The 57671-nt window shown below is 42.8% G+C and carries 48 protein-coding genes (2 of these 48 cut by a window edge); 5 read left to right on the plus strand and 43 right to left on the minus strand.

What is annotated here, in order from left to right:
• Window positions 1–1727, plus strand: the 3' portion of a protein-coding gene (locus C1G53_RS05855) for an AAA family ATPase (protein WP_105118033.1). 1228 nt of this gene lie to the left of the window's left edge; 1727 of the gene's 2955 nt are visible here — the last part of the coding sequence; its start codon lies off the left edge, out of view; its stop codon occupies window positions 1725–1727.
• A gap of 86 nt (window positions 1728–1813) precedes the next feature.
• On the opposite strand, the gene hutG is transcribed toward C1G53_RS05855, so the two are convergent.
• The 8 genes from hutG to C1G53_RS05895 form a co-directional block, all read right to left on the minus strand.
• Window positions 1814–2809 (minus strand): formimidoylglutamase, encoded by a 996-nt coding sequence (hutG, locus tag C1G53_RS05860; protein WP_105118034.1) that lies wholly within the window; start codon window positions 2807–2809, stop codon window positions 1814–1816.
• A gap of 124 nt (window positions 2810–2933) precedes the next feature.
• Window positions 2934–4478 carry a histidine ammonia-lyase gene (gene hutH, locus C1G53_RS05865; RefSeq protein ID WP_105118035.1) on the minus strand — a complete coding sequence of 515 codons (1545 nt, stop codon included), beginning with the start codon at window positions 4476–4478 and terminating at the stop codon, window positions 2934–2936.
• Between the two features lie 34 nt (window positions 4479–4512).
• Complete coding sequence (locus tag C1G53_RS05870; RefSeq protein WP_105118036.1) at window positions 4513–5826, minus strand: APC family permease; 1314 nt, start codon at window positions 5824–5826, stop codon at window positions 4513–4515.
• A gap of 23 nt (window positions 5827–5849) precedes the next feature.
• Complete coding sequence (locus C1G53_RS05875; RefSeq protein ID WP_105118037.1) at window positions 5850–6461, minus strand: HutD family protein; 612 nt, start codon at window positions 6459–6461, stop codon at window positions 5850–5852.
• A gap of 13 nt (window positions 6462–6474) precedes the next feature.
• A complete protein-coding gene (locus C1G53_RS05880; protein ID WP_105118038.1) occupies window positions 6475–8148 on the minus strand; it encodes a formate--tetrahydrofolate ligase in 1674 nt (557 codons plus the stop codon).
• Between the two features lie 11 nt (window positions 8149–8159).
• Complete coding sequence (locus C1G53_RS05885; RefSeq protein WP_105118039.1) at window positions 8160–8786, minus strand: cyclodeaminase/cyclohydrolase family protein; 627 nt, start codon at window positions 8784–8786, stop codon at window positions 8160–8162.
• 11 nt (window positions 8787–8797) lie between these two features.
• A complete protein-coding gene (ftcD, locus tag C1G53_RS05890; RefSeq protein ID WP_105118040.1) occupies window positions 8798–9697 on the minus strand; it encodes a glutamate formimidoyltransferase in 900 nt (299 codons plus the stop codon).
• Between the two features lie 41 nt (window positions 9698–9738).
• A complete protein-coding gene (locus C1G53_RS05895) occupies window positions 9739–11772 on the minus strand; it encodes a urocanate hydratase (protein ID WP_105118041.1) in 2034 nt (677 codons plus the stop codon).
• Between the two features lie 234 nt (window positions 11773–12006).
• Between C1G53_RS05895 and hutI the strand changes: the two genes are divergently transcribed.
• On the plus strand, window positions 12007–13257 hold the full coding sequence (gene hutI, locus C1G53_RS05900; RefSeq protein WP_105118042.1) for an imidazolonepropionase: 1251 nt from the start codon (window positions 12007–12009) through the stop codon (window positions 13255–13257).
• A gap of 48 nt (window positions 13258–13305) precedes the next feature.
• Here the strand turns inward: hutI and metG are convergent, their stop codons facing one another.
• Window positions 13306–15363: a methionine--tRNA ligase gene (gene metG, locus C1G53_RS05905; protein ID WP_105118126.1), complete on the minus strand. Its 2058-nt coding sequence runs from the start codon at window positions 15361–15363 to the stop codon at window positions 13306–13308.
• A gap of 99 nt (window positions 15364–15462) precedes the next feature.
• On the opposite strand from metG, the gene C1G53_RS05910 reads away from it, so the two are divergent.
• Window positions 15463–16056, plus strand: coding sequence for a DUF1361 domain-containing protein (locus C1G53_RS05910; RefSeq protein ID WP_105118043.1), 594 nt, complete (start codon window positions 15463–15465; stop codon window positions 16054–16056).
• A 137-nt stretch (window positions 16057–16193) separates the two neighbouring features.
• Window positions 16194–16787, plus strand: a complete 594-nt coding sequence (locus tag C1G53_RS05915) for a DUF1361 domain-containing protein (protein WP_105118044.1) — start codon at window positions 16194–16196, stop codon at window positions 16785–16787.
• 41 nt (window positions 16788–16828) lie between these two features.
• On the opposite strand, the gene C1G53_RS05920 is transcribed toward C1G53_RS05915, so the two are convergent.
• The 9 genes from C1G53_RS05920 to C1G53_RS05960 form a co-directional block, all read right to left on the minus strand.
• Window positions 16829–17575: a hypothetical protein gene (locus C1G53_RS05920; protein ID WP_105118045.1), complete on the minus strand. Its 747-nt coding sequence runs from the start codon at window positions 17573–17575 to the stop codon at window positions 16829–16831.
• Window positions 17576–17652: 77 nt separating this feature from the next.
• On the minus strand, window positions 17653–17778 hold the full coding sequence (locus C1G53_RS13535; RefSeq protein ID WP_269087989.1) for a hypothetical protein: 126 nt from the start codon (window positions 17776–17778) through the stop codon (window positions 17653–17655).
• Window positions 17779–17922: 144 nt separating this feature from the next.
• Window positions 17923–21021 (minus strand): type III restriction-modification system endonuclease, encoded by a 3099-nt coding sequence (locus tag C1G53_RS05925; RefSeq protein WP_105118046.1) that lies wholly within the window; start codon window positions 21019–21021, stop codon window positions 17923–17925.
• A gap of 149 nt (window positions 21022–21170) precedes the next feature.
• Window positions 21171–22562, minus strand: coding sequence for an FRG domain-containing protein (locus C1G53_RS05930; protein WP_105118047.1), 1392 nt, complete (start codon window positions 22560–22562; stop codon window positions 21171–21173).
• A gap of 4 nt (window positions 22563–22566) precedes the next feature.
• Complete coding sequence (locus tag C1G53_RS05935; protein WP_105118048.1) at window positions 22567–24486, minus strand: site-specific DNA-methyltransferase; 1920 nt, start codon at window positions 24484–24486, stop codon at window positions 22567–22569.
• A 260-nt stretch (window positions 24487–24746) separates the two neighbouring features.
• Window positions 24747–24839: a putative holin-like toxin gene (locus C1G53_RS13670; RefSeq protein WP_221622108.1), complete on the minus strand. Its 93-nt coding sequence runs from the start codon at window positions 24837–24839 to the stop codon at window positions 24747–24749.
• A gap of 370 nt (window positions 24840–25209) precedes the next feature.
• The gene (locus C1G53_RS05950) at window positions 25210–25920 is read right to left on the minus strand and encodes a DUF4391 domain-containing protein (RefSeq protein WP_105118050.1); all 711 of its coding nucleotides are present in this window, start codon (window positions 25918–25920) and stop codon (window positions 25210–25212) included.
• Window position 25921: 1 nt separating this feature from the next.
• Complete coding sequence (locus C1G53_RS05955) at window positions 25922–29158, minus strand: helicase-related protein (RefSeq protein ID WP_105118051.1); 3237 nt, start codon at window positions 29156–29158, stop codon at window positions 25922–25924.
• Between the two features lie 57 nt (window positions 29159–29215).
• A complete protein-coding gene (locus C1G53_RS05960; protein WP_105118052.1) occupies window positions 29216–29827 on the minus strand; it encodes a DUF3885 domain-containing protein in 612 nt (203 codons plus the stop codon).
• Between the two features lie 113 nt (window positions 29828–29940).
• On the opposite strand from C1G53_RS05960, the gene C1G53_RS05965 reads away from it, so the two are divergent.
• On the plus strand, window positions 29941–30816 hold the full coding sequence (locus tag C1G53_RS05965; RefSeq protein ID WP_105118053.1) for a CPBP family intramembrane glutamic endopeptidase: 876 nt from the start codon (window positions 29941–29943) through the stop codon (window positions 30814–30816).
• 17 nt (window positions 30817–30833) lie between these two features.
• Here the strand turns inward: C1G53_RS05965 and C1G53_RS05970 are convergent, their stop codons facing one another.
• From C1G53_RS05970 to atpA, 25 genes are all read right to left on the minus strand, one after another.
• A complete protein-coding gene (locus C1G53_RS05970) occupies window positions 30834–31673 on the minus strand; it encodes a DUF975 family protein (protein ID WP_105118054.1) in 840 nt (279 codons plus the stop codon).
• Between the two features lie 56 nt (window positions 31674–31729).
• Window positions 31730–32623 (minus strand): DUF975 family protein, encoded by an 894-nt coding sequence (locus C1G53_RS05975; RefSeq protein WP_105118055.1) that lies wholly within the window; start codon window positions 32621–32623, stop codon window positions 31730–31732.
• 217 nt (window positions 32624–32840) lie between these two features.
• Window positions 32841–33107: a DUF2087 domain-containing protein gene (locus C1G53_RS05980; protein WP_105118056.1), complete on the minus strand. Its 267-nt coding sequence runs from the start codon at window positions 33105–33107 to the stop codon at window positions 32841–32843.
• Between the two features lie 54 nt (window positions 33108–33161).
• Entirely contained in the window at window positions 33162–35561 is a 2400-nt protein-coding gene (gene pheT / locus C1G53_RS05985; protein WP_105118057.1) for a phenylalanine--tRNA ligase subunit beta, read from the minus strand.
• Between the two features lies 1 nt (window position 35562).
• Window positions 35563–36084, minus strand: a complete 522-nt coding sequence (locus C1G53_RS05990; RefSeq protein WP_105118058.1) for a GNAT family N-acetyltransferase — start codon at window positions 36082–36084, stop codon at window positions 35563–35565.
• A gap of 213 nt (window positions 36085–36297) precedes the next feature.
• Window positions 36298–37341 carry a phenylalanine--tRNA ligase subunit alpha gene (gene pheS / locus C1G53_RS05995; protein ID WP_044677533.1) on the minus strand — a complete coding sequence of 348 codons (1044 nt, stop codon included), beginning with the start codon at window positions 37339–37341 and terminating at the stop codon, window positions 36298–36300.
• A gap of 456 nt (window positions 37342–37797) precedes the next feature.
• Complete coding sequence (locus C1G53_RS06000; RefSeq protein WP_105118059.1) at window positions 37798–39522, minus strand: glycoside hydrolase family 3 protein; 1725 nt, start codon at window positions 39520–39522, stop codon at window positions 37798–37800.
• 10 nt (window positions 39523–39532) lie between these two features.
• Window positions 39533–41323 carry a glycoside hydrolase family 3 protein gene (locus tag C1G53_RS06005; protein ID WP_105118060.1) on the minus strand — a complete coding sequence of 597 codons (1791 nt, stop codon included), beginning with the start codon at window positions 41321–41323 and terminating at the stop codon, window positions 39533–39535.
• Window positions 41324–41371: 48 nt separating this feature from the next.
• The gene (locus C1G53_RS06010) at window positions 41372–42172 is read right to left on the minus strand and encodes an HAD family hydrolase (protein ID WP_105118061.1); all 801 of its coding nucleotides are present in this window, start codon (window positions 42170–42172) and stop codon (window positions 41372–41374) included.
• Window positions 42172–43011, minus strand: a complete 840-nt coding sequence (locus tag C1G53_RS06015) for an SDR family oxidoreductase (protein ID WP_105118062.1) — start codon at window positions 43009–43011, stop codon at window positions 42172–42174. Before C1G53_RS06015 ends, C1G53_RS06010 begins: the two co-directional genes overlap by 1 nt.
• Window position 43012: 1 nt before the next feature.
• Complete coding sequence (locus C1G53_RS06020; protein ID WP_105118063.1) at window positions 43013–44113, minus strand: mannonate dehydratase; 1101 nt, start codon at window positions 44111–44113, stop codon at window positions 43013–43015.
• Window positions 44114–44126: 13 nt separating this feature from the next.
• Window positions 44127–45527 (minus strand): glucuronate isomerase, encoded by a 1401-nt coding sequence (gene uxaC, locus C1G53_RS06025; RefSeq protein ID WP_105118064.1) that lies wholly within the window; start codon window positions 45525–45527, stop codon window positions 44127–44129.
• A 1-nt stretch (window position 45528) separates the two neighbouring features.
• The gene (locus C1G53_RS06030) at window positions 45529–46149 is read right to left on the minus strand and encodes a bifunctional 4-hydroxy-2-oxoglutarate aldolase/2-dehydro-3-deoxy-phosphogluconate aldolase (RefSeq protein WP_105118065.1); all 621 of its coding nucleotides are present in this window, start codon (window positions 46147–46149) and stop codon (window positions 45529–45531) included.
• 121 nt (window positions 46150–46270) lie between these two features.
• On the minus strand, window positions 46271–46987 hold the full coding sequence (locus C1G53_RS06035) for a FadR/GntR family transcriptional regulator (protein ID WP_105118066.1): 717 nt from the start codon (window positions 46985–46987) through the stop codon (window positions 46271–46273).
• A 45-nt stretch (window positions 46988–47032) separates the two neighbouring features.
• Window positions 47033–48832 (minus strand): beta-glucuronidase, encoded by a 1800-nt coding sequence (gene uidA / locus C1G53_RS06040; protein WP_105118067.1) that lies wholly within the window; start codon window positions 48830–48832, stop codon window positions 47033–47035.
• A 15-nt stretch (window positions 48833–48847) separates the two neighbouring features.
• The gene (locus C1G53_RS06045) at window positions 48848–49876 is read right to left on the minus strand and encodes a sugar kinase (RefSeq protein WP_105118068.1); all 1029 of its coding nucleotides are present in this window, start codon (window positions 49874–49876) and stop codon (window positions 48848–48850) included.
• 55 nt (window positions 49877–49931) lie between these two features.
• A complete protein-coding gene (locus C1G53_RS06050; protein ID WP_105118069.1) occupies window positions 49932–51485 on the minus strand; it encodes an MFS transporter in 1554 nt (517 codons plus the stop codon).
• A 192-nt stretch (window positions 51486–51677) separates the two neighbouring features.
• Window positions 51678–52514, minus strand: a complete 837-nt coding sequence (locus C1G53_RS06055) for a DNA/RNA non-specific endonuclease (protein ID WP_105118070.1) — start codon at window positions 52512–52514, stop codon at window positions 51678–51680.
• Between the two features lie 28 nt (window positions 52515–52542).
• Complete coding sequence (locus C1G53_RS06060) at window positions 52543–52734, minus strand: DNA-directed RNA polymerase subunit beta (protein WP_105118071.1); 192 nt, start codon at window positions 52732–52734, stop codon at window positions 52543–52545.
• On the minus strand, window positions 52727–54010 hold the full coding sequence (gene murA / locus C1G53_RS06065; protein WP_105118072.1) for a UDP-N-acetylglucosamine 1-carboxyvinyltransferase: 1284 nt from the start codon (window positions 54008–54010) through the stop codon (window positions 52727–52729). The genes C1G53_RS06060 and murA overlap by 8 nt, the downstream gene beginning before the upstream one ends.
• Window positions 54011–54029: 19 nt before the next feature.
• The gene (locus tag C1G53_RS06070; RefSeq protein WP_419579744.1) at window positions 54030–54251 is read right to left on the minus strand and encodes a DUF1146 family protein; all 222 of its coding nucleotides are present in this window, start codon (window positions 54249–54251) and stop codon (window positions 54030–54032) included.
• Between the two features lie 70 nt (window positions 54252–54321).
• Window positions 54322–54738 carry a F0F1 ATP synthase subunit epsilon gene (locus tag C1G53_RS06075; protein ID WP_105106449.1) on the minus strand — a complete coding sequence of 139 codons (417 nt, stop codon included), beginning with the start codon at window positions 54736–54738 and terminating at the stop codon, window positions 54322–54324.
• A 10-nt stretch (window positions 54739–54748) separates the two neighbouring features.
• Window positions 54749–56155, minus strand: a complete 1407-nt coding sequence (atpD, locus tag C1G53_RS06080; protein ID WP_105118073.1) for a F0F1 ATP synthase subunit beta — start codon at window positions 56153–56155, stop codon at window positions 54749–54751.
• Between the two features lie 19 nt (window positions 56156–56174).
• Window positions 56175–57053, minus strand: coding sequence for a F0F1 ATP synthase subunit gamma (locus tag C1G53_RS06085; RefSeq protein WP_099871598.1), 879 nt, complete (start codon window positions 57051–57053; stop codon window positions 56175–56177).
• An 11-nt stretch (window positions 57054–57064) separates the two neighbouring features.
• Window positions 57065–57671: the end of a F0F1 ATP synthase subunit alpha gene (gene atpA / locus C1G53_RS06090; RefSeq protein ID WP_161941382.1), read on the minus strand. It continues 914 nt past the right edge of the window; 607 of the gene's 1521 nt are visible here — the last part of the coding sequence; the start codon falls outside the window, past its right edge — the gene reads right to left on this strand; its stop codon occupies window positions 57065–57067.

Raw genomic sequence — 57671 nt, forward strand, 5'->3', positions numbered from 1 at the left:
TGTATAACCATCAGCTTGCAGAAAACCTTTGTTTGAAAAATTTATCCCTCGCTGACAGTCAAGACTTCTTAAAAGAACTGAGCCAGCAGGATGCTCTTTCTGATTTAGAGCAGATTTATCATTTTAGTCAAGGCAATCTCTTTCTCCTTGACCAATACGCCCAGCAAATTAGGGAGGGACGTGAATTCCATCCTCTAACGGCAGCTATTCGGTCAAAAATGGCTTTGCAGGTCCATGCCCTTGATACAAAAGAAGAGGAGTTACTCAACTACCTTTCGACCTGTAGTGCTGGAAGTGATGTTGGTTTATTGGCTGATTTAATGGGGATAAGCCATCATGAAATGGCTGTATTGGTTGATCAGCTAACCAGCAAATCCCTTATCCTGCAAAAAGAGGTTGATGATCGACTGGAAGTACAATTTCGTCAAGCTGTCTTAGGAGAATTTCTCTACGATCAGTTACCTCTATCAAAAAGAAGAATTTTGCATGAACAAATTGCCTTTCATCTGATTCAAAAATTACAACTTCAACCCAACAACAGCATCTTATTGCTAAAGATTGCAAGGCATTTTACTGCTGCCAAGCAACCTCTAATGGCTCTGGAATACCGTTTACAACACTTAAATCTGGCAATCAAGTCACACTACGATCTTTTTCCTTTGGGCTCTAGTAAGGACCAACTAAGTGGGGGCAAGGAAGAAGAGAATGGGCTCTGGATCCAGGAACAGTTGGCTGAAGTGCGGGAAAACATGGCCCATCTCGAAAAGCTTTATGGCGACCAGCGTCAGTTCCAGCTTCTTCAAGTTCGATTTGAGTTTTATGAAGGGCGCTACTATATCCGGATCGGTAATTACCAGAAGGGGGTTAGCAGTATTCGGAAGGTGATCGCCAGAGCTCATGCTCTACATGAACAAGAATACCTACTAAAAGGCTATCGACAGTTTATCCATTACTGCATCCAGATTGAAAACATTAGTGACCTGGGCTACTATGCTGAATTAGGTCTGGAAACTGCTATAGAGGCTAATGATCACCAAGCCATCGGAATGTTTCTACGCTTTAAGGGACTTTTTAATCTCATGTTAGGGGATGAGGAGAAGGCTAGTCGTCTTCTCTACGAAGCCATTGATTGCTTTAGTCTGACAGCTTCTATGCGGAAGAAATATGCCATTCAGATTGCTGCTGCCCTGGATTACTTGGCGGAGATGGCTCAGATTCGCAGAGATTTTCTGACTGCCATCCACCTGCAAAAAGACGCTATCGAATTGATGCAAGACCAGGCTCCACAGTCATCTACTCTTGGTTTTTATATCGGCTTAGGGACTTCCTACTATCATCTGCAAGATTTTGACCAGGCTTATTCCATCTTTCAGGCGTCTATTCAAGAAGTCAATCAACAGATTTATCCTTGGAAGGAAGTGCAACTCAAGCTCTATTTGGCACTACTAGGTTGTCAGAAACAAGACTACACAGGAGTTCATGACCTGCTCGATAGGAAGGAAGCCTTGATTTCTCGCTATTCTAATCCAAGAGATAAGGGCATGATTTATTACCTAATGGCAAAATTAAAGAATGAAATGAGGGACAATCCCCTGCTAGAAGCTACATTTGCTCAAAAATTATATGAAGACTTGAGCCACTACTACCACATCGCCAAACAATTCCTGAACCCTTATCGCGACCGTTTACTTCTGGAAGATTTGGATAATTTCATGAAAGAAAACTAAATAAGCTCAACTACAAATACAACCAAAAAGGAAGGACCTATTCAGTGATGGTCCTTCCTTTTTTCTAGTTATCCTAGGAAAAGTCTTTATTTTCTGTCGTGTGTTTGAACCAAAATCCGTGTCAGATAGAAAATAAGCGTTGCTGCTAAGTTGGCCGTGTGGTTGTCAATATCATGTGGTGGAGAAGTTTCAACAATATCAATGCCAACAATTTTATCACTAGCAGCCAAGTATTGTAAGAGAAGGACAGCTAGGTTTGGATCAATCCCAAGAGACTGAATGGCGCTGACACCTGGTGCAGAGCCCACTGAAAAACAATCCATATCAATGGTCAGATGGATAGCCTGCTGACGCTGAACAAACTCATCCAGGTAAGAGCAAATTTTTTCATAGCCCATTACATAGAGATTTTGCCCGGTTAAAAAGGAAATATCTGCTGATTTAGCAACAAAGTCAAAGAGAAAGAGATTGGTATTGTGTTCCTGAATTCCTAAGGCTAAGTAAGGAAATTCATAGCCCCTCGCCTTACAGTCATCGTAAATCTGCCGAAAACCAGTACCAGAATTTGGGCCAGTCTGGTCATAAGGGCGGAGATCAAAATGTGCATCGAAGTTGATAACAGCGACAGGTTCTTCCTGTTCCAAGCCAGCCTGTAATCCCTTGTAGTGCCCATAGGCTGTTTCGTGGCCTCCACCCAGGACAATCGGAAAGAGATTTAACTCCAGCATGCGCTGAACCGCTGCAGCCAAACTGTCCTGCAATTGAGCCAAGCTACAATTGGGCCCATCTATATCCCCTACATCGTAAATCTTGACTTCTTTGCCCAGATGCCACGGTAGTTTAGCCAATTGGGTTCGGATACTACTAGCCCCCTCTACTGCTCCAACACGTCCATGATTGATATAGACACCCTTGTCACTCTTGAAACCAATAATCCCAAAATACTTTCCATCAAAGCGTTTCAGCGTCTGGTCATTAAGGTCGATAAATTCCATCACCATGCCCCATTTGGCAGTATAGAGATCATCATCAAACCCTCTTTGATAATAGGGATAGGTCATTGGATAATAGTTGCTTAGCATGTTTTCTCCTAGTTATCGTCTTCATCATCAAACTCTGACAGAATAGGAGGTCTTGTTCCTTGATAAGACCTCCTATTTAGTATAATTATCTAACTGCTTCCTGTCAAATTCTGTTCAGGCTGGCTTATTCATATTGGATAGTCAGAGAAACTGCCTCTTCCACTGCAGATAAGAATTCCGGACTTTCAATCACAAGCGAAGCTTTATTGAGCTCATCGTAGATTTCAATGTCTTTGTCATTTTCGATGAAGCCAACCTGCTGCCTAAAGACTGTATAGGCTGGCTTGGTTCCCTTACCAAGTTTGGCACTATTTTCTTTCAAATCCAGAGCTTGACAAGCAGCCATGATTTCTGTTGCAAGGACACGGCGAGCATTTTTCAGTATTTCTCCTGCCTTACGAGCTGCAATTGTTCCCATGCTGACAAAATCTTCTTGGTTTTCACAAGATGGAATGGAATCCACACTGGCTGGATGAGAGAGAACCTTGTTCTCGGATACTAGGGCTGCACAGGCATATTGGGTGATCATAAAGCCGGAATTGCAACCAGGGTGTTTAACCAAGAAGGATGGCAATTTGCTGAGTTGACTATTGACCAGACGTTCAACACGGCGTTCGGAAACATTTCCGATTTCTGCAATCGCGATACCCAATAAATCAAATGGCTGAGCCATGGGTTCCCCGTGGAAATTCCCGCCTGAAATAACGTGGCCATTCTTACAAATGATTGGATTGTCCGTAACAGAGTTGATTTCGATTTCTACTTTTTCTTTGACATAGGCTATCGAATCCTTGCTCGCTCCATGAATTTGTGGGATACAACGTAAGGTATACGGATCTTGCACGCGCTGGATAGTAGCCACTGTCGTATTGCCACTGTCTTCTAGAAGCTGGCGAATATTTCTTGCCGTTGCAAGTTGGCCACTTTGAGGACGGATAAGATGCAATTCTTCTTCAAATGGACTGGTAATACCATTATGAACTTCCAGTGACAGTGCTCCAGCAATATCTGACAATTTCAAAAGCTGGATGGCATCGTAGGTCACTAGTGCACCGATAGCCGTCAAGACTGTTGTGCCGTTGATCAAGGCCAAGCCCTCTTTTGCTGCTAGGTGAATAATGTCGATACCTGCTTGCTCCATCGCTTCCTTACCTGAAAGCAACTGTCCCTTGTAATAAGCTTTACCCAAACCTAGCATAGGTAAAACCATATGAGAAAGTGGAGCAAGGTCACCTGATGCACCCAAGGAGCCTTTTTCAGGAATAAATGGATGAACCCCCTTGTTCAACATCTCCAGCAATTTTTCAACGGTTTCAAGGCGAATACCTGAATATCCTTTGACCAGAGAATTGATCCGAATTAGCATAATAGCCCGAACCACATCCTCTGGTAAGGGATTGCCAAAACCGCTAGAATGGGTGCGAATCAAATTTTCTTGCAGTTGGATGGTATCTTCAGTAGGGATACTAACATTACAAAGGGAACCAAAACCAGTGGTCACCCCATAGACAACCCGCTTTTCCCTGACAATATCATCCACAATTTTACGCGAAGCCAAGACATCTTCCTTAGCCTCTTCTGAAATCAAGCACTGCCGACCATCTCTGGCAACAGCTACAACATCTTCTAAAGTCAAACTTTTTCCATCTAATACAAGTGGTTTTGCCATAACTTTCATCCTTTCATTTTGCAGGAGGGTTCCATTACACTTTCTTTCGTCCATGCATGAAGAAGTAAATCGCACTAGAAATCAGTAAACCAATGGCTCCGTATACAAAGTTCATTGGGTTATCTCCCCAAATCATAATCAAACTAATAACTACTGCAATAGTTGGAATGACTGGTCCAAATGGCAGACGGAAAACTACCTGTGCATTCGGCTCATCTTTGCGTAATTTATTGACAGCCAGTGCTGTTGGGATGTATTGGAAGAAACGGAAGACTACACTGAGGGTAGCAAGAATTTCAAAGGAGCCTGATAACAAGAGGATACAAGCAATGACACATGAAATAATAATGGCTACAACTGGTGCATCATTGCCATTTTTCCGAGCAATGGCTGCTGGTAATAAACCTTCTTCAGCAATGGCAGCACCAAAACGTGGCACCATGATGGATTCACCCATGTTCAGACCAGTGATGGAAATGAGAGCCCCAATAGATACCAACCAGTAGCCAGCAGGACCAATCATCTTCACAAGAGCATCTTGCACAGGAGCCTTTGTATCCATTATACCAGAACCTAGCATGGCAATGGTACCCCCAATAATAAGCATATACAAAATAGAAACAATACTAATAGAACCTAATATAGCTCGAGGAACATTTTTTTCTGGATTTCTCATCTCACCAGCTACGATAGAGAGGGTTTCAAAGCCAATAAAGCCATAGAAAATATAGATGGCGGTGCCTGAAATCGCTCCCAGCAAGGTTTGTCCTTCAGATAATTGTACAAAAGGACTAAAGTTTGATAGACCTTTAGGAATAAAGATGATGGCACAAAGGGAGAAGAGAATAATCGGAATTAACTTGGCAATGGTTGCCGTAATGGTAAAGACTTTGGAGGTTCTCAAACCAGCAATGTTCATCAAGGACAAGAGAATGACCAAGCCGATACTAAGTGGAATATTCATTCCCTCAAAGGCTGGGAAAGTGATGATGAACATCTTAGCAAAACCTGCTGCCATAGCCGCCCAGGCAAACATGGTTACCATCCAGCCTAAGATGCCGACATTAAAACCAATAAAATCACCGAAAGCACGTTTAGAATATTGGAAGGCACCACCGTTTTTTCCAAAGTAACCTGCCACCTCAGCAAAACAGACCGCCAACATGATAGTTAGGATAGCTGTTCCTAGCATAACAGCGATGGAAGCTGGACCAAGGTCCCGATAAATATTTTGCGGCAAGAGAAAGATACCAGACCCAATAACAGCGTTGATACCGTATAAGGTCGCTCCTGTCAGAGAGAATTTTGCACTCTCCTGCGTCGATAACTGTGTCTGTTTGTTTTCCATGATATGATCTCCTAAATCTTCTTCTAGACCATGTTTCTACTTAGGTCAGTAGACCTAAGTTTAGCAATAAGCGCCTTAGGCTTTTGGCAAGCTTGACAAGCAGTTAGATGAAGGGATCGGGGAGGCAACTCATTGGTCTCAACCACCAGCAATTCCTTTGCTGCTAGATGACTACTTCCCCACCCTTCTATATGGAAATCCAAATTGACTAAGGCATAAATAAATTGAAAATCATCCCCACACTCTACTCCCCACTTGTTCTCATCCATCACCTGTAAATCAGCTTGCACACTATCGTCAAATATAATATTAAAATCCTGTGCTTTTCCTACGCATTGGATGGATTGTTCCCCCTCAAACCGATGGATGTGATAAGGAGCCAGAGTTACTTGTTCGCCACTATTCATATCCTGCAAGATAATGGTTTGGTCTAAACTTAATAGAATGCGGTGATATGAAGGTAGCGAGGTAAAGGTAGATTGTTCCGTGTCCATACTTGCTGTGGACAATCGAAATTGAAAATTTCTTTCACCATAGGAAGACTGAGCAGGAAAGAGATAGAGTTGAGTGGTTCGTCCACCTGACCAGGAGGTTTCTTGGTAATCACTTGTTTTATACTTTTCAACTCTAATCATCCTTCCACCTCTCTTAGAAAAGACCTGTGATATTGCCCTGGTTGTCAATATCAATTTTTTCACTCGCAGGGACCTTTGGCAAACCTGGCATGGTCATAATGTTTCCTGTCAAGGCGACGATAAAGCCAGCACCTGCTGAAACTTTGACATTACTAATGGTCACTGTAAAGTCTGTCGGAGCTCCTAAGAGATTAGGGTTATCTGAGAATGAATACTGGGTCTTGGCCATACAGATTGGATAGGAACCAAAACCTAGTCTTTCCAGTTCTGCTATTTCTTTTTTAGCAAGTGTTGAGAGTTTAACCCCTTGACCACCATAGACTTTTGTAACAATTTTGTGTAATTTAGTTTCAATCTTGTCTTCTACATCATAGACAAATTGGAAATGATTTTCTTCTTGAGCAAGTTGGACGACTTTCTCTGCAAGTTGACGCCCTCCTTGACCACCATGTGCCCAAACATCAGACAGTACTACATCAACACCACGTTTGGCACAAGCAGTAGAAACTGCCTCTAATTCTGCCTCTGTGTCTAGTGGGAATTTATTGATGGCAACAACCGCAGGCAAACCATAAACTTCCTGAATATTCTCCAAATGTTTTTCAAGGTTTGGTAAACCTGCAAGTACTGCTTCTACATTTTCTTGAGCCAGGTCAGACTTGGCAACTCCTCCGTGCATTTTAAGGGCACGAATAGTAGCTACGAGTACAACTGCGGATGGTCGTAAGCCACTTAGACGACACTTGATATCTATGAATTTTTCAGCGCCTAAATCTGCCCCAAAGCCTGCTTCTGTAACCACATAATCTGCATATTTTAAGGCTAATTTAGTAGCAAGAACACTATTACAACCGTGAGCAATATTTGCAAACGGACCACCGTGAATAAGGGCTGGGGAGTGTTCAAGGGTTTGAACAAGGTTAGGGTGAATGGCTTCTTTCAAGAGTGCTGCCATTGCCCCAGCTGCCTTAAGATCTCCAGCTGTAACCGGTTGACCTTGGAAATTATAGCCGATGATAATTTTTTCCAGTCGTGCCTTCAAATCAGCTATATTTTCAGATAGGCACAGAATAGCCATTATTTCTGAAGCAACGGTAATATCGTAGCCATCTTCCCTAGGTACTCCATTTACCTTACCATGCAGGCCATCGACAATATGGCGGAGCTGACGGTCATTCATGTCGACTACTCGCTTCCAGGTAATCCGACGACTATCAATTCCCAAGGCATTTCCATGATGAATATGATTATCAATCAAGGCTGCCAGCAGGTTATTAGCTACACCGATGGCATGAAAATCTCCAGTAAAATGCAAGTTAATATCTTCCATTGGAACAACCTGGGCATATCCACCACCTGCTGCACCACCTTTAACCCCAAAGACAGGTCCTAAAGACGGCTCACGCAGGGCGATGATAGCCTTTTTACCAATAGCAGTCAAGGCATCGACCAAACCAACGGAAGTTGTTGTTTTTCCTTCCCCTGCTGGAGTTGGGGAAATAGCCGTTACCAAAATCAATTTCCCATCTGGTTGATCTTTCAAGGCTTCTAACTGACGACTGTCAATTTTAGCCTTGTATCTACCATATAAGGATAAACTTTCTTCTGGAATACCTAAACGGTCTGCCACCTGTCCAATGGGTTCCATTTGGACGGAATTCGCAATGTCAATATCTGATAAAACCATAGCTACCTCCTTTAAACGATGCGGAGAATGTCTTCATATACCTGGTCTGCTAGGCTAGAACCAGCTTCCAAAATAGTCTGGCCTTGTTGGCGATAGTGACTGACAAAGTCCTCATCTTTTATACCTGATAAGTTGATGAGAACATTGAGCCAGGCCCCCTGCAAACCTGCCTTGAGCGAGAGGGCTGCCACCCCCAAATCACTGGCAGCATTGGTATTGGACTTGCCGACTGCCTCTGCTGTTACCTGAAGTGCCTGCAAAATAATCTCCATCATGCCAAACGGAGAGAGCGTTGCTGCCTTCAAGGCTGCCTGCATAGCCTGCCTGCGCGCTTCTTTATCTTCCTCTGTTTCCTTAGGCATATCAAAGACAGCTGAAACTTGATTAAATGCCTCTGTGTCTTCGTCTATTGCCCGCAATAAACGCTCTTGCAAGTCACCAGCTACGTTATGAATGTCTTCAATAGCAGCCTGATAGTCAGCATACTTTTTCTTCCCAAGAGTCAACTCGCACACCATTTTTGTCAATGAAATACCATTGACAGCCGAGAGAGCTGCTGCTGAGCCTCCGCCTGGTGCTGGGGCATCTGAACCCAGTAATTGAGCAAATTCTGTAAGAGTTAAATCAACTAATGCCATCGGTCATACTCCTATCCCAACAAATGATTTTCTAGTACCTGCTTGTTGTAATCAAACTCTTCCAATTGCAAGTAGTATTCTGCCACATCAACCAAGGCTTTTGCAGGTGCCAATCCAACGATTTCAGAACCAATAATCGACACACCATATCTCTTAGCCTCAAAACGAATGGTTTCAAAGGTACGATAAAGTGAGCATTTTTCCAAGTTCACCATATTCATTGAAACCTGGGCAATATTTCTTCCTTCCAACATGACACCGATAGCCTTACAATACTTGTAGCCACCACCTGAACCACGGATGATTTTGGCAATCTTGTTAGCAATTTCTAGATTGTCTGTATCCAAATTGACATTATAGGCAACTAGAGGCATCCGAGCGCCGACTGCTGTGACACCTGCTGTTGGATGAATCTTCCTTTCACCGAAATCAGGCGCCCAGTCTTCTTCCAATAATTTTTCAGGCATGCCTTCAAACTGACCCTTGCGGACCTTAGCCAGATTTTGTCGTTCTGGTCTGCTTGCTGCTTCTTCATAGAGGAAGACTGGAATAGCCAATTCTTTATTGATACGCTCAGCGACTTTCTTAGCCAGTTGAACACATTCTTCCATGCTGATGTCTTTTACAGGGACGAATGGAAGTACATCTGTCGCTCCCATCCTTGGGTGTTCACCTGTGTGCTTGGTCATATCAATCTTTTCACTAGCATATTTGACCAGTTGAAAAGCTCCTTCCTGAATACTTTCTTCATCTCCCACCAAAGTAAACACACTGCGGTTATGACTTTGGTCTGAAGAATAATCCAGCAAGGTCACACCTGGAACACTCTTAGCAGTCGCTACCAAGCCATCGATGATTTCCTGGTTACGTCCCTCTGAAAAATTTGGAATACATTCTACAAGTTTTGCCATTTGAAAACCTCTTTCTTATTATGATTGTTTAGCCGATTTACTTACTTTTCAAACAATTTAGCAACAGAAGACTGAATTAAGTCCTCATCTGCCAAATAAGGAATGGTGATATGGTCTGTACCTTGACGCATTTGGTTGTACTCAATAGCCGTTTCAATCGCATGGTCATTACGAGCCCAGTTCCGACGCGCTACACCACCCATGGTATCCCAAGCGATAGCTGATTTGATAATCTCATCCACGCGCTCGCTTCCATCCAATACCAGACCAAAACCACCATTGATAGACTTACCAATACCAGTACCGCCACCATTATGGAGGGCCACAAGACTCATGCCACGCGCCGCATTACCAGCGTAGCACTGAACAGCCATATCGCAGGTTACATTTGAACCATCCTTGATGTTGGATGTTTCACGGAATGGAGAATCAGTACCCGATACATCGTGATGGTCACGACCCAGCATGACAGGACCAATTTTTCCTTGACGAATGAGCTCATTGAACTTCAGCGCAATATTGACACGACCCATGCAATCTTGGTACAAAATCCGTGCCTGAGTTCCTACGACCAGCTGATTTTTCTCTGCGTCGCGGATCCAGTTGTAATTATCACGATCTTGGTAACGACGAGTTGGATCAATCACATCCATAGCAGCCTTGTCTGTAGTAATCAAGTCCTCATGCTTGCCACTCAAGCAAACCCAACGGAATGGACCGTAACCATAGTCAAAGAGCATAGGTCCCATGATATCTTCCACATAAGAAGGCCAGATGAAGCCATCTTTATCATCCAAACCATTCTTAGAAATTTCCTTGATACCTGAGTCATAAACTGACTTCATAAAGGCATTGCCATAATCGAAGAAATAGGTTCCTCGGTCAGTCAGGGTCTTAATAGCTTGATAATGACGTTCCAGGGTTTTATCCACTAGACCAATAAAGCTTTCCTTATCCTCTGCGAGTAAACGAGTACGCTCCTCAAAGCTAATACCGACTGGACAGTAGCCTCCATCATAGACATTGTGACAAGAGGTTTGGTCAGAGAGAAGGTCAACTGGAATATTCTTTTCAACCACATATTCCAGCAAATCTACAATATTTCCATGATAGGCGATTGAGGTAGATTGGCCTTTCTCTTTCGCAGCCAAGGCCAAGGTCAATGCTTCTTCTGGACTTTCTGCCAACTGACTAATCCAACCTTGTGAATGGCGGGTTTCAATCCGCGACTGGTCTACCTCGGCTACAATAGCAACTGCCTTAGCAATTTCAGCAGCCTTGCCCTGAGCTCCACTCATTCCACCCAAACCAGATGAGATAAAGAGTTTACCTGTCAAATCCCCATCATCAGCCACACCCAATTTCAAGCGGCCAGCATTGAGAAGAGTATTGAAGGTACCATGAACAATTCCCTGAGGACCAATGTACATCCAGCCACCAGCTGTCATCTGACCGTAATTGGTCACACCCATTTCTTCAGCGATTTCCCAGTCCTTCATGTTGTCGTATTCACCAACCAACAAACCATTGGTAATAATGACACGCGGTGCCTCTGGTTTGGACTTAAATAGACCTAAGGGATGACCGGATTCGACCACCAAGGTCTGTTCTTCTGTCATGACCTCCAGGTATTTTTTAATCAAACAATACTGCATCCAGTTGGCACAGACCGAACCTGTTTCCCCATAAGTGACTAACTCGTAAGGATACAAGGCAATTTCAAAACTGAGGTTATTATCCATCATGACCTGCATGGCCTTAGCAGCCGTACAATTTCCCTTGTAGTCATCAATCGGCTTGCCATAAATTCTTTCTTTTGGACGCCAGCGATAGCCATAAATCCGCCCGCGAGTTTTTAACTCTTCCAAAAATTCTGGAATGACTTCCTCATGGTATTTTTTTGGAATATACCGCAGGGCATTTTTCAAGGCAATCTCTGTCTGAGCCTGTGTTAACCGAAAGCCCCGGTCTGGTGCTCGTCTGATGCCTTCCTCAAAGACTGTCTTTTCAGGCAAGACATCATCTAACTTGATGGTCATTGCTGCCGCAATATCTTTTTCTTCAAAATGTGACATAGGTCATCCTCCTTTTGAATCTAGTGCTTGTTTCCTTCCTCAGAAATAGACCCATTTCCAAGCAAGGACTTTTTATACATTCCTAGTTTACCTTTTATCCGTCTATACAAAGTCTGTTAATATATTGTCAACAAAGACTTTTTATTTTTTGAGAAAAAAGATTTATTTTTGACAAAAATTTGACGGTTTTGTATTATCCTAGAACTAAGAACATCATACAAGGGAGGACGCACTATGTTCGCAGACAAAATATTGACCCATTTCAATCAGGTATTTTGCCCCAATGACCCCGGTCATCCTCTAGCTGGTAAGGAAATGGCTACAGCCACTATCTTAGAAGACGGCTACATAGCCATAAAGGATGGAAAAATTCTCGCAACTGGGACTGGAGAGCCTCAAGCAGACTTAGTTGGTCCTGAAACGATTCTTCTTTCATGTCAAGGAAAGGTGGCCACCCCTGGACTGATCGATTGCCATACCCATCTGGTCTATGGAGGAAGCCGAGAGCATGAATTTGCTCAGAAACTAGCTGGCGTTTCTTATCTGGATATTTTGGCAAATGGTGGAGGTATTCTATCCACTGTCCGAGCGACAAGAAAGGCTGATTTTGATACCCTCTATCAAAAATCCTATAAACTACTGGACTATATGCTGGACCATGGAGTGACTACCGTAGAGGCTAAAAGTGGCTACGGACTGGACTGGGAAACTGAAAAAAGGCAGTTAGAAGTGGTGCAAAAACTTCATGAGGACCACCCTATTGATTTGATTTCTACCTTTATGGCAGCCCATGCCATTCCAGAAGAATATAAAGGAAATAACCAAGCCTACTTGGACCTCATCATTGAAAGCATGTTGCCACAAGTTAAAGAAGAAAACTTGGCAGAATTCTGTGACATCTTCTGCGAGCAAGGAGTTTTCACCGCTGAAGAAGCCCGTAGCCTACTCACAAAAGCCAAGGACATGGGCTTTAAACTTCGTATCCATGCTGATGAAATTAAAAGCATTGGTGGGGTTGATTTGGCTGCCGAACTGGGCACAGTCAGTGCCGAGCACCTGATGGTCATTACTGACCAAGGCATTGACAAACTAAGTCATGCTAAGGTGATTGGCAACCTCCTTCCAGCTACCACCTTTAGCCTGATGGAAGATACCTATGCACCCGCTCGGAAAATGCTGGATAAGGGGATGGCAATTACCCTGTCAACCGATAGCAATCCAGGCAGTTGCCCAACTGCCAACCTCCAATTTGTCATGCAACTGGGTAGCTTCATGATGCGTTTAACACCAGTTGAAATCTTGAATGCTGTGACCATCAACGCTGCCTATTCCGTAGACAGACAGACCCATATTGGTAGTTTCCACCCTGGAAAAGATGCAGACATTAGCATTTTTGATGCACCCAATATCGACTTCCTCTTCTACTTCTTCGCAACCAATTTAACAGACCAAGTCTATAAAAAAGGCCTCTGTGTCAGAGGTTAAAACAATAAAGGAAGCCTCCTCAGCCGGAAGCTTCCTTTTTAAATTTTCTTACCCAATCTGACTGCCGTTTGGCACAGATGGATCGACTGTTAAGAGTGTTAAATTGTCACCATGTTCAGCTGAGAGGATCATGCCCTGGCTGAGCAAGCCCATCATCTTACGTGGCTTGAGGTTGGCAACGATTTGAACTTTCTTACCGACCAACTCCTGCTCATTTGGATAGTACTTGGCGATACCAGACAGGATTTGGCGGTCTTGGCCATCACCTGCGTCCAGACGGAACTTGAGCAGCTTGTCAGACCCCTCCACTTTGGCTACTTCCTTGACTTCGGCCACACGGATTTCTACCTTGTCGAAGTCCTCGAACTTGATCGCGGCCTTCTCATTTTTGAGTTCCACATCAGCTGGGTTCCATTCTTTTTCTTCCTCTTGGGAAATAGCAGAGCTACCACCCATTTGAGCTTGGATATAGGTGATTTCCTCTTCCATATCCAGACGTGGGAAGATAGGCATGCCTTTTGCAACCACTGTCAAACCAGCTGGAAGACCTGCAAAGTCAAGGTTTTCAAGGTCAAATCCTGTTCCCAAACCAAGTTGTTCCATAATGGCATTTGAAGTGGTCATCATGAATGGCTGAATGAGGTGAGCCACCACCCGAAGACCTGCTGTCAAGTGAGCCATGACTGCTGCCAACTTGTCACGGTCCGCTTCGTCCTTAGCCAAGACCCAAGGTGCAGTTTCATCGATGTACTTGTTGGTACGAGAGATGATATTCCAAACAGCTTCCAAGGCGCGTGGATAGTCAACGGCTTCCATATACTTATGGTAGCTTGCCAAGTTGTCAGCCACTACTGCCGCCAAATCCGCATCAAAATCTGTCACATTGGCAACAAAGGTTGGTACCTGACCGCCGAAATACTTGTTAATCATGGCAACGGTACGGTTGAGCAAGTTTCCAAGGTCGTTGGCCAGTTCATAGTTAATACGACCAACATAATCTTCTGGTGTAAAGGTGCCGTCAGAGCCAACTGGCAGACTACGCATGAGGTAATAACGGAGCGGATCCAAGCCGAAACGCTCAACCAACATTTCTGGATAGACCACATTGCCCTTAGACTTAGACATCTTGCCGTCTTTCATGACAAACCAGCCATGAGCGACCAAGCGGTCTGGCAACTTCATGTCCAACATCATGAGCATGATTGGCCAGTAAATGGAGTGAAAACGAAGAATATCCTTGCCAACCATGTGGTAAACTGTTCCATTCCAGAAGGTGTCGTAGTTGGCTGTTTCTTCCTGACCATAACCCAAGGCTGTCGCATAGTTGAGCAGGGCATCGATCCAAACATAGACAACGTGCTTTGGATTGGACGGCACAGGTACTCCCCAAGTAAATGATGTACGGGATACTGCCAAATCTTCCAAGCCTGGCTCGATGAAGTTTTTCATGATTTCATTGAGGCGGCCGTCTGGCTGGATAAAGTCTGGGTGGGCCTTGAAAAACTCGACCAATTTATCCTGATACTTGCTGAGGCGGAGGAAGTAGGATTCTTCTGAAACCCAGGCAACCTCGTGACCGCTCGGAGCGATACCACCTGTTACCTTGCCGTTTTCATCTCGGAAGACCTCTTCTAATTGGCTCTCGGTGAAAAATTCCTCGTCCGATACAGAGTACCATCCAGAATACTCTCCCAAGTAAATGTCGTCCTGCGCCAGCAATTTTTCAAAAACAGCCGCCACCACTTCCTCGTGGTAATCATCAGTCGTGCGGATGAACTTGTCGTAAGAGATGTCGAGCAAGTTCCAGAGCTCTTTAACGCCAACCGCCATGCCGTCAACGTAGGCTTGAGGTGTCAAACCAGCCTCTTTTGCCTTCTCCTCAATCTTTTGCCCGTGCTCATCAAGACCAGTCAGATAGAAGACCTCGTGACCCATGAGACGCTTGTAGCGAGCCAAGACATCGCAGGCAATAGTTGTGTAGGCTGATCCGATGTGAAGCTTGCCAGACGGATAATAAATCGGTGTGGTGATATAAAATGGTGTTTTTGTCATGTTTTTTCCTTTCAACTCAGGGCAAATGAAACCCTGTTCTTGATAACACCCCATTTTATCATATTTTTGTGCAAAAACAAAGCGACTTCCCATCCACAATCCTTCTAAGATATGTTATACTAGAAGAAGTTATGAAAAAGAATGGGGTTGTCTATGTTTTCACCTAAAAATCTCTTAATCCATCTATTTTTTGTTATTATTTGTGTCGGAATGCTCTTAAATGACGTTCAAAATACCGGCCTGATGTGGAATATGCTCTGGGCCTTGTTGGCCTTGGACTTTGCTATTTTGGTCCGCCAAAATAATCATACTGCCAGCAAGCTCTTGATCACACCATTTTGGCTCTTCTTCTATCCTAATACCTTCTACATTTTGACCGAACTGGTCAATCTCCAATTTACCAGCACAGCCCTCTGGGAAAGCAACAGCTTGCTCCTCTTTATGCTCTATGTCCCAGCTATTCTCTTTGGAATTATGGCTGGCGTGGAAAGTTTAGAAGCTATTTTCAAAAGCTACAATGTCAAATTCTATGGCCTGCGTTTGCTGATTATTGGTAGTCTATCCCTCTTTGCTAGTTATGCTATTTATATCGGTCGCTATGCCAACATTCGCTCCTGGGATATTTTTATCCGCCCTGTGACAGTTTTTTCTAGCATGATTTCAGCAATTACCTGGGATACCTTCCCCTTTATCTTTGGCTTTACCCTCCTGCAAATCATGGTTTTGGTCTTTGCAGTTGATGAATAATTCAGTTGAAAGAAACAGGTCAGCTGTTTCTTTTTTTAATCCAACCTTAAACAAGTCCTGACAGTTCGATATCAAATACCTATTTTCTATGAGAATGTGATATACTAGCGTTTATATTCTACAGAAAGAGGTTTCCTATGTTTACTAAGAAAAATGTTTTTATCCATATTTTTTTCCTCATCATCGCTGCCGGTCTAAAGCGTTATGATGTCACAGCACCTGACTTGACTTGGAATATGTTTTTGGCTTTGGTAGCACTTGATTTTGCTATCCTAACAAACCACAGTAAGTCCAAGGTCATAAAGATCATTGCTGGGCTCCTCTGGCTCTTTTTCTACCCCAACACCTTTTACATGGTGACGGACATCGTCCACATGCACTTTGCCAACACAGTCCTTTGGCAGCGTGAAAGCATGATCCTTTTCATGCTCTATGTCCCAAGTATTTTCTATGGGGTCATGACTGGCGTGGAAAGTCTGCGGCTGATTTTCTCTGCCTTTTCTATCAAGTCCTACTGGATCAGGCTGTTTCTAATTGGTGGTCTCTCCCTTCTTTCCAGCTTTGCCATTCACATCGGACGCTATGCACGGCTCAATTCATGGGACATCTTTACCAGACCAAGCCTGGTTATCAGTGAAATGATTGAAGTCGTTTCTTGGGCTGCCTTGCCCTTCATCCTGGGCTTTACTTTTATACAAATCATGGTCTTGGTCTTTTCCATAGACGAATAACAAAACCGGCAACAGCCTTGTACTGTTACCGGTTTTTCTTATCAAAAATGGAGTTGTGCAAATACATCTTCCAAATCAGCTATTATTTCTTGATGAAAGTCCAAATAATAGGTTTTTTGGTCAGAGGCTGGCAGTTTTTCAATATCTGCTAAAATGTCCTGGTAGCGTCGTAGAAGGTTCTTACCAGCCACTTTATCTATCTCATCCATTTCACCGATACCTGCTGCTATGTCATCTAAGCTGTCATATTTAGCGATTATTCCCTCGGTCCACTGGCGCTTGTCCTTGTTGAGAGTGACAATCTTTTCTGTCAGCCATTCTTCATACCTTTCCTCTTCTGTCAAAGACTGGCTATTAGCGGCGGTCTTAGTCACTCGGTCGGATTTACTAGAACGAAGGTAATTCCGATAAAACCAGAAGGCAAAAAGAATAGCTAGAATGATATTGACTGGAAAAACAAAGCTAAGGGTGAACAGTACGGTCAGCCACAAGATCAACTTGAAATCTCTTACCGCTTTCTCTGCATGTCTGTTCTTATCCTCCCACTCGTCCAATATAGCCTGGGCTTGGGCAGCATAGGTTTCAACCAATTTTGCCAGTCGTACCTTTTTCTCTGGGTCGTCTTCCAGTTCCATGGCCAGATAGGCTTGGTTCATGCGGGCCTTGGCCGCCTCATAAGTCTGGACAGTCGCTAAGTATTCCGCATTGCTATTCATCTGATTCAGCAAGCGGTCCGTCTGCCCTTTGATAAAAGACCGATCGCTTGATGTTAATTTACGGTAAGGCATAGCAACCCCTCCCTGTATATCTGAAATATACTACCATTTTACGATAGGTTACATTCTTTTGCAATGCTTAAATATCATTATTTCCTTCTGCCAAACAATAGACTTAAAATGACAAAACCACCTGCCAAGGCAACAATAATAACTGGTGAGGCCCAGAGCAAAATCAAAAACCAAATAAAGAGTTTCATAAAGAGTTCTTCCATTTGTCTTTCCTCCTACTTCCTACGAAAGAATGTGAAAGCTATCGCTATGGCGATAATGCCTACCAGATAACAAATCGCAAATGTAAAAAATAGAAATGCACCCATATATTTCTCCTTCTCTTGTGATAAGGATTGCTTGGTTGCTTATCCCCTCACGATTTCTAATAATTTTTCATAGGAATCCACCACATCGTACATGTGGTCGTCTCCTATCAAACCTTTTTCTTTCAAGGCTTTGAAGTGGGCCTTGGCACACTCAATTTTTGCAAGCTCTGCCCCTTTCAGTTGCAAACTAGACATGGAACCCTTGGTTTCGGCTACAAAATAAACATGCTTGACCGAACCATCTCGAAAGGCAATTGCCCAGTCAGGGTTGTAAGCACCCAGAGGGGTGGAAATCTTAAAATTGCTAGGTAATTTAGTGTAGACCATAACATCTTCAAATTGATCCAACTCTTCTTTGAACTTCCGCTCCGTATCCGAATCAACCTTTACATAATTATACACGCCTTTTTGCGATTCCAGTATCCGTTTGTCCGACAATTTTCCGCTTTCTGGGTTATCCGTAAAAACAGAAGTGTCAAAGGTTTCTTCCAAGATATTGTAGCGGATATGCTCAATCACCTGACTGGCCTTTTGTTCATTGATCAGGCGGCTTGTTCGTTGGATAAATGCCTCAGGGTTATAGCTGAACATGTCAAACTTGCTAGGTGAGATTTGTTTCAGGATAATGGCAACTGTTCTCCGTTTCAGCTCCGTGCGACTGGCGATTTCACCCAACAAATCATAGCGGAGTTGAATAGAAGACTTGTCCAATTCAGCCTGACGCTTGCCGTCTTTATTGACCTTGAAATCCAAACCTTGCTCAGCTTTCATTTCCCTAGCCTCAGCCTCTGTAATCATATAGCTAGGCTTTTTGACAAAGAGAGCCTCATTGATAACCTTGACCGATTTTTCAATCAACTCCTCATCGTCAAACTCCACATAATAGGTGGACTTGTGATGAATGCTTTCCCACAGACGTTTAAACTCTTGACGATTGTAATTATCATGATTGATTTCTCTAGCAAAGACAACTTCCGAATCATTTTCACGCTCAATCTGGTAACGATTGGCATCGTAAATAGATTCCAAAATGTCTTTTACCGCCACTTCATAGCCAGCCAGATTTTCAGATAGAACAAACTGACTTGTTTCTTTTTGCTCAAAGTAAGTGGTGGTCAGATTTCCCTTGCTGTCAATATAATCTTGCTTAATCAACTGGTGTTCAATCTCTTTAGCCACTTCCTGGGTGACAGTCAGTTTTTGACCAGCTTCATTTTCCAAGACCTTGTTGACAAAGAGATCCACTTCCACCTTACTTGGTCGATCAGCCAAGATTTCCTTGAGTTCTCTTTGCAAGTTCTTTGCAAAATCCTCATAGCTTTCATTGGCAATGACGGTCAATTTGTTAATGTTATGAACATCAGCTCCTAAGAGTTCCTCATCCTGACGGACACCTTTTTGGTCAACAGCAAGACGCATCCCACGACCGATCTTTTGCCGTTTTTCTGTCTCCGTACCCGTATTTTTCAGAGTACAAATCTGGAAGACATTAGGATTGTCCCAGCCTTCTTTGAGGGCTGAGTGGGAGAAGATAAAGCGTACTGGCTCATCAAAGGACAGCAGACGCTCCTTGTCCTTCATAATCAAATCAAAGGCATCCTTGTCGTTAGATTGATTATTTCTCTTCTCAGTTGCCGATTTGTAATCCACAAACTTGACCTTATCCGATTTTTTCACCTTATCAACGGAGAAATAACCTGCGTGAACGGAATTGCCTTCTTGGTGCTTGTTGAGATAGTGCCAAAAGTTGCTGCCATGGAGGTTGGGATCTGCCAACAAGGCCTTGACCTGGGCTTCATACTCTTCTTCAAACATCTGGGCATAGGTGCCATTGTAGGCATCATTTTGCTCATCGTAGCACTTGTACTTAGCTACCTCATCAATGAAGAAAAGGGAAAGCACCTTGATACCTCGTTTATATAAGCCTTCTTCTTTTTGCAGGTGACTGGCAATGGTTTCCCGAATCTGGATACGACGGATGTCATCTTCGTTGGTTTCCCCAATCACTTCTCCAACATGGAGTTTGCGATTGGCACCGATTTGAATGGAATTTTCGCCCTCACGCGCATCAAAATGACTCAAGGTCCAACCGCCTTGATATGCCGGGAGATTACCTGACTCTTCAAAAAGGGCAAACGGTTCTTCAACCAACTTGGTCACCCGCTTGACATCACCTGACTTGGTTCGCACTTCAAACTCGATCCGAGCCTTGGGTGCTCCTGATTTTTGCGGAACTAGTTCTTGCAGATAAAGGTAGCCTTGTGTACCTGTGGTAGAAGTCTGCTCCACAGTCTTAACGGCAATCTTCTTGACCAACTTTTTATTATAGGCGTCCAAGGCATCCAGACGATAAATCATATCGTGCTTGTCCTTATGGGTCGCTGAATAGCGGAGGGTAAATAGGGGCTTGAAGTCCTCCAAGCGTTCTTTAGTCTTTTTCCCCTCAACCGACTGAGGCTCATCAATGATCAAAATGGGATTGGTTGCTGCGATAACATCGATGGGCTTTCTCCAGCGGAAACTTTCCTGCTCGGTGTGAATGCGACGGGCATCTGCTCCAGTGGCATTAAAGGCCTGGGAGTTGATGATCATGACCTGAATGTCCGAGGAGTTGGCAAACTTGTCCAGCTCTCCCAAACGGCTAGAGTCATAGACAAAGTAGCGTGGCTTCTTGCCATACTCCATCTGGAAATGGTCTGCCATGATTTCAAAGGACTTGAGCACCCCCTCCCGAATGGCGATACTTGGCACCACAATGATAAACTTGAGCCAGCCATACTGCTTGTTGAGCTCCATCAGGGTGCGGATATAGGTATAGGTCTTCCCTGTCCCTGTCTCCATCTCAATGGTCAAATTGTAGGACGGACGACCATCCACTTTTTGGATGGATAGGTTTTCTGAAGGTTTAAGTCCATAGCGGAGCTGCTGAGTTCGTACCTGCTGGCTGATAGTATCTTGCGAAAGCTGGATGGGAGCATTGCGGAAACCGATAAAATTCATATCCAGTTCCGCATCCATTCCCTGACCCTTGTCCATGTGGTAGTCAAAACCGCTGTGCTTGCCCTGACCCGCAAAAACATCCACAACAGAGGACACCGCATCTAACTGAAATTGCTGCTGCTTAAATTGAAGTTTCATAATTAAGATACTAAGGGCGTCTAAGGGACACAGACAAAATAGGCATTTTTAAATTGGAGTTTACTCCAAGTAAAAATGATCTTTTTGTCCAAGTCCCTAGCCCGTGTTCAGTTAAACCTGAACATTCCTTTCTATTTCAATTCATATTGTTAGCTATATTTTTTCACTAAATATTCAGATACCTTATCTATCTCTGGATATATGGAACCACGATGGATATCAAATAATTCAAGCTGACTCAGTATATCTTCCTTTGCATGTTGTGAAATTATAAGTATCTGCCTTTTATTATGTATACTAAACCTATATTGATTTAAACTTTTAGCTGTATAAGGATTACAAGAACAGCATATAAAGGCTCCATCTTGCTTTTGAATCCGTCTGTTATCTTTTTTAACTAATACAAAATAATTTTCTTCAAAAAAACTCGGAACAACTGAATTTTGAAAACTCGGCTTTTCTAATCTAATTTTACTTACAAGTTTGTTAACTGCTGAAGATTTGGAAAATTGTTTATTATTAAAACTACCAAAATATAAATAAGTTTTTGTTGGATAATCCAAAAGTGCCATACTTGCTAAGATAGAAATTGAATCGCTTTCTGTATATTTGATATCACTTTCATTAACATCAAATACAATGACTTCGCCGTCCACATTATTTGAATCACAAACTGAAAAATATAATGCAATTAAAGGATTGGAAGTAATGTCTAAAAGTCTAGTTGGAACTCCATAATGTTGCATTGTTTTTAATTTATCAATATGGTATTTATCATCCTTGAAATAATCAGGATTTCTCAAAATCGTTTGTTCATATAGATGATGTTCATTTTTATGTAGATTAATATTTCGCTCTACACCAGATTTTAATAAATAATTAATATTTGAATGTCCCCTGTAAAACAATTTTTTACCAGAAAAAGTTTTTCCAGTCCCTCTGCCATTGTTATTATAAAAATTATTTGATGAATCTTCACTAGGCTTCATTTTATTTAATGCAGCAATAAAGTCACCGAAATTATTAATAAAATTCAATTGAACATTACCTTTTATTAGGTACCCATTTTGTATTCCAACTTCTAAATCTTCAAAACTCCATTTTCTTGGACTCTCCTCATTTTCACTATTATTCATCGAAAATAATTGACCAAATTCAGTCCGTAAACTTACCATCAATTGACGTAAAAATTCAAGGTAAGAGTCCCCTAAAACTAAACTGAATAGAGTACTTAATGCTAATTGACTTTCATTGTTTAATTTATCCTGTCTATCAATAAATTTTTCCAATAATTGAGAAAATCTATCACCTTCAATTTTTTCTAGCTCTTTTTTAGACTTTTTTAAAATAATCTTTAAATTGGGATCCACATTCTCACTATTAACAAAACTAGTTTTTCCTGTATTCAGACTATTAGAAATAGAGACATAGCCATCCGAGAAAAATTTATTATAAAATAAATCAAAAAAAGCAACTTTTAATGTTTCGGAGTGCTTTATTACATCAATCAACTGGATAAAGCTTTTTTCATTCGACCACATCACCCTACACCACCTTCACTTTGGTATTTGGGGCTTCTTCTTTGAAGATTTGACCAAGGTTGATTTTGGCTGCGGAGTTGGCGAAAGATTCGTCCTTGAAGACTGCACGGAGAGGTTCTACTTTAGCAATTTGGCGGAGGACGTTTTCTGAAATCTCATCTGCAAAGCAGGCAATCAAGGCACCGTCTGCTACATTATAGGCATCTATCCCATCAATCTGAGTTTTCGCGATTGGTAGAGATAATTCCATCCCCCAGGTCAGCATAATCTGGAAGAGGAGGTCAAGGTCTGTCCGACCATCTTTGATGTTTGAAACACTATCAAAAAGACTTTCTTGGCTAAAGCTGTCTGGTGTTTGGCTGACATCCTTGAAGTTTGAACTGTCTAGCTTATAAGCTCTAAAACCAAAGTCTTGCTTGCCGACGGTTTCAGGATGTTCTTCCTGAATCTTTTTAGCAGCCCGACGAATCCGCTCACGAGAAATCTGGTCAATGGTTTGATAGCCAGCCTCCTTGGCAGCTGACTTGTCTGCCACTTGTTCATCCAACGTACAAAGAATGTACTTACGGTTGCCACCGTCTTCAGCATTCAACTGCATAACCGCATCAGCCGTGGTGGCGGAGCCGGCGAAGAAGTCGAGGACTGTTGAATGGCTTCTTGTTGATATTTGTAGAAGACGTTTAAGCAGAAGTGTCGGCTTAGAGTAATCAAAAATTCCTCTACTTCCCATCAAATCATCTAATTGCCTCTTTGACATCGAGGTATCCCCTGCAAACTGTCTACTAAAAATTGTAATAGGAACCAAGCCATCCTGTGTATCTGACAAAAAACGTTTTATCATTGGATAGCTATCACCTTCTCCCCAATAAATCTCATCATTTGCTATCTTCGCCTTTATAGTTTCTTCACTAAATCTCCAATAGCTCCCTTGTGGCTTAGATAAGATCACACCATTTGGCTTTGTAATCGTATAATCTGCATTGTATTCATTATGCGCAGTAATAGGATCTAATTTCCATGGCCCTTTAGGATGATTATCAGGGTTTTTATAAGCACTTTCACCTTCACGTGGCAGTAATACTCTATCCCAATTTTCCTTATTTTTGGCAATTGCAATAATATGTTCATGGCTAGTTGAAAAATATTTTGATGAATTTTTACGAGTATGAACTTTTTCCCAAACAATATTCGCTAAAAAGTTTCCTTCCCCAAATATCTCATCACAGATGGCTTTGAGGTTGGCTTGTTCGTTGTCGTCAATGGAGATAAAGATAACGCCACTGTCTTTGAGAAGGTTTCGGGCAAGGACTAGGCGAGGGTACATCATATTGAGCCAGTCAGAGTGATAGCGGGCGGAGGATTTTTCATTCTTGGTCAAGCCCACCCGTTGCAAACCATTCTCATCTCGTAGGTCCATTTCATCTGCCAGTTCTTCCTCGCTCATCTGGAATTTATCTGAGTAGACAAAATCCTTGCCTGTATTGTAAGGTGGATCAATGTAAATCATATCAATCTTGCCCAGATAAGACTCCTGCAAGACCTTGAGGACTTCCAAGTTGTCCCCTGTAATAAAGACATTTTCAGACTTGTCAAAGTCAACACTTTCCTCAAGATCTGGGCGGAGGGTCTGGGTCGTCGGTTTACCTGCCTCCGCAATCGCTCCGCGTTTGCCGACCCAGGTAAACTCATAAGACTCCCGCCCCTCAACAATCTCTCTTGAAAGGAATTGGCGTAGCTTGTCAAAGTCAATGGCTGGACGCAACCTGCCATTTTCATCGCTACTTTCTGTTAGAACCTCAGGAAAAAGCTGACCAATTTTTGTAATGTTGTCTGATAAAATATCTTTTGAAGTTAGGTCTAGCTTTTCAACTTGAGTGTAGTCTCCAAGCTTTTGCTGTGCTGTGCTGTGCTGTGCTGTGCTCATGGTAATCTCCTTTTCTTAGGCTGTCAAGCCTTTTTTGATGATGTAGATAAAAAATTGTCAAACGATTTTAGTTTGTGATATAATAAGGGTGAAAAAGGGATTGAGCGCCAACTCAATCCCAGTATCGTTTCCTTCCGTTTTCGAGAAACGACCTCAAACAGTCTCCCAGACTGTCTGAGCATTTTAAAGACGGGACGAATGAAGATTACAGTCAACCTGCTAGTTCACTCGGTCAAAGTTTCGTAGCGGTTGGCTGTCTTTTATTTTTTACGATTGTTAAAAATAAATGTCAGTAGCACGATTAGTAACGTGCCAAACTGAAACATCAGCCCAAGGGCCTCTGCGACAGACATTAGTTAGAGTAAAATCAATTGAGATGCTGATTGTCTTTGGCATCGACATGAGATTTTTGAAACAATACTTTTCAAAAATCGAATTAGTGCAACTTTTAGCCAAAATGACTAGATTTTGGCGTTTTTTGATGAGAAAGTTTTACTTTCCATCAAAAATGAAGTTGCCACCTCCCAAAATAGATTTCCGCCCCGCTTTTGGAACTTTTCTACTGTTCTATTATACCATATCGTCCACAGAATTTACTGTGGATTTTTTTGAACCTGTATTCACTTGTGAAGTGCTTTCATATAAGTAATAGTTTTTAGCTAATCCAGGCAGTTTTTTGAAGAAATACTGGCTGTATGTTGAAAAAAACGAACGATGAATAGCTTAAAAACTAGCCTTAGATGAAGGTGCTGAACTGTGAATGCTGGTTCTCAACTGTTGGATTTCTTCTTCTAGGGCCTTGTAGGCCTTTCGAAGCTCCATTTGTTTGCGCATGGCTTTTTCGGCAAACATCTTTTTCTTGAGCTGGGCTGCTTGCTTTTCCATTGCTGCTAAGCGTTCCGTCTGCTCAATCTGGTCTTTGATAGAAGCTCCGCCTCCGACCAGTTCTTCTTCCCCCGCTTGTTTGACCAAGTTTTCATAAAACTGGTCCAAGTCCCTTTCTTGGTAGGTCAATGCCAGAGGTTTGTCTGTTTGAAAGTGACGAACAATCTTAAAATTTCGTCCCTCTCTCGATTGCGCCAGCTTTTCCTTAAAATGAATCAAATACTGGCTAGTCCCGTCTGGAAATACCAGATGAAAGAGGGTGTAAAATCCCAGATAAGTGTCCAGCTCTGCTAGTAAGTGCGGGTCTAGTTGCTGACTCAAGAGGTCAATCCGAAGGACGATGATTTGCTGAATGGTCTTGCCCGCTGGAATGGGGAGGGTCTTGGAATCTAGTTGATGGGTAGCGGTAATCTGGCCGATTTGTTGCCGTAGGAGCTGCTTATCAGCTGTAGACAAGCCAAAATTATCTAGAAAGTCCTTGTTGCCTTTTTGATAAGGCTTGTAGAGGACTTTGGGTCTTGGAATCTGAGTCGATGGTAAAAATGGCATCTTAGTCTTCTCCTTTCAAAACGGCAAAGAAGGCCATTAGTTCAAAATCATCACTTCCGTCCACTCCGCTATCCATAAAGTCAATGGTATCTGACGTGAAGAGGGACTCATTGAAGGTCTCCTCATCGCTCTCCACGAGATTTTCAAGACTTCTTTGCAAGAGGTCGGAGTAATGCTCCATTTTGGCACCATCATCAGTGGCACGATTGTAGGTTGCCACCAAATCTTTCTCAGGCTGATTTTTGCCCTTGGTAATCATGCGTAGGTGCTCCAGCAATGCCTTGGTATCTGCAATGGAGTAGACCGTTTCTCCCTGGTCACTGATATAGACCAGATAGTAGGGATGAAGACGATTTTTCTTACTGAGATGGGTCTGGTGGGCAATATTCTTCAAGAGGAAGATGGCTCCAGCTGGTTGACCTTGCCCTGCCTGCACCACTGCTTGAAGACCTTTAGGTATAGCTTCTAACTCTGGGTGTTTGGCTAAATAGCTGAGCAGGTCCATACGGTAGTCTTCCAAACCTAGATCCATAATGGAAATCCCCTCATTCATATCTTCCAAATCAACGACCTCTGTCTGGAGGCGTTCGAGCTGTTTCTTCCGATAATTATTGTCCTCGATTTCCTCGTTGGTCAAGACATTGTCATCAGCCGTTGAAGTCAGAACTGAGATTTTCATTCTGGATTCCACACGCGCCTTGAGATCGATATAAGTATCCAAAGCGATGTTGGGCCAAAAATTGACCAGCTGGATGTATTTGTTCTGACTACCGATACGATCTACCCGACCAAAGCGCTGGACAATACGGACAGGATTCCAGTGAATGTCATAGTTAATCATTGTATCAGCGTCTTGCAGGTTTTGACCTTCTGAGATAACATCTGTCGCAATCAAGACATCAATTTCTCGATGATCATCAGGATAAAGCAAGTCCTTCTGCTTGGATCTCGGTGAAAAATAGGTCAGAAGGGTGTTCAAATCCTTATTTTTGAGTGGCAAAGTGGTCGAAAAACCTTTTGTCCCTGAAATCTGGGCTGTATGAAGTCCATACTTATCCAAGAGATATTGGCTAATATTTTTATAAAGATAGTCTGTTGTCGTCGCAAAGGCGGAGAAGATAATCACTTTCTTGTTATCTGGATTGATTGGCTGTGCCAATTTGTCATCAATCAAGTTAAACAAGGTCTGTAATTTCTGATCTTCCTGTGGGGTGATTAAATTGACCAGGTCTTCTAATTCTCTCAACACTATTTGGTCAGCTTGTAAATCCCTCTTCCAGGATAAATAGTCCATATCAGCTAGCTTTATAGGGAATTTCTTTCCAACAAAGAAATCGGTATTGCTATCTTCGACATCGAAATCATCTTCAGCCAACTCTTGCAACTGAACCTTACCTTCTCCACCAGCTACTTCAAACTCCTCAATACTCTGAATCGTCTTATCTACATAGGCCTTGACCACATCAATCAGAGTGTAACGAAAGGCCTCAATAGAACTTTCCAAACGTTTCAAGAGGTTGATCATCATCAGTTTCTTAATACCCGTTTCCCGTCCAAGCTGGGTCAAACCTTGCCCTTCCGCTTTTTCATAGCGGGAACGTTTTGAGGGATGAATGAAAAGACTTGGCTGATAGATTGTTAATTGAAGTTGGTCTAACAGAGCATAAATCCGTTCATAAGTAATATCTCTTCGATTGACCGTCAAGTCTGGATAGAAGTTTTTAGGGGCCAGTCGTTCTGGAAAATCACCAATCGCATTTCTATCATAAAATTGTCGGATATGCTTACGGCTTCGTGCAATGGTCACGCTATCAAGGACTTTGAAGAAATCAAAATCAAGTCTATCTAGTAAAGCTGCTGTCGTCCGTGATTCTGCTGGTAGCTCTGCCCATTGATTATAAGCAGCCTGTGCCATACGGAAGATATCATTGATGGAGGATTTGGTATCTAATTTGGCATCAAATTGTGCCGCATCACCTTCATAGGCTAGGGCAATTTGATTTTTCAAATCATTAAAGCGGTTATTGACAGGAGTTGCAGACAGCATGAGGACTTTTGTCGGTACACCGCTTTTGATAATCCGATTCATCAAGCGGGAATAGCGATTTTCACGACCTTCTTCAATATCGGCATCAGATGATCCACCGTTTCTAAAATTGTGTGATTCATCAATGACCACCAAATCGTAGGTATCCCAACGATTTAGTGCCAAATCAATGCCATTTGATGTTCCCTTGTCACGGCTGAGGTCTGTATGGTAGAGGACATCATACTGGAGATAGCGGTCGTAAATGGGATTGTTGACATAGTCGTGACGGTACATATTCCAGTTGTGCTCCAACTTTTTGGGACAAAGAACCAAAATCCTTTTGCCTCGATAGGCATAGTAGGTCATGACAGCAAGAGCTGTAAAGGTTTTTCCTAGACCGACCGAATCCGCCAAGATACAGCCGTTGTATCGTTCTAATTTTGAAATCAGCGACTTGACCGCATCCTTTTGAAAATCATATAAGAGATTCCAAATCTTGGTTTCCTTATACTGAACATGTTCATTTGGCAGTTGGTCTTGATTGACATCTTCTAAAAATTCACTAAAGATATTATAAAGCATGACATAGTAGAGAAACTCTGGCGAATGTTCCTTATGGGCCAGGGTCAGATTTTCTAAAACTTCCTCGGTCACATCACGGAAATATTCATCATTTTCCCAGTAGTCTTCAAAGTTTCGTAGATAGGTCAAACTTTGTGGCTCTGTGTAGAGATTGCGACTGGACTTAAAAAGTGAATTTTCATAACCCAGTTCCTTACGGTCAAAGTTTTTCAGCTTGTCTACTGCGATGATTTGACCGTTGTCAATCTGAATGCCGTTGTCAATTTCTTCATGGACATTGATTGACTTAAACTGAGCCTTTCGACGCACCCAGTCGGCACATTCTCTGGCAAGCGATTTTTGGGTCAGCTCGTTCATCAATTTGAGCTCGTACTCAGCTCCAAATATAGATGATTCTCGCTGTTTCTTGGGTATAGTATATTCGCGGTATTCTTTGGCGACTTCGTTGGTCGTGAAGGTTGGACTTGTAAAAATAAATTGCAGCTCTTCAATTTGCTCGAGCTCTTCTTTTAAAGACTGATAAGCAAACATGGAAAAGGTTGCTGCAGCCATCTTAACTTTACTGCCTTTTCCTAAATGTTCTTTTAACTGATCTCCTAAGAGAACCAGTCGGTTATCAATTTCCATAAAATCTCCTTCAAATATTGATTCCAGATGTAGTATACCATCTTTAGACAAGGATTTCTATCTCTCCATCCTCCTCACCATCTCCTCCATATCATAGTCAAAAAGCAGGTCATGGCAGTCTGTAAAAAGCTGGCGACGCTTGCCCTCATCCACCACCGCAACATCCACTCCCCTATCGTCATAGCAATGATACAGAACCTTTTCCTGACTAGATAGAAAGATAAGAGAAGCAGAAAGGTAGTTAAAGCCACCATGGTCGGCCTTGATAATCTCCTTCAACAGAGCTTCCAAATCTTGGTCAGCGACCGGAAAAAGATAGCGTTCATAGACCAGCACTTCTCCCGTCCAGTCCTCCACTTCAATCAAGTCAGGCTCAGGACACTTGTCAAAGTTAAATTTCGATGTAAAATGCCAAAGGTAAGTGTCGATGTCCCTATCTTCCAGTCGAAGCAGTGAAAGAACCACATAGTCGTATGCTGAGCTAGCCCGCCCCAAAAGCTCTACCGCACGCGCATAAGCCCTATCCAGATACACTTTTCTAGGTAGCTGCTCAGCCTCATCCGCAGGACCAATCTCAAATCGGAGCGCCACAGGGGTCGCATAAAAAAATGGACCTACCAATTGGTGTTCTCCAAATTGAAAATCTGAAAGCCAATCCTGTAAATGCATGATGTATCTCCTTCTATACTTTTGTATCATTATATCACGCTTATCAAAATTCTGTCTAGTTTTCCATAGTAAAATATGATAGACTAGTACTAAACACAAACTAGGAGAAAAATATGAAAACAGCATTCATTTCAGAAAAAGCCAAATCACGCTTTAACCTCAATTTTATCCTATCGCCTATCGTGGGCATTATCTTGATGATTCTAGCGGAAATTATCGGCTATATAGTCATAATGACCTTATTTTTCAACTACATCTATGACCCATTTGTATCACTAAGTTTGGAATTATTTTCCTTTGCCTTTATCAGCCTCGCTGTTATCCTCTGGGCAAGATTTGTTGAAAAAAGTCCTTGGCTTGGGCTTGGGATGATAAAAAAAGGAGCCCTAAAAGACTTCCTACTGGGTTGGGGACTTGGAGCCGCTATGTTGACTGCCTGTGTCTTGCTCATGTGGGCCTTTGGTGTCGTGCAGTTTACTAGCTTCCATGTTTCGCCCGCCTTTCTGGGAGAATTTCTCATTCTGGTCTTGGCCTGGTCCGTTCAGGGAACGACCGAAGAATTACTCACTCGGGGCTGGATGTTTTCTTCCCTAGCTACCAAGCACAATATCCCTGTCGGTATCCTTATTTCTTCCCTCTTCTTCACCTTTCTCCACTTGGGAAATAATGCCATTTCCCTCATTCCTATCCTAGACCTGACCCTCTTTGCCATTCTGGCCTGTCTGGTCATGTTGAAAACAGGCAATCTCTGGGTGATTGGTGGTATCCATGCTGCATGGAATTGTTTCCAAGGAAATGTCTTCGCCTTTCCAGTGAGCGGTAACCAGGCTGGTCAAGCCTTTATTGCAGTAGAAACCTCTGGCCCAGACTGGTTGTCAGGCGGTGCTTTCGGTGTGGAAGGATCCGTTATCAGCCTCATCGTCCAAGGTCTTGTCATCGCCTGGTTGGTTTACGACCTCTACTTTAAAAATAAAAATACAGCTCAATAATGAAGAAAGACTGTCGGCTATTCACTAGCTGACAGTCTTTCTTTTAAATCCTGATAAAAAATAGCTCTGCTGATTTGATAATAAGGTCTGACGTAAAATGATAAAATATTGAGGGTCAGACATTCACTGATAAACCAGACAAAAAATGCCAAGTCCAAACAGAAAGCTTTCCAATAAGCTCCCTTCATCAATAGCTGACTTTCTTGAAAAACAGCTCTAGGCTGATGGTAGCGGTCCTCTGCTAGTTGGTCATATAAAACAAATACGGTCTGGGAGAATCGATAATGGATAAAGAAATTGATTAGACTTCCAAGGACCAGAAGAATGAACCCTGTCTGTAAGAGTTGACTTGGATGATAAAGTGCCAGCTCTGCCATTGCCCCAGGTGATAAAATCATCAAACTATGTAAAACCACGCCGGCGATGAGATGGCCAATACCTATGCCCAGCGGTAACCCCGCTAGAAAATCAATCGAGTAATGAAAAATCAGGGTGATTAAAACTGGTTTTGTCCACTCTTTTCTAGAAAGGGACAGGCTACCCTTTAAACTGAGCTTGTCTACTTGCCCTTTGAAAAAGTCTATTAGCTGAAAGCTTGCTAGACCAAAGAGAATGTGAATGATAGCATTCAATATCGAGCTAGTGACCAGGGCCAGAGAGAGATGGGCTACCAAGCGTTCTACAACCAGACTGCTATCCTGTCTAAGCAGAAGAAAGCCTCGCAGAGCAGCAAGTAAGCCCCCGACAAGATGACAAATAGACAATACCACTACAGGCGAAAAGGCGACCGTCATGCCCTGGGTTTCCTCACGGATTAGGGTAGCTTCTGCCATCTTCTCCTTCATCCACATCATCATCCCTCCTTTCAACTCTCTACTTGTTAACTCAACTACTCACTCTACTAAAGTAAAAGCTAAACTACCGACGATGACATAAAACGATTGCTTTCTGAGAAAAGACTTTTAAAGACAAGAGGATTTTTTGCCTTCAAGTCCTCATAAAACAAGACCCTACAGGTCCAATAATATGGATAAACATGGAAAGCTAGCAATCCCAAAGTCATGAAAATACCGATAAACCAGCCCAGGAAAGATAGGTCTAGCAACAACAAACGCCATCTATTTCCTTTCATCAATTGCCAACTCTGTCTGAATAAGACCAAAGGTGAGGAATAGGTCCCAATTTCCAGATGGTCATAGAGTAGAAATTCGACCAGACTAAAACTATAGCCAATAAAACTGGTCACTAAGCCACCTATGATGAGCAAGGCTAGCCCTAATTGCATACTACTAGAATGAAATAAGGCACCGATGTCTGGTAGTAGTCCAAAATAGATAGCTCCTAAAGCTCCCTCATCTAACAGCGCCCAAGTAATCAAGCTGGTTCCAATCAAAATCAGTAGACTGCACACAAAGAGCAAGGCTCTTCGAATGACAACCGTTAAAACCAGCGGGAAGATATTCTTCTCATCCAGTCGGTTAAAACAATCCATGAAAGTCAGACGGCAACCTTCTTTTCGAACAAGTCGTATGAGCTGAAAACAAGCGGTGATTATCAGGCATTCTATAGCCAGATTAAAAAATATGCTTGGTGGAGATAGGTGGATTTGAAAGCTACGAACACTTCCAAATTCCTCAACCGTTTTGTTAAAAATAGGGATACCAGCCCAACCATAAGCAAGCTTCAAGTAAGATGTAACCAGAGTAGAGAGGAAAGAAATCAAAATGGGGGGCATAAACAAGAAAATCATCCCATCTGTTGTTCTTCTAATATCTCTTGCTTTCGCACGAATATCACTATTTAGCATAGATTACCCCTTTCGTTTAGCCTTCGGGTCTAAGACCAGCAAGGAAAAATCTCCTTGAGTTGATACCTACTATTGATAAACTAGCCTTTAATTATATATATTATACTATTTTGTACAAGAAATTTCTATAAATTCTATAAAAAAATTGCAAAAAATCCTAGTCTGAAAACTAGGATTTGATAAAATCAGATTACCATCCTTTCTCTACTCGATGACATCAGTTCTGTTCTTCTATTCTGTATTCCAAACCATACTGGTCACGCGATAGGTAGCCATAATCTACCAAGTAACGTCTTAAAATAGCATAATCATCATAGATCTCAGCTAGAAAGGCATTGACATCTTTTTCTGTAAATGTCGATCCCTTCTTAGCCAATTCCTCCTGCAAGTAGGCAAACAAGACCTGCTTACTTTTTAATTTCTTCGGAATGACAAGCAACTTTCCATCTCGGAAAAATTTTTCGTGAATATCTTGAGTGTTCATATTTCCCTCCAAAAAATCCTAGCCCGCTGACTAGGATTTCACAAAATTTATAGTTTATCGGATTTCAGCTCCAAGTGTTTCGAGCGACTTACTGATTTTCTCCATATACTTAGCCACTTCCTCATCCGTCAGGCTATCCGCAGGATTTTGGAAGGTCAGGTTATAAGCCATAGACTTCTTGCCAGCCTCAATATTGCTGCCAGCATAGACGTCAAAGAGGGTAACCCTGGTCAAGCGTTTCACGCCCGCACCAGCAATGGCATCCAGGACATCCTGATGTTTGACATCACTGCTCAAGAGCAGGGCAATATCACGGCTAACTGCTGGGAATTTAGAGATTTCGGCAAATGGCTGAGCAGGCTGGAGAGCTTGCTCAATCGCATCCAGATTGATTTCAGCCACGTAAGTTTCAGGAATACCGTAGTCCTTAGCCGTTTGAGGATGTACCTGACCGACAAAGCCGATCACAGCCTCATTCAAATGGATTTCAGCTGTACGACCTGGGTGCAAGGCCGCAATCTCACTAGTCGCCACAAAGTCAACAGCCAACTTGTAATGAGCAAAGATTGCTTCCAAGATACCTTTAGCATGGAAGAAATCAACGGGTACTGCTGGTGTTTGGAAGTCTTTCTCAGCTACCAAACCAGTCAAGACAAGGGCAAACTTGTTGATTTCTTGTGGTAGGTCCTCTTTTGGATTGCCAGACTGTTCAAAGATTTTACCGATTTCGTAGAGGGCCAAGTTCTTGTTCTTACGAGCCACGTTGTAGGCAAGAGTTTCCAGCATACCAGACACCATGTTCTGACGAAGGGCAGAGCGGTCAACGGTCATTGGCCACATGAGTTCGGTGACTGTGGTTGGACGTGCTGCAAACTCCACAGCCTTTTCAGGTGTTGTCAAGGCGTAGGAAATGATTTCTGTCAGGCCTGCACCTTCTGCCAGGCTACGAACTTGGCGACGGATGCTCTGGGTCAGGGTCAACTCACCTGCTGTTCCGTCCTCTTTCGGAAGAGTGGTCGGCAGATTATTGTAGCCATAAATACGAGCAATTTCTTCTACCAAGTCTGCTGGAATGCGAATGTCCCAACGGCGACGTGGTACTGCTACTGTGAACTGAGTTGCATCGCCAGTTGTTTCCATACCTAAACGACGGAAAATGTCTGCGATTTGAGCATAGTCGAGGTTGGTCCCGAGCGAGCGGTTAACGTAGTCAATGGTCGCTGTGACTGGGACGTCCGAAGTGTCCACGCTGCCCGCAGAAACGATGCCAGACAAGACCTGACCGCCAGCCAGTTCCGCAATCATAGCAGCTGCCGTGTCCATAGCCTCCGTCAAGGTCGCTACGTTGATGCCTTTTTCAAATCGAGAAGAAGACTCAGAACGAAGGTTGAGGCGACCTGAGGTCTTGCGGATAGACTTGCCGTCAAAGAGGGCCGCTTCCAGCACGACGGTCTTAGAGCTGTTGTCAATCTCAGTATTGGCACCACCCATGACACCACCGAGGGCAACCGCCTTGTCCGCAACGGAAATGACGATGTCATCGGCAATCAAGTCACGTTCTTCGCCGTCAAGAGTTACCAAGTTCTCATCCTCTTTTGCCTGACGAGCCACGATTTTCTTGCCGTCAAACTTGTCAAAGTCAAAAGCATGCATTGGCTGACCGAAGTATAGCAAGATGTAGTTGGTGATGTCCACCACGTTGTTAAGCGGGCGAATACCTGCGTTCATGAGCAGATTTTGCAACCACTGCGGGCTCGGTGCGATGGTCACATTTTCAATGACACGAGCCGTGTAGGCAGTCACCTTGTCTGACTCAATGGCCACTTCAATCACTTCGCTGGCCTTCTTGTCGCTTTCTTCCAAGGCAACAGGCTTGAAGTTGACCTTGCTGTCATAGATAGCTGCCACTTCGTGAGCCACGCCACGCATAGAGAGAGCGTCGGCACGGTTTGGTGTGATGGACAGCTCGATAATCTCGTCGTCAAGGTCTAGGTATGAAAAGACAGGCTCACCCACGACTGCATCTTCTGGCAGGTGGTAGATACCGTCCGCATAAACTTTTGGCACAACTGAGTCGGACACGCCGATTTCGCTCAATGAGCAGAGCATACCCAAGGACTCAACGCCGCGGATTTTGCCTTTCTTAATCTTGTAGTTTCCAGCGATACGAGCTCCTGGCAGAGCGACGATCACCTTGATGCCAGGCTTGACATTTGGTGCACCGCAAACGATTTGCGTGATTTCCTCACCCACATTGACCTGACAGATATTGAGGTGGGTATCTGGAATGGACTCAGCAGACACAACCTGACCGACAACCAACTTAGAAAGGCCAGCACTCTTTTGCTCAACCCCTTCTACTTCAATTCCTGTTGTTGACATTTTTTCAGACAAGTCATGACTTGTCGCATCAAAGTCAACCAGTTCTTTTAACCATTTGTAACTTACTAACATATTATCCTTTCTGGTGCAAAGGCCGTTTCAGTAGCCAATCCACATCTATCTTATCACCGACCGCAAATTCATGCTGGCCAAATTTTTCAAATCCATATTTTGTATAGAATTGCTGAGCCTTGTAATTGTGTTCCCAAACTCCCAGCCAGACCCAGTCACAACTAGACTGCTCTGCTTTTTCCAAAGCAAATTCAAACAAGACCTTCCCAAGACCACGGCCTTGAAAAGCCTGCAAGAGATAGATACGCTGGATTTCAAAGGCATTTTCCAGCTCCTGCTCGGTCTGGGCAGAACCTTGGTTGAGCTTAAGATAGCCAGCAACCTGGTCACCAACCCTTAGGAAATAATGCTGGCAATTGGGATCCGACAACTCACGGGTCAAAACCTCCACGGAATAAGCCTCCTCGAAGAATGCTTCCAACTCCTCTGGATCATTGTCATGAGCAAAGGTTTCAGCAAAGGTCTGCTTGGCCAACTCCTGCAAAACGGAAACCTCTTCTAAACGTATAGGATCAATCTGCATCTCATTGCCTCTCATTCTAACTGGGTTAAGTAAACTGCTAAAGTAGCTACCGCTTCTCTAAATCAACAATCTACTAACTTTATCGGATTACGACGGATTTCAAGCAAAACGATATTTTTTGCTTAAAATCCTAGTAAGGTAGCTAGGAAAATCGCTTAATGGCGATTTCCGTCTACTTAAGAGCTGGCTTTGTCAGCCTTAAGTAGTGCTACGTTAGAATTGCTCCGAGAAGCGTACATCGCCTTGATAAAATCCACGAATATCGTTGATTCCGTAACGGAGCATGGCAATGCGTTCTTGACCAAGACCGAAGGCAAATCCAGAGTACTTGGTTGAGTCAATGCCACTCATTTCCAATACTTGTGGGTGGACCATACCGGCACCGAGGATTTCAATCCAACCTGTTTTCTTACATACATTACAGCCGTCACCACCGCACTTGAAGCAGGAAACATCCACCTCAACAGAAGGCTCAGTGAATGGGAAGTATGATGGACGGAGACGAATTTGACGCTCTTCACCAAACATTTTCTTGATAATCATTTCAAGCGTACCTTTGAGATCGCCCATTGATACATTTTCACCGACAACTAAGCCTTCAATCTGGTGGAACTGGTGGCTGTGAGTTGCATCGTCCGTATCACGACGGAAAACGCGGCCTGGCGAAATCATCTTCAAGGCACCTTTTGAGAAATCATGCTGGTCCATGGTCCGTGCCTGAACTGGTGATGTATGGGTCCGCATAAGAATTTCTTCAGTGATGTAGAAAGTATCCTGCATATCACGCGCTGGATGATCTTTAGGCAAATTCATGCGCTCAAAGTTGTAGTAGTCTTTTTCCACTTCAAATCCGTCAACGATTTGGAAGCCCATGCCCAAGAAAATATCTTCAATTTCCTCTGATGTTTGCGTTAAAACATGGCGTTTTCCAACCTTGACCTGACGACCCGGCAGGGTCACATCAATGGTTTCTGAAGCTAGTTGCTGTTGGATTTTTGCTGCTGCAACTTTTTGAGCGGTTTCTTCAAAGGCAGCTGTCAGCACATCACGCACCTCATTGACCTGTTTACCAACGATTGGTTTCATTTCGTTAGATAGGTCTTTTAAACCTTTCAACAAGTCAGTCAAGGACCCTTTTTTACCCAAAACTGCAACACGCAGGTCTTGTAGTTCTTTTTCTCCTTGGTGCTGGATTTCTTTTAGCTTTTCTAGTGTCGTTTGGCGCAAATCGGCCAACTGTTGTTCAATGTTTGACATAATTCCTCCAATAAAAAAACGCATGACACCACTCATATCGGAGCGTTGTCACGCGGTACCATCCGTTTTCATCTGCAAGGCAGACCTTAGTTCTATGAACCTGTATTCACAAGTAAAGTGCTTGCACATAAGAGATAGTTTTTCGCTAATCAAGGCAGTTTTTTGAGGGAATACTGACTGTATTTTGAAAAAAACTAACGATGAGTAGCTGAAAAACTAGCCTTAGATGGAAGTGCTGAACTGTGAATACAGGTTCTAAGTCCTTGCGTGAGTGAATTCGACCAACTTTCACTGATTGAGCTTGCAGTCACGGCTCAACTCCCTGGACAGTTTCCATAGGTGTACTAGTCTCACAGACTTCTATTCAATTAAGAATATTCTATCAAAAATAAGAAAGTTTGGCAATAAATATCCCTAGAAAAACTCCCTCTATCTAGGATAGAAAGGAGTTTAGTTTTATAGTTTTGCCTGCCATTTATTGGCCCAAACATTCTCATTTGGCACACCATAGAAGTCATCTTTTCCTTCTAATTTATCAAGGAGGGATTCAATCGTGTTTTTATTATGATGGTAGGCATTGACAGCAGTTTTGACCATGGTAACATCGTGAAGGTGAGTTGTATAGTTTAGTGAAACGAAAATGGTTGGAACTTCATGTACATACCAAGGAACTTCATTGGACATGGCCGTTTTCCACTGGATGCGGTAATTATTCTGCGCTCCATATCCAATGACATTGGCAACAGTCAAGGCTAAATCAACTTCTTCTCGGTATTGCAGCGTTTTACCTTTGATTCGAGTCGTACCATCATTGACAGTCACTTCATAACCACGCGCTTCCAAGGCAGCTTTAAGGTTATCAACCACTTCTGTACTTGCCGCCATAATGCCTTCTTTTTCACCTTCTAGGTAATACAAACGGATTCTGCGATGGGTTTCTGGACTAATTGGAAGATTTTTCTGGGTATCCTTCAACAACGTAATTGCTTTATCTGCTGCTTCACGTTGCCAAGCCAAGTGTTCTTCACAGCCGATAATAGCCAATTCATCAGCTGATTTTAGCAAGGTTCCTTCCGCTTGCTTGATATGCAGATTGAGTTTGGCTTTCAGACCTAAAATGCGACGGAGAGCATCATGAAGGCGTTCCTCAGTAATCACTCCCTTGCGGTAGCCATTGAGCATGAATTCAAAATCTTCTTCTAAGTTATTGAAGAATAAGAACATATCACAACCCGCAGCAATAGCTGCTGGGACATAGTCTTCACGACGCATGGCTGCTGTCATACCCAACATGTGGCTGGCATCTGTTATGACCAAGCCATTGAATTCCAGTTTTTCTTTCAATAAATCTTGGATCAATTCGGGAGCCAGGGTTGCAGGCAAAATGTCTTCGTCCATCAAACTTGGATTCAGTTCTTTCTGGTAATATGGCAAGGCTATATGACCCGCCATAATCATCTCAACACCAGCTTCAATATGATGACGATAGACACGACCAAAACTCTTGTCCCATTCTTCTGGAGAGAGTTCATTGACACCGAGGACTAGGTGCTGATCACGTTCTTCTGTACCATCTCCTGGGAAATGCTTGATACATTGAATAACATCTCTTTCAGCAGTCAATCCTTCTAGATAGGCACTGGTATAAGCAATAACATCATCCGCATTTGTGCCGTAGGCTCTGGTATTGACAATGGTATTGCGCCAGTTCTGAACAATATCCACGCAAGGATCAAAGTTGACATTTACACCTAATGCAGTCTCCTCGCGCGCAGATACAAGACCTGCTAGGTAGGGAATACGAGGATCCCGACTGGCTTCAGATTGAGCGCCTGAAGAAATGTAGGTTCCGCCTTTCACAGCTCCATCTCCACCTGAGTCGCAGTTCGCTGCAACCAAGAGAGGTACTTTTGAATAGCTTTGCAACTCGTTAATCAGTCCTTGTACCTGTTCTGGACTGCCATTCATATAACGGGCACCACCTATGTGGTATCGTTTCATCAATTCCTGATTACTCAGATTATTTCCACTAAAGGCATCTCCTCCGAAGAAGAATAGATTAACAAACAGTTGACCGATTTTTTCCTCATCTGTCAGATGAGCCAAGGTATTTTCCACCCAGGCAATCTGCTCATCATTCAAACAATAGGGTTTCTTCCGCAAATCAACCAATCTAGGCATTCTTTCCTCCTTATTTTCCGCGCCAAATACGTGTATCTAGCAAACCACAGTAGGCATCAACAGGCGATACTCCTGTAAAGGCTGACTCTCCTGCTAGTTTAGCAACCAAGGCTTCTAAAGTGACAGGCAAGCCATCGTAGGCATTGATATAGGTTGCAACCTGTGGCATATCTGCAAGTGCAAATGGGTGCTGAACTGAAACAACAATGGTTGGAATTTCGTGAACATAGAAAGGCTGGTCTGGTGTTCCCTTGGCAGCTGGCCAAATAATCCGCTGAGTTGTTCCTCCTGAGTTGACATCGACTAAATTGATAATCAAATCATAGTTATCTGTGATTTCGGCAATTGGACGCTTGGAAGCATAGACATTTGCAATCGCTGCTGGTCTTTCTTCTTCTGGCAATTTGGCAATCCGTGCTTCTGTATTTTCCCAGATAGATACTTGGTGACCTCGAGCTTCTAATAGTTCTTTCAGCGTATCGGCTGCTCTCTTCTTGCCAGCATTGATCATGGCGCCAAAACCACCCTTATAGCCATCTACTTCTACCAACAAAATCCGTTTGTAGCGTTCTGGATTGACGGGGAAAATTCCTTCTTGTTTGGCTTTTACCAAGGTAATCGCCTTGTCAGCTACTTCTTTTGCAAGCTGTTTCGCCTCATCTCTACCAATCAAAGCCAGTGCTTCTTCTTTTGGCAACATGATTTCCTGACGACGACCTTCAAACAAGTGAAGACCGAGTTTAGCTTTCAAGCCCAAGGTACGACGAAGAGCATCATGGAGGCGTTCCTCAGAAAGCAGACCATTTTCCAATCCTTCTTTCATCCATTGTAAATCTTCTTCTGGATCGTTGAAGAAAAGGAAAAGGTCACAACCTGCCTCAATAGCTGTAGGCAATAGCTCACGACGTGGCATAGAGGCTGTCATACCGATCATGTGACTGGCATCCGTTACAATGGCACCATTGTAACCTAACTCTCCACGAAGCAATTCATCCAAGAGGGTTTTATTCAGCGAAGCTGGCAACATGTCATCCAATTCACGTTCTGGATGCATTTCTTTCTCAACATTTGGCAAATGAATATGTCCAGCCATGATACCTGGAAGACCTGCGTCAGCCATTTCACCGTAAATCCGTCCAAATGTTTCCATCCATTCAGACTTGGTCATGGGATTCGAAGCAAAAGAGAGATGATGGTCACGTTCATCTATACCATCTCCAGGAAAATGCTTAGCAAACGGTACAATGCCATGTTCCATAATGCCTCGCATGTATTCTTTGGATAATTCAATGACTTGGTCTACATTAGCTCCCCAAGTTCGGTTTGCAATGATTGGATTTCGCCAATTACGGCTGAGGTCCATAATCGGTGCAAAGGAGGCATTGCAGCCTACCGCAGCTGCTTCAAGTCCTGCAACTTTCCCCATTTCATAAGCATAGCGAGGTTCGGCTGTCGCAGCAATCTTGATTTCATCCCCAATTTTCGTTCCGTCCGTAACAGCGCCATTCCCACCAGATTCGGTATTGGCTGCAATCAAGAGAGGAATTTTAGACTTGGTCTGTAAAATATAGTTTTGCTCCCAAATATCTGCAGCAGGTCCAGGATTGTAACGAACAGCAGCAATCTTATAATCATTTAATACTCCAGTCAGATATTCTTCTGTCCGCTGGCTACCCATATTAACAAAGAGATGACCGATTTTTTCATCCAAGGTCATCTGAGCAATAGTTTCTTCAATCCAAGAAATAGCCTCTTCATCAAGGCTGTAAGGTCTCTTCCGTAAATCTACTAAATGTGTCATGTTTGCCTCCAAAAAAGCTAGAGGGCATAGCGCCTCTAGCCCTTCTCTCTAGTCGTCTAAATTATTCCAAAATGCCTGTATCAATTCTGTTTCTCTCTCACCTGTGAATGCTTGATGAACAAAGTCATCTGCAATCGTTTCTGTCAAATCTGCCCAAGATTGCATCTCTTGTCCTACTAAAATAGGATAGAAGTGGACATTATTGAGTTCCGCCGCCTTCAAATCACCTGGCGAGTCACCAATCATTATAATCTTATCCGGACAATACCCTTCCTCTATTAACAGTTTGATGACATCTTCTTTCTTGCCACGGTCTTGACAGTACAATTCTGTAACAAAGTCCATCAACCCCTGGTCTGTCCACTCTTCTTCTACTGCTTCTTTATTAGCAGAAGAAACCACGTAGACTTTTCCTAACTGGCTCAATTTTTCCAAGCCCTTGTGAACTCCGATGAAGGCTAAAACAGGACCACTATACTTCTTAATGGCTTGATTGACTTGAGTGGACCATTTTAAGGCTAATTCCAAGTCTTTTGATGGTTGCTCCTCTATCAACTTTTCTAGAGAAGCATTTGACAAAGAATCTGTTGTAGCAACCCAATTTTTCAAGTTGTCTATACCAGTCACACCTGCAAATTCTAGGCCTTTTACTAAGCCAACAAAACGGTTAATGCCACGTTCTCGTGAGTAGAGATTGACTCGGTTCCATTCAGTTAAAAATGGTTTTTTATCTTCAACACCAAAAACTTCCGCAGCCAAGGGGCCGAAAAAGAGTTTATGTTTGTAGGTCATGGTGTCCATGGCGCAGCCATCAGAGTCCACACAAAATACGTAATCCGTTTTCATCATCAAACTCCTGAATAGGCTGAGAATCCACCGTCAATCGGTAAAACAACACCGTTGACAAAACTTGCCAAATTCTCGTCTGCCAAGAAGAAGACTCCGCCGACTAGCTCTTCCGCTTCACCAAACCGCCCCATTGGTGTATTGGTCAAAATCTTGTTGGCACGTGCGGTCGGTTGACCCGACTCGTCAAACAGCAAACCACGGTTTTGGTTGGTAACCAAGAATCCAGGCGCAATCGCATTACAACGGATGCCAACTTTTGAAAAATGGACTGCTAACCATTGGGTAAAATTACTAATAGCAGCCTTGGCACCTGAATAGGCTGGAATTTTTGTCAAAGGAGTAAAGGCATTCATGCTGGAAATATTGATAATATTGGCACCTGGACGACCAAGCATATCCTGCGCAAAAACCTGCGTTGGCAATAAGGTTCCAAGATAATTCAAATTGAATACAAAGTTGATACCTGCCTCATCCAAGTCGAAGAAAGTCTTGGTCTCAGCTGGCAGACCAATCTCATGGAATTCATTGTCCGTTGTCGCTTTTGGATTATTGCCTCCAGCACCATTGATTAAAATATCTACAGAGCCAAAATCTGCTAGGACTTGCTGGCGAACTTCTTCCAAATTTTCCTTAGAAAGAACGTTAGATTTGTAAGCTTTTGCAACACCACCTACTGCTTCAATCTCATCAACGAATACCTGAGCCGCAGCCTCATTCAAGTCTAAAAGCGCAACCTTTGCACCTGCCTTGGCAAATTCTTTTGCCAAATAGCCACAGAGAATGCCACCTGCTCCTGTAATAACAACAACCTTATCCTTAAATTCAATAACACGTGACATATTAGCTCTCCTTATTTCCAACTGTTTTGACTGTAATTCCAAAATCTGGTGTCTTGCCTGCTGCTCGCATATTGGCTTCATAGAGACCGTTAAAGTAGGTTGCCCCAAGGGCTCGGTCATACAGACCATAACCAGGTGTCTTGGTTTGATCTCCCCAGATACGGCGGCCGTGGTCTGGACGTAAGGCTCCAGCCCAGTCATAGTCCACCAATAATTTAACAACAGCATTCATATCAATGTCACCAGCTTGTGACAAATGTGCAGTTTCTTGGAATCCCCAAGCACCTGCCGTCACATTGCGCGTATGCATAAAATTGATACGATTGCGTTTGAGAGCATATTCCGTCATGGCAAGGACATCATTTTTCGGATCAGAAGCATAGGATCCTACACACATGGTAATTCCATTGTGTTCTGAATCATAGAGATTCAAAAATCGTTCAACGGCTTCTTGACCAGTAATAATACGTGGCAATCCGAAAATTCCATACGGAGGATCATCAGGGTGAATAGCCATTTTGACTCCAGATTCCTCAGCCGTTGGTAGAATCGCTTTGATAAAATACTCCAAATTCGCCCATAAATCTTCTTCAGAGATATTCTGACGATAATTTTCAATAATCGCCTTCATTTCTTCCTTGGAGTAGGACGAATCCCAACCCGGTAAGTTCAAATCATCCGCCACAGGATCAACACCTGCCAAATCAGATTTAAGGAAAGCTAAAGAAGTTGAACCATCTGGAAGTGGGTGGTGCAAGTCTGAACGGGTCCAGTCAAACACAGGCATGAAATTATAGCATACAACTGGAATACCTGCAGCCCCGACATTACGGATGGAAGTTTTATAGTTTTCAATTAACTCATCACGATTTGACTTCCCTTGTTTGATGTCTTCATGAACAGGAATGGATTCGATAACAGTAATTTCAAGTCCTGCCTCTTCGACCATTTTTTTCAGCTCTAGAATGTTTTCAAGGGGCCAAGCTTGACCAACAGGTACATCGTAGACTGCTGTTACGATTCCCTGCATACCAGGGATTGCTTTAATCTCTTCCAGTGTCACAGGATCTTTTTTCCCGTACCATCGAAATGACATTTTCATGATTTACTCTCCTTTATTGTTCAAAAAATTCTTTGGCATTGTAATAGGATATGGCTTCTACAAACTGGCCTAAACGATTGTAATCTTCTGGCACTTCCTCATCAACTATCCATTGACCAACATAGGTCGCTAAAATGCGTCTGAAATAATCATGCCGTTGATAAGATAAAAAGCTACGCGAATCTGTCAACATACCAACGAAATTGGCAAGCATGCCCTGTTCTGCATAAGCATTCATCTGGTCAATCATGCCCAACTTGGTATCATTGAACCACCAACCAGCACCAAATTGTAGCTGACTACGGCGCCCTTCCTCATTGGACTGGAAATTCGCCAAAGTATTGGCCAGAGCAATGTTGTAACTTGGATTGAGATTGTACCAAATCATTTTTGGAAGGGCATTTTCCTTGACCAAGTTATCTAACAAACGATTCAAATTCACAGTCAGACATGTCTGGTCTCCAATCGAATCCACACCTACATCTGCTCCAAGTTTTTCAAACAGTCCGGTATGGTTGTTCCGTAAGGCACCAAAGTGAACTTGTGTCACAAAGCCATGTTTCTTGTACAATCGGCACAATTCTCTAAAGATAGCAGTCTGCCATTTATTGATACTGGATTGACCAGCTTCTTTGCCTGCAAGTCGTGCTAGTAAAATTTCATCCAACTCTTCAAGGCTTGCTTCTTCATATGAAATAGCCGTAAAACTAATGTCACTTGCTCGGCAACCGTGTTGAGCAAAATAGGAAACACGCTGACCTAGTGCCTCTACAAAACTTGCAAAGTCTCTTACTGCTACCCCTGTTACTTCCTCCAAGCGTTTCATAAATGGAGTGAAATTTCGATGCTCGATAAAGGCTTCATCTGGGCGGAAAGTCGGTGCCACTACAGTATCTATGGTCGAGTCCTCAGCCAAGCGCTTATGCCATTCTAGTGTATCTAATGGATGGTCAGTAGTCCCAATAAAGGTCACCCTAGAATCCGCAATCAGCTTACGTGGACTAACTTGATGTTCTTGCAAATAAGCATTGAGCTGATGGTATAGTCGTTCCGCATTTTCTGCGGTCAACAATTCTTCAACACCGAAAACCTGTCGCAATTCCAAATGACTCCAATGATATAGAGGATTTCCGAAAGCCCGTTCCAAGGTTCTTGCCCAGGCCTTAAACTTATCTAGTTTACTTGCTGAACCTGTAATTTCTTCTTCTGGGATACCATTTGCCCGCATCAAGCGCCACTTATAATGGTCACCTCCCAGCCACAGATCAACAATATCTTCATAAACCTTATCTTCAAAAATTTCCTTCGGATCCAGATGACAATGGAAATCATAGATAGGAAGCTCTGCTATTTTCCCGTAAAGCTCCTTAGCAGGCTCGTTTTTTAGCATAAAGTTTTTGTCATTAAAACTCATTTCATCCCTCCAAAGCTGCAACAAAACTGCGAGCAATCGTCGTTACACTTTCATAGCCTTCAGCCTGTACTCGACTTGCCAAAGCCGAACCGACTCCAACAGCACAAGCACCGGCTTTTTTCCAATCTGCAACATTTTCAACCGATACGCCACCTGAAGGCATCAAATCCACTTGGGGCACAGGTCCGTGAATATCCTTGATAAATCCAGGCCCCAACACGCCACCAGGAAAAAGCTTGATAATAGGACATCCCGCCTGACTGGCTGTGACAATCTCTGTTGCAGTTGCACAGCCTGGGAAATAGAGCACTCCAACCTTTTTCGCCAAGTCTTGAATTTCTCTATCAAAATGAGGACTAACCAGAAAACTAGCGCCTGCGTCCATAGCCGTTTGTGCGAGAGATACATTCATTACTGTTCCCGCTCCGATAACTACGGAAGAATCATCTGAGAACTCTTCCTGTAATTCTTTGATAACTGTCGCTGCATTTGGAGTCGAAAATGTAATTTCAATATTTCGAATACCTCCCAAAATCGCATGGCGAGCGATTTCTTTCGCATCTTCTTCATCTTTTCCGCGAATCACTGCGAAAAAGTAATTTTCTTTTAATTGCTTTAACATCTTGACCTCCAATTAGAAAGCGTTGTCATTTATAGATATAGTATATAATTCATCAGATGATTTGTCAAGGAAAATGCAAAAAATACCCAGAAAATTATTCTGGGCAGTATATTTTTTATTTCTATTTATGATCATTGAGACCATGCATGGTCATATCTTTATCGAACCATTCGCTTAATACAACCTGTCTTACTGCTATAATATGTGCTAGCATGCTATCATAGGCCGCAACAGGATGGCGTTGCTTGATAGCCATTAAGATATTCCTGTGGGCCTGTAAACTATCCGATTTCATCTGACGATTTGAATAATTTTCATTGATCAGATGAATAGATTGATTAATGACAGGCATGAGACTTGTCATAGCCAGATTCCCACTCATCTCAGCTAACATACAGTGGAATTGTACATCCAATTCCAGATGCTTTGAATCTCCAGCAGCTACCGCCTCTTCAATAGCAAGGACAATTTCTTCTAGTCGAGCAATATCTTCATCCGAAGCAAACTGTGCAACACGCTCCGCAATTCTCGGTTCAAGCAAATACCGCACTTCAAACAAATCTGTCGTCAACTTCACACGGTCTCTGACCAAAGAAAAACCTAAAGGATCCTCAGATACTCCTTTTTTGGAACTGATGTAAGTTCCTGACCCTTGGCGTACCTCCAGAATATTTCGAGTAGCCAAACTCCGAACAGCTTCACGAACAGTCGAACGTCCAACTTCTAAATCTTGGGCCAATTCATACTCATTTGGAAGCTTGTCTCCAACTTTATATCCTCTTTCCAAAATCAATTCCAATAAGCGTTCTGATGCTTTTTCTACCAAGGGTTTCGCCATGTGCTTGGTCCTCCATTACAACTTTCTATTTGCTACTATTATAGCCTATTTCTTCTTATAATGGTAGTTTGGAATGGCAGTCCAACGTTTCTTAATTTCTCTTACAATTTGCTTGGGTTGTCGATTTCTCGAGAACAATCCTTTGTGATTTCCTTGAATGCGAATGATACCAACTGTAGTTTCAAAATCAGCAAAATTCCAGACTTGTTCACCCACTAAATTCGGAATAGTGTCAAAGACTCGATGGTTCATATCGTAGTAATCCACCTGAAATTCTTCCGTATAAGGAATATCCCACATCGAATGTAGGCCCGGCAAGGTGTCTGCACCATATTCTGTAATCAAAATCGGCTTGTCAGGGTAAAGTTTTTGCCAGGTCTCTAATTCCTTACCAAGTCCCTTCTCCGCCGTCTTCAAGTCACCATGAGCAACATACCAGCCATAATAACGATTGAGACAGATAACATCGACCAAATCCATAACCTCATCCTTATCAGGTGTTGCCGTCATAATATTGACCAAGGTCACAGGACGCTTAGAAGGATCTCTGTCCCTCATGCGCTGAATCAAGGGTTCAAAGTAAGCACGCGCACCTTTTTCATGCCCTGCCGGCTCATTGGCGACGACCCACATCACTACGGAAGGATGATTCTTATCACGTGCTATCAATTCATCAATCACCAGCTCATGAGCCTCCTTGGTTTGCATAACTTCCCAAGTATTTTTTACTTCTTCAGAATCACCTGTCAAATTCAAGGCTGCATTGAAAAGTTGGAATAGACCAACCGCTGGCACTTCGTCAAGGACGACAATTCCCAAACGATCTGCTAGCCGCATCATTTCCTCAGAATAGGGATAATGGGAGGTCCTAAAGGAATTAGCACCAATATCTTTCAGTAAATTCAAATCCATCAGATTGGCTGCTTCATTGAAACCACGACCATTGATGAAGGTATCTTCATGTTTACCAAATCCCTTGAAATAGAAAGGTTTTCCGTTGATGAAAAATTGCCCATTTTCAACCGCAACACTACGAATACCAAATTGTTCTGAGTAGGTATCGAGCAAGTTTTCTCCGTCAACTAATTCAACTTTAGCAGTATAGAGATAGGCATCCAAGACCTCCCAAAGGCGTGGATGTTCAATGACCATTTGTCCATTTTCAAGAAGGCCTACTTCCTGTCCCTCTTGATCTAAAATAGACATACGGATGGAATCGTACTGCCCAACTGCCTTCACATCAACCTTTACCACTGCCTGAGTCAAATCTTGATTTAGCTCCGTCCGAATAACAATATCCTCAATTCTATTTTTGGGACGTTTATAGAGATGAACCGTCCGCTGAATACCAGCATAGTTGAAAAAGTCAAAATTTTCCTTGACGGTCTTCACAATTTGACCATTCTCATCCACTTCTTCGCTATAATTCCCTACAGGGAGAGTGGTGTAATTCAACTCATTATTGGCACAGACTGTCAAACGGAATTGATCAGCATCGTATAAGTCTGATGGAACCAAGCATTCAAAAGGGGTAAAACCACCCTTGTGCTCCCCGATTAACTGACCATCTGCATAAACTTTTGCCTGATGTGTCACCGAACCAAAGCGCACAACCAACTCTTCATCATCAGCTACTACTGGAAGAGCTACCATCAGTTCATACCAATTATCTCCGACAAAACGACGTTTGTCCTTATCAACAACAAGATCATTAAATGAACTTGGTACAACCATTACATCATCTGTATCTAACAGAGTATGAGCATCATTTTGTCCTTGCTTAAATTTCCATATTCCATTTAAAGAATAGACTGAGCGTGTTTTTGTTTGGATTGGATACAACATACTTTTTCCTTCTTTCTATCGTTTTATTTCACGTGACCCTTTTTTCAATAGCAAATCAATATCTGATTGACTGATGACATTAATGTCCCCTTCAATGGTATGTTTGAATTGAAAACTAGCCATCCCCAAGTCGACTATTTCTTGTGGCGTTTTTTCCTGCAAATAGCCCAAAATAATTCCTGCTGTAAAGGCATCCCCTGTCCCAACTCGGTCCAAAACTTGAATGGATTCTTTTTCCGTTTCATATAGAATACCATCTTGATACAAGTATGCCTTCAACAAATATTCATTATTGTAGGTCATTTCCCTCTGGGTAAAAGCAAGACCCTGCAAAGAATAGTTCTCTGCTAAACCTTTAACAACCTTCAGCAAGGTATCCTTATCTTCATAAGGACGTTCTAGCCCCAATTCATCCTTCAGATCTTTTCCAGATTCATTTAAAAGTTGAATAGGCTCTAGGCCAAAGCAGATATCCGCCAATTGCACAAAGGGAGATAGTTTTTCCCTCGCTTCTTCAAAAGAAGACCACAAACTTTCGCGATAATTCAAGTCAAAGGAAACCTTGACACCCTGCGCCTTTGCTATCTCCATTAAGCGAAAAGCTAGGCGATAAATATCTGGATTCAAAGCGACCGTTATACCACTGACATGAAACCAATCGACACCGTCAAACATGCCTTCCAAATCATAATCTTCTTCCTTGGATAAGCTGAAAGCAGAATAATCACGGTCGTAGGTCACCTGGCTAGGTCTCAGAGAGAAACCCTTTTGATAATAATAAAGCCCCAGCCTTCCCTCTTTTCGAATCACATATTTCTGTCCAATCTGCCGTGCAAAGAGAAAGTGTTCTGCCATTTTTCCTACTTCATTCTTAGGCAGTGCCGTCACCAACTCGACTGAGTGACCAAGCTGAGCTAAGCTGGCTAAAACATTCAACTCCGAACCACCAAACTGACAATCTAAACTCGTGGCCTGTGTTAAGGTCTGATAATGGGGAGGAGATAGCCGCAATAAAACTTCTCCAAATGCTAAAATTTTCTTCATACCGCCTCCTAGATGAAAGACCCAGCTGGAAGCCTCCAACTAGGTCGTTAATGTATTATTTATCGTCGTATTGATCAACCTTATATTGAGTTACATCAACATAATCCATATCAGATAATGGAACATTTTTCGCAATCGCACGCACACGTTCTTCATCTTTTGCCGCTTTCATAACATGGATTTTCTCTTGAATACGAGCCATTTCTTCACGGTCTAGTTTGTAGAATTTCATCAAGAACAAGGATAGGCTCAAAACCACTGCTGGAATCACTGTCAATAGGACAATCAATGCCATTCTCAAATCTGTAGAGAAGGCCGTTTCAACAGTTGGGTATTCTTTGCCAAAGCCAATAGCTGCTAATACAAAACCAACAACCATTGGGGCAAATGAAGAAGCAATTGAGTCTGTCAATGAGAAGATAGTCCCAATCATACCTGACAAGTAACGACCAGATACTGATGTTTCATAGTCTGTAATATCCGCACCCATGGTCAATACCAAACCAGATGGAGCACTAGATGCGTAGCGAGCAATGATATAAACAACAAAGAAACCGATTGTGTAGAGATTCCAATTTGACAAGTCTAACATCCCTGGTTTAGCAGAAAGAAGCATAACTGCTAGAATGATGAGACCTGTAATACCTAATTGCAGTGCGGTTACATATGCAAAACGTAAACCTTTACGGCGAGCTAACTGAGCTGCTCCAACTGTTACTAGAATACCAGGTAAAATCAAAAGCATAGACATCTTTCCTGAAAGGGCATAATCACCAAAGATGATACCATACAGCATAACCCCAATAACAGAGTCGCCGAAAAGCTGTGCAACAAATTTTACAAAAGCTGCAGAGATTGAAAGAACCTGCAAAGGTTTGTTTCCTTTGATAACTTTCCAGTAGTCTTTCAACTTCGTTTCTTGCGTCTTCTCACCAAGACCAAAGTATTTCTTATTGTCTTTCTCCCAAATACCGATAATAGCAAGAATACCTAGAACAGCTGAAATAATGACTACACCAAGGAATAACTCTTGGAAGAATCCTGGGGTAAACCCACCATGTTTCGGAACCAAGGTTCCTGACACGACCACTTGGCTACCAGTCATTAAGATAGTTGTCGCAATACCATCAACAATGTTAAAAATCGGACGTTGCTTTGGATCATTAGTAAGGGCAACCTGACCAGCCTTTGTAATAGTTTGTTGTAATGAATAGCCAATTTTATGGATAATTAAAACAACTAGGAATAAAGGTAGACGCAAACTTTCACTAACACCACTCAATCCTAACATCATAAAGAGTGAAGCCGCAGTGATGATATTCCCCAAGACTAAGATTGGACGATACTTACCAAACTTAGTATCAGTCTTGTCAATGAGAACACCAATTGATGGATCAATAAATCCATCGAAGATACGAATATATCCCATGAGCTGACTAACAAATAGCGCTGCTAAACCAAGTACCCCTGTCGATAAATAAGTCACAAAAGTGAAGGCAACTAAGTAGATATTGGTCGACGAATTATTCATCGCAAACAATATAATTTGCCATAACTTGGCTTTGTTATAAGTAACGTCTTCGACACGTTGCTCAACATGTTTTTCCATTGGAAAGTCCTCCTAAATTTTTCTACGATAAAATCGTAAGCGTTTTCTTTAAGTATATTTTAATATTCATCTGATGATTTGTCAATTGTTTTTGTAAAAAAATTTAATTTTTATTAAAAAAAGACGATTTTAAGTAAAAATCGTCTGATATATTGCATTTTTGAAATATTAAATCATCTGAGAACTTATACACTAGTTAGCGTGAATCTCTCCACTATGATAATTAATACTCAAGCCACTCTGTACATTGGGAACAAATACATTAAACTCTAAGCTTCCATCGGATGATTTGGCTTCCAGATGGCTTCCGACTGGAATTAGGTCATCATTTTCTGCATAGACCAAGGTGACACGGTAGCGTACCCGCTTGTTCTTGTCTAGTGCTTTTCGTACCAAGGTTTCAAAGTAATTCTGCCCTGTCGAGGTAGGGTCGTTGGCTTGGTTGGACCAGGCTGTCTGAACTGCGATGTTCTTAGGATTGCTAGTTGACGCATCAAAACCAGAAAGTCCGCCAATTAAAGCATAACCTAGGAGGTGTCCACGGTCCACGGCATGGTCATATTCACCTGGCAAATCATGAATTTGGTGCCAGCCAGCAGGTGTCCAAGATGTCCGACCATTACCAGTTGCCTCACGGTCCTTGTACTGCCTTGTCGACTTTGCTAGAAGAGCATTAGCGACTGTTGGTACCGTCTCTCCCTGTACAGTCTTTGTCTTGTTGTCACCATAAGGTGTGCTGGCTACAGAAGCATCCAAATCCGTCTTATTTCCATTGATAAGAAAAGCACCTGCCCCATTCCAGTCAATCGAGTTCCCAAGTTGTTTTTTGACACTCTCCGTTAATACAGAGCTAGCCAATTCCTGACTAGGTGTAGCCTCACTTGCCTGCGATTGATTCACATAGTAGGAATAACTGGCTGTATTATTGCTACTCGAATTATTTAAAAAATAGCCTCCGCCTACTACAACAATAGTAGCTAACAAACTAAGCAGGCTCATGGCCTGTTTTTTTACATTTTTCTTTGACATATTTCTCCCATCAAAAAAGCAGGTTTCCCTACTTTCCTGTAAATTTATTGATTAAATCCTGCCACTTGGCTGGAGAGAGGATAGCCAATAGATTATCCCCATCACCAATGACACCATAGCCAACCATTAGTCCTAATGCAAAAACAATTAGTGCTAAAAGTGCCACGATGGCCACAAGAAGCAGATTTTTTCCAACATAGTTAAGATTTTCCTTATCCATTTTCAACTTCTCCACTTACACGTTTAATATCTGCCCCTAAGCCAGCTAACTTCTCATGGAATTGATAATAGCCTCGGTCCAAATGCGTCAACTTACCAACAGTGGTTTCACCTTCAGCGACCAAACCAGCCAAAATCAAGGCTGCACTAGCTCGCAAGTCCGTTGACATAACTTGAGCACCCTGTAAAGCTTGCCCACCTGTAATGATAGCGGTATCTCGTAAAATTTCCGAATGCAAGTCCATTCGACGCATTTCTTCTAAATGCTGGAAACGATTTTCGAATACCGTTTCAATCATAGTTGACTCGCCCTTTGCAACAGCCATAAGAGCTGTAAATTGAGCCTGCATATCCGTTGGGAAGCCTGGGTGTGGTAAGGTTTTTACTGTTACAGGTTTGAGCTTGTCCACTTGCGAACGAACTCGGATGCCTTCAGCTTCTTCCGTCACTTCAACTCCCATTTCCAACATCTTAGAGATAAGTGGACGGTTGTGTTCCCAAACGGCATCCTTGACTAAGACATCACCACCAGTCATGGCCGCAGCCACCATAAAGGTCCCTGCTTCGATGCGGTCTTGGACAACTTGGTGTTCTGCTCCATATAGTTGGTCCACACCAGTAATGGTAATGGTTTCTGTTCCTGCTCCCTTGACATTTGCCCCCATTTTGTTAAGGAAAATAGCCAGGTCAACGATTTCTGGTTCCCGCGCAGCATTTTCCAAAACAGTCGTACCTTGGGCAAGGGTTGCAGCCATCATTAAGTTTTGAGTTGCCCCTACACTTGGGAAGTCCAGATAGATATGGGCGCCCTGCAACTTCTCAGCACTTGCCTCAATGTAGCCAGCACGTTGCTTAATCTTAGCACCGAGGGCTTGGAGCCCTTTCAAATGCAAATCAATAGGACGGCTACCGATGGTACAACCACCTGGCATAGAAACCTTGGCATAGCCATTCCGAGCCAAGATTGGACCAAGAATAACAATAGAAGCCCGCATCTGACTAACATATTTATATGGAGTTTCGTTACCCAGTCGACCAGTCGCATCAATGTCAATGGTCTTGGTTTCTTCATCAAATTTAACTCGAACCCCCAAACCACGAACCACATTGTTCATGGTATAAACATCAGAAAGAATTGGTACCTGAGTTAATTTGGTTTGTCCTTGACTTGCTAGGACAGTCGCTGCCAGCAAGGGCAGAACAGCATTCTTAGCCCCTTCAATTTCCACCTGACCCTTCAAGCCAGTTTTACTACCTTTTACAATAATTGTATCCATATACTACTCTTTTCTATTATTATCTATTAGCAAATGAACGCCCGACCACCAATAATTCTAAAAAGAAGTTGGAAACTAGGTAGCCTAGAGCGATTGCTAGAAATAAAATTAGTAGGTTGATTTTCCGCTGATTATCACCTGTTACTTTTAGCCACCGTGACCAGTCAACTGTTGTCACCAATAGATGATGGGCCAGATAGATAAACAGTATGTGACTAAAAAACTGTAAGATTGAAATCATCATATTTCCATTATACCATGAAATGAAAAAATGAGATTGAACCAAGTCCAATCCCATCTCCTTTATTGTGTTAATGTTTACCAACTCGAATACGGTTAATGGCACGTTGGAGAGCAACTGTGGCACGTTTTTCCAAATCGGCATTGTGGGCGTTGTGAGCCTCTTCAAGCTCTCTTTCTGCTCGCAATTTAGCCCGTTCTGCACGGCTAATATCGATATCACGTTCACGCTCTGCCGAGTCCGAAATCACCGTAATCATATTCTTATTGATTTCAATGATGCCACCGTTAACAGCTATCCAGTCCACATGGTTTTCATCATCAACACGGCGGACCTTCATTTCATCAATTTCCAAAACGGCAATCAATTCCTCATGTCCGGGATAAATCCCCATCTCTCCTTCAACTGTCTTAACCAAGACAAAAGCGGCATGATGGTCATACTTCATTCCATCTGGTGTCACAATTTGAACAGTCATTTGTTCCATAAGCCACCTCTTAGAATCTCATTTTTGCAGCTTTTGCGACTACATCCTCAATCGAACCAACATTTCGGAAGGCATCTTCTGGCAGATGATCATGTTTACCATCCAAGATTTCCTTAAAGCCTTTTACCGTTTCAGCTACTGGCACATAGGAACCTGGCATACCTGTAAATTGCTCTGCAACGTTGAAGTTTTGAGACAGGAAGAATTGGATCCGACGGGCACGACCAACCAAGGTCTTCTCTTCATCAGACAATTCATCCATACCCAGGATGGCAATAATATCTTGCAATTCTTGGTAACGTTGAAGAACACGTTTTACTTCCATGGCTACTGCATAGTGCTCTTCACCAACGATTTGTGGAGAAAGGGCACGAGATGAGGACGCCAATGGATCCACCGCAGGGTAGATACCAAGCTGGGTCAACTTACGCTCCAAGTTGGTCGTAGAATCCAAGTGAGCGAAAGCTGTCGCTGGGGCAGGGTCAGTATAGTCATCCGCAGGCACGTAAATAGCCTGAATGGATGTAACCGAACCCTTCTTGGTTGAGGTAATCCGCTCCTGTAATTGACCCATCTCCGTCGCAAGTGTTGGTTGGTAACCAACGGCTGACGGCATACGCCCCAAGAGGGCAGATACTTCTGAACCAGCCTGAGTGAAACGGAAGATGTTATCGATGAACAGAAGAACATCCTGTCCTTCCACATCACGGAAGTATTCCGCAATGGTCAAACCTGTCAGAGCAACCCGCATACGAGCACCTGGTGGCTCATTCATCTGACCAAATACCATGGCTGTTTTTTCAATAACGCCCGATTCTTTCATTTCCCAATACAAGTCGTTTCCTTCACGGGTACGCTCGCCAACTCCAGTAAATACAGAGATACCACCGTGTTCTTGGGCAATATTGTGAATCAGTTCTTGGATAAGAACGGTTTTACCAACACCGGCACCACCGAAGAGACCAACCTTACCACCTTTTAGATAAGGAGCTAGGAGGTCGATAACCTTGATCCCTGTTTCCAAAATTTCGCTTGAAGTAGACAATTCGTCAAAAGCGGGTGCTTTCTTATGAATTGGCTCGCGTTCAAAATCAGCAGGGAATGGCTCATCAAGGTCAATGGTCTCTCCCAAAACATTGAAGACACGACCTAAGGTTTCCTTACCAACTGGAACAGAGATAGGACGACCTGTGTCAAGGACTTCCATGCCACGAGTCAATCCATCAGTTGATTCCATAGCAATGGTCCGTACGACGCCGTCACCAAGCTCCAAAGCAACTTCAAGCACAACTTTTTGCTTGGAATCATCATTTTTATATACAACGAGTGCGTTGTTAATCTCAGGAAGTTTATCTTCTGCTGCAAACGCAACGTCTACAACTGGTCCGACAACCTGAGTAATTTTGCCTGAACTCATTCTATTTCCTCTATTTCTATTACTCAAGGGCAGAGGCACCTGCTACAATCTCAGTGATTTCCTGAGTGATAGCAGCCTGACGGGCCCTATTGTATTGAATTGTCAAATCATTGATGACATTCTTAGCATTATCTGTTGCTGTCTGCATAGCTGTCATCCCAGCTGCATTTTCAGCAGTTTTGGCATCCAAAATCGCTCCGTAAATAGTTGACTCAGCATACTGCGTCAAGAGTTGCTCCAGAATCACTTCACGGTTTGGCTCCAATTCAAAAGTGGCAGTGTAACCATCCGCTTCATTATGGTCCAAATCTTCTACAGGAAGCATCTGTTGCACACGAACCTGACTGGTCAAGCTATTGACATGATGATTATAACAGACATACAACTCATCAAAGAGTTCATTCTTATACATTTCAACAGACTTGGAAATGATTTTTTGAACCTCTTCAAAGCTTGGATTATCTGCTAATCCGCGCAATTCAAAGACAGGATTGATACCACGCGCACGGAAGAAATCAGCTCCCATACTACCAATGGCAATAATCTCGAACTCATCTTTCGAGTCATGGTCTTGTTCAATCATGCCCATGACAGCTTTCAAAATGCTGGAATTATAAGAACCCTTTAATCCACTATCCGATGTAATGACAATATAACCCGATTTTTGAACTGGACGACGGATGAGCATTGGATTGCTAGTGTCAGAAGCCATCAATTCTCCACGCAAGAGGTCCGTTGTAATCTGACGAACCTTGCTAGCATAGATTTGAAACGATTGTGCTAATTGCTCTGATTTGGCTAATTTAGAAGCCGAAACCATCTGCATGGCACCGGTGATTTGACTGGTTTTCTTAGTTGATGCAATTTTTGACTTGATTTCATTGAGAGAACCTGCCATCATTCACTCCTTTACTTAAAGACAGATTGGTCTTTGAAGGCTTGAATTGCAGCATTCAACTCATCTGTATCAGGTAGGTCTTTGGTTGTACGAATGACATCCAAAAGATTGTCAAAATGCAAATCAAAATAAGCATACAACTCTTCTTCAAATGCCAAAATATCATCAATCGGCACTGAATCAAGATAGCCATTTGTCAATGCATATAAAATCAAAACTTGTTTTTCAACTGGAAGTGGCTTATGCAATGGCTGTTTCAAGACTTCCACAGTTCGACGACCGCGGTTGAGTTTGGCCTGGGTTGCCGCATCCAAATCCGAACCGAATTGTGTAAAGGCCTCTAATTCACGATAAGATGCCAAGTCGATACGAAGGGTGCCAGCCACCTTCTTCATAGCTTTAATTTGAGCTGAACCACCAACACGAGATACAGAAGAACCTGCATCAATGGCTGGACGGATACCTGAGTTAAACAAGTCATCCTTCAAGAAGATTTGTCCGTCTGTAATCGAAATAACGTTGGTCGCGATGTAGGCTGAAATATCACCTGCCTGTGTTTCGATAAATGGCAGAGCTGTAATAGAACCGCCACCTAATTCATCAGAAACCTTGGCTGAA

Source organism: Streptococcus suis (assembly GCF_002960445.1).
GTDB lineage: Bacteria > Bacillota > Bacilli > Lactobacillales > Streptococcaceae > Streptococcus > Streptococcus hyiners.

What these genes read in the sequence shown, in the direction of transcription:
- hutG (WP_105118034.1), bottom strand. Translation starts at nt 2,809, where the DNA reads ATGCTAAGCAACTATTATCCAATGACCTATCCCTATTATCAAAGAGGG.
- hutH (WP_105118035.1), bottom strand. Translation starts at nt 4,478, where the DNA reads ATGGCAAAACCACTTGTATTAGATGGAAAAAGTTTGACTTTAGAAGAT.
- C1G53_RS05870 (WP_105118036.1), bottom strand. Translation starts at nt 5,826, where the DNA reads ATGGAAAACAAACAGACACAGTTATCGACGCAGGAGAGTGCAAAATTC.
- C1G53_RS05875 (WP_105118037.1), bottom strand. Translation starts at nt 6,461, where the DNA reads ATGATTAGAGTTGAAAAGTATAAAACAAGTGATTACCAAGAAACCTCC.
- C1G53_RS05880 (WP_105118038.1), bottom strand. Translation starts at nt 8,148, where the DNA reads ATGGTTTTATCAGATATTGACATTGCGAATTCCGTCCAAATGGAACCC.
- C1G53_RS05885 (WP_105118039.1), bottom strand. Translation starts at nt 8,786, where the DNA reads ATGGCATTAGTTGATTTAACTCTTACAGAATTTGCTCAATTACTGGGT.
- ftcD (WP_105118040.1), bottom strand. Translation starts at nt 9,697, where the DNA reads ATGGCAAAACTTGTAGAATGTATTCCAAATTTTTCAGAGGGACGTAAC.
- C1G53_RS05895 (WP_105118041.1), bottom strand. Translation starts at nt 11,772, where the DNA reads ATGTCACATTTTGAAGAAAAAGATATTGCGGCAGCAATGACCATCAAG.
- hutI (WP_105118042.1), top strand. Translation starts at nt 12,007, where the DNA reads ATGTTCGCAGACAAAATATTGACCCATTTCAATCAGGTATTTTGCCCC.
- metG (WP_105118126.1), bottom strand. Translation starts at nt 15,363, where the DNA reads ATGGGGTGTTATCAAGAACAGGGTTTCATTTGCCCTGAGTTGAAAGGA.
- C1G53_RS05910 (WP_105118043.1), top strand. Translation starts at nt 15,463, where the DNA reads ATGTTTTCACCTAAAAATCTCTTAATCCATCTATTTTTTGTTATTATT.
- C1G53_RS05915 (WP_105118044.1), top strand. Translation starts at nt 16,194, where the DNA reads ATGTTTACTAAGAAAAATGTTTTTATCCATATTTTTTTCCTCATCATC.
- C1G53_RS05920 (WP_105118045.1), bottom strand. Translation starts at nt 17,575, where the DNA reads ATGCCTTACCGTAAATTAACATCAAGCGATCGGTCTTTTATCAAAGGG.
- C1G53_RS13535 (WP_269087989.1), bottom strand. Translation starts at nt 17,778, where the DNA reads ATGGAAGAACTCTTTATGAAACTCTTTATTTGGTTTTTGATTTTGCTC.
- C1G53_RS05925 (WP_105118046.1), bottom strand. Translation starts at nt 21,021, where the DNA reads ATGAAACTTCAATTTAAGCAGCAGCAATTTCAGTTAGATGCGGTGTCC.
- C1G53_RS05930 (WP_105118047.1), bottom strand. Translation starts at nt 22,562, where the DNA reads ATGTGGTCGAATGAAAAAAGCTTTATCCAGTTGATTGATGTAATAAAG.
- C1G53_RS05935 (WP_105118048.1), bottom strand. Translation starts at nt 24,486, where the DNA reads ATGAGCACAGCACAGCACAGCACAGCACAGCAAAAGCTTGGAGACTAC.
- C1G53_RS13670 (WP_221622108.1), bottom strand. Translation starts at nt 24,839, where the DNA reads ATGTCTGTCGCAGAGGCCCTTGGGCTGATGTTTCAGTTTGGCACGTTA.
- C1G53_RS05950 (WP_105118050.1), bottom strand. Translation starts at nt 25,920, where the DNA reads ATGCCATTTTTACCATCGACTCAGATTCCAAGACCCAAAGTCCTCTAC.
- C1G53_RS05955 (WP_105118051.1), bottom strand. Translation starts at nt 29,158, where the DNA reads ATGGAAATTGATAACCGACTGGTTCTCTTAGGAGATCAGTTAAAAGAA.
- C1G53_RS05960 (WP_105118052.1), bottom strand. Translation starts at nt 29,827, where the DNA reads ATGCATTTACAGGATTGGCTTTCAGATTTTCAATTTGGAGAACACCAA.
- C1G53_RS05965 (WP_105118053.1), top strand. Translation starts at nt 29,941, where the DNA reads ATGAAAACAGCATTCATTTCAGAAAAAGCCAAATCACGCTTTAACCTC.
- C1G53_RS05970 (WP_105118054.1), bottom strand. Translation starts at nt 31,673, where the DNA reads ATGATGATGTGGATGAAGGAGAAGATGGCAGAAGCTACCCTAATCCGT.
- C1G53_RS05975 (WP_105118055.1), bottom strand. Translation starts at nt 32,623, where the DNA reads ATGCTAAATAGTGATATTCGTGCGAAAGCAAGAGATATTAGAAGAACA.
- C1G53_RS05980 (WP_105118056.1), bottom strand. Translation starts at nt 33,107, where the DNA reads ATGAACACTCAAGATATTCACGAAAAATTTTTCCGAGATGGAAAGTTG.
- pheT (WP_105118057.1), bottom strand. Translation starts at nt 35,561, where the DNA reads ATGTTAGTAAGTTACAAATGGTTAAAAGAACTGGTTGACTTTGATGCG.
- C1G53_RS05990 (WP_105118058.1), bottom strand. Translation starts at nt 36,084, where the DNA reads ATGCAGATTGATCCTATACGTTTAGAAGAGGTTTCCGTTTTGCAGGAG.
- pheS (WP_044677533.1), bottom strand. Translation starts at nt 37,341, where the DNA reads ATGTCAAACATTGAACAACAGTTGGCCGATTTGCGCCAAACGACACTA.
- C1G53_RS06000 (WP_105118059.1), bottom strand. Translation starts at nt 39,522, where the DNA reads ATGCCTAGATTGGTTGATTTGCGGAAGAAACCCTATTGTTTGAATGAT.
- C1G53_RS06005 (WP_105118060.1), bottom strand. Translation starts at nt 41,323, where the DNA reads ATGACACATTTAGTAGATTTACGGAAGAGACCTTACAGCCTTGATGAA.
- C1G53_RS06010 (WP_105118061.1), bottom strand. Translation starts at nt 42,172, where the DNA reads ATGATGAAAACGGATTACGTATTTTGTGTGGACTCTGATGGCTGCGCC.
- C1G53_RS06015 (WP_105118062.1), bottom strand. Translation starts at nt 43,011, where the DNA reads ATGTCACGTGTTATTGAATTTAAGGATAAGGTTGTTGTTATTACAGGA.
- C1G53_RS06020 (WP_105118063.1), bottom strand. Translation starts at nt 44,113, where the DNA reads ATGAAAATGTCATTTCGATGGTACGGGAAAAAAGATCCTGTGACACTG.
- uxaC (WP_105118064.1), bottom strand. Translation starts at nt 45,527, where the DNA reads ATGAGTTTTAATGACAAAAACTTTATGCTAAAAAACGAGCCTGCTAAG.
- C1G53_RS06030 (WP_105118065.1), bottom strand. Translation starts at nt 46,149, where the DNA reads ATGTTAAAGCAATTAAAAGAAAATTACTTTTTCGCAGTGATTCGCGGA.
- C1G53_RS06035 (WP_105118066.1), bottom strand. Translation starts at nt 46,987, where the DNA reads ATGGCGAAACCCTTGGTAGAAAAAGCATCAGAACGCTTATTGGAATTG.
- uidA (WP_105118067.1), bottom strand. Translation starts at nt 48,832, where the DNA reads ATGTTGTATCCAATCCAAACAAAAACACGCTCAGTCTATTCTTTAAAT.
- C1G53_RS06045 (WP_105118068.1), bottom strand. Translation starts at nt 49,876, where the DNA reads ATGAAGAAAATTTTAGCATTTGGAGAAGTTTTATTGCGGCTATCTCCT.
- C1G53_RS06050 (WP_105118069.1), bottom strand. Translation starts at nt 51,485, where the DNA reads ATGGAAAAACATGTTGAGCAACGTGTCGAAGACGTTACTTATAACAAA.
- C1G53_RS06055 (WP_105118070.1), bottom strand. Translation starts at nt 52,514, where the DNA reads ATGTCAAAGAAAAATGTAAAAAAACAGGCCATGAGCCTGCTTAGTTTG.
- C1G53_RS06060 (WP_105118071.1), bottom strand. Translation starts at nt 52,734, where the DNA reads ATGGATAAGGAAAATCTTAACTATGTTGGAAAAAATCTGCTTCTTGTG.
- murA (WP_105118072.1), bottom strand. Translation starts at nt 54,010, where the DNA reads ATGGATACAATTATTGTAAAAGGTAGTAAAACTGGCTTGAAGGGTCAG.
- C1G53_RS06070 (WP_419579744.1), bottom strand. Translation starts at nt 54,251, where the DNA reads ATGATTTCAATCTTACAGTTTTTTAGTCACATACTGTTTATCTATCTG.
- C1G53_RS06075 (WP_105106449.1), bottom strand. Translation starts at nt 54,738, where the DNA reads ATGGAACAAATGACTGTTCAAATTGTGACACCAGATGGAATGAAGTAT.
- atpD (WP_105118073.1), bottom strand. Translation starts at nt 56,155, where the DNA reads ATGAGTTCAGGCAAAATTACTCAGGTTGTCGGACCAGTTGTAGACGTT.
- C1G53_RS06085 (WP_099871598.1), bottom strand. Translation starts at nt 57,053, where the DNA reads ATGGCAGGTTCTCTCAATGAAATCAAGTCAAAAATTGCATCAACTAAG.